Annotated in this window: 46 protein-coding genes (1 of these 46 running past the window's edge); 30 read left to right on the top strand and 16 right to left on the bottom strand. The window is 45.0% G+C overall.

The features are described 5' to 3' along the window. The 3 genes from holA to leuS all read right to left on the bottom strand — a co-directional run. On the bottom strand, positions 1 to 624 hold the 5' portion of the coding sequence (gene holA, locus JMY08_RS09880) for a DNA polymerase III subunit delta (RefSeq protein ID WP_201593104.1). 456 nt of this gene lie to the left of the window's left edge; the window shows 624 of its 1,080 coding nt (coding positions 1-624); the start codon lies at positions 622 to 624; its stop codon lies off the left edge, out of view. A 58-nt stretch (positions 625 to 682) separates the two neighbouring features. Beyond that, the gene (locus JMY08_RS09875) at positions 683 to 1,345 is read right to left on the bottom strand and encodes a hypothetical protein (protein ID WP_201593102.1); all 663 of its coding nucleotides are present in this window, start codon (positions 1,343 to 1,345) and stop codon (positions 683 to 685) included. Positions 1,346 to 1,467: 122 nt separating this feature from the next. Then, positions 1,468 to 4,173 (bottom strand): leucine--tRNA ligase, encoded by a 2,706-nt coding sequence (gene leuS / locus JMY08_RS09870; protein ID WP_201593100.1) that lies wholly within the window; start codon positions 4,171 to 4,173, stop codon positions 1,468 to 1,470. A 211-nt stretch (positions 4,174 to 4,384) separates the two neighbouring features. Between leuS and JMY08_RS09865 the strand changes: the two genes are divergently transcribed. Next, positions 4,385 to 4,762 carry a Spx/MgsR family RNA polymerase-binding regulatory protein gene (locus JMY08_RS09865; RefSeq protein WP_201593099.1) on the top strand — a complete coding sequence of 126 codons (378 nt, stop codon included), beginning with the start codon at positions 4,385 to 4,387 and terminating at the stop codon, positions 4,760 to 4,762. Positions 4,763 to 4,847: 85 nt separating this feature from the next. Next, positions 4,848 to 5,207: a hypothetical protein gene (locus JMY08_RS09860; protein WP_189586433.1), complete on the top strand. Its 360-nt coding sequence runs from the start codon at positions 4,848 to 4,850 to the stop codon at positions 5,205 to 5,207. A gap of 167 nt (positions 5,208 to 5,374) precedes the next feature. Here JMY08_RS09860 and argB read toward each other — a convergent pair whose 3' ends face one another. From argB to JMY08_RS09835, 5 genes are all read right to left on the bottom strand, one after another. Continuing rightward, on the bottom strand, positions 5,375 to 6,286 hold the full coding sequence (gene argB / locus JMY08_RS09855; RefSeq protein WP_010198880.1) for an acetylglutamate kinase: 912 nt from the start codon (positions 6,284 to 6,286) through the stop codon (positions 5,375 to 5,377). A 221-nt stretch (positions 6,287 to 6,507) separates the two neighbouring features. Continuing rightward, positions 6,508 to 8,412 carry a phosphomannomutase gene (locus JMY08_RS09850; RefSeq protein WP_227679652.1) on the bottom strand — a complete coding sequence of 635 codons (1,905 nt, stop codon included), beginning with the start codon at positions 8,410 to 8,412 and terminating at the stop codon, positions 6,508 to 6,510. A 42-nt stretch (positions 8,413 to 8,454) separates the two neighbouring features. Beyond that, positions 8,455 to 8,919, bottom strand: coding sequence for a dUTP diphosphatase (gene dut / locus JMY08_RS09845; protein WP_010198884.1), 465 nt, complete (start codon positions 8,917 to 8,919; stop codon positions 8,455 to 8,457). A gap of 145 nt (positions 8,920 to 9,064) precedes the next feature. Next, positions 9,065 to 10,468, bottom strand: a complete 1,404-nt coding sequence (gene mgtE / locus JMY08_RS09840) for a magnesium transporter (RefSeq protein ID WP_026037183.1) — start codon at positions 10,466 to 10,468, stop codon at positions 9,065 to 9,067. A 141-nt stretch (positions 10,469 to 10,609) separates the two neighbouring features. Beyond that, positions 10,610 to 12,643, bottom strand: a complete 2,034-nt coding sequence (locus JMY08_RS09835; protein WP_194620361.1) for a UvrD-helicase domain-containing protein — start codon at positions 12,641 to 12,643, stop codon at positions 10,610 to 10,612. 800 nt (positions 12,644 to 13,443) lie between these two features. Between JMY08_RS09835 and ndhC the strand changes: the two genes are divergently transcribed. From ndhC to JMY08_RS09765, 14 genes are all read left to right on the top strand, one after another. Next, on the top strand, positions 13,444 to 14,067 hold the full coding sequence (gene ndhC, locus JMY08_RS09830; RefSeq protein WP_010198891.1) for an NADH-quinone oxidoreductase subunit A: 624 nt from the start codon (positions 13,444 to 13,446) through the stop codon (positions 14,065 to 14,067). A gap of 175 nt (positions 14,068 to 14,242) precedes the next feature. Then, positions 14,243 to 14,911 carry a NuoB/complex I 20 kDa subunit family protein gene (locus JMY08_RS09825; protein ID WP_010198893.1) on the top strand — a complete coding sequence of 223 codons (669 nt, stop codon included), beginning with the start codon at positions 14,243 to 14,245 and terminating at the stop codon, positions 14,909 to 14,911. A 106-nt stretch (positions 14,912 to 15,017) separates the two neighbouring features. After that, positions 15,018 to 16,793 carry an NADH-quinone oxidoreductase subunit C/D gene (gene nuoC / locus JMY08_RS09820; RefSeq protein WP_189586443.1) on the top strand — a complete coding sequence of 592 codons (1,776 nt, stop codon included), beginning with the start codon at positions 15,018 to 15,020 and terminating at the stop codon, positions 16,791 to 16,793. 183 nt (positions 16,794 to 16,976) lie between these two features. Continuing rightward, positions 16,977 to 17,486 carry an NADH-quinone oxidoreductase subunit NuoE gene (gene nuoE, locus JMY08_RS09815; protein ID WP_194620359.1) on the top strand — a complete coding sequence of 170 codons (510 nt, stop codon included), beginning with the start codon at positions 16,977 to 16,979 and terminating at the stop codon, positions 17,484 to 17,486. Then, the gene (gene nuoF / locus JMY08_RS09810; RefSeq protein ID WP_201593098.1) at positions 17,483 to 18,907 is read left to right on the top strand and encodes an NADH-quinone oxidoreductase subunit NuoF; all 1,425 of its coding nucleotides are present in this window, start codon (positions 17,483 to 17,485) and stop codon (positions 18,905 to 18,907) included. Before nuoE ends, nuoF begins: the two co-directional genes overlap by 4 nt. Before the next feature lie 10 nt (positions 18,908 to 18,917). Continuing rightward, positions 18,918 to 22,016, top strand: coding sequence for an NADH-quinone oxidoreductase subunit NuoG (gene nuoG / locus JMY08_RS09805; protein ID WP_201593097.1), 3,099 nt, complete (start codon positions 18,918 to 18,920; stop codon positions 22,014 to 22,016). A 52-nt stretch (positions 22,017 to 22,068) separates the two neighbouring features. Further along, positions 22,069 to 23,061: an NADH-quinone oxidoreductase subunit NuoH gene (gene nuoH / locus JMY08_RS09800; protein ID WP_189586605.1), complete on the top strand. Its 993-nt coding sequence runs from the start codon at positions 22,069 to 22,071 to the stop codon at positions 23,059 to 23,061. A gap of 55 nt (positions 23,062 to 23,116) precedes the next feature. After that, positions 23,117 to 23,665 carry an NADH-quinone oxidoreductase subunit NuoI gene (nuoI, locus tag JMY08_RS09795; RefSeq protein WP_189586455.1) on the top strand — a complete coding sequence of 183 codons (549 nt, stop codon included), beginning with the start codon at positions 23,117 to 23,119 and terminating at the stop codon, positions 23,663 to 23,665. Then, positions 23,662 to 24,393: an NADH-quinone oxidoreductase subunit J gene (gene nuoJ, locus JMY08_RS09790; protein ID WP_189586458.1), complete on the top strand. Its 732-nt coding sequence runs from the start codon at positions 23,662 to 23,664 to the stop codon at positions 24,391 to 24,393. Before nuoI ends, nuoJ begins: the two co-directional genes overlap by 4 nt. 98 nt (positions 24,394 to 24,491) lie before the next feature. Further along, positions 24,492 to 24,800 carry an NADH-quinone oxidoreductase subunit NuoK gene (nuoK, locus tag JMY08_RS09785; protein WP_025653102.1) on the top strand — a complete coding sequence of 103 codons (309 nt, stop codon included), beginning with the start codon at positions 24,492 to 24,494 and terminating at the stop codon, positions 24,798 to 24,800. Positions 24,801 to 24,804: 4 nt separating this feature from the next. After that, a complete protein-coding gene (gene nuoL, locus JMY08_RS09780) occupies positions 24,805 to 26,679 on the top strand; it encodes an NADH-quinone oxidoreductase subunit L (RefSeq protein WP_201593096.1) in 1,875 nt (624 codons plus the stop codon). Between the two features lies 1 nt (position 26,680). Further along, positions 26,681 to 28,309, top strand: a complete 1,629-nt coding sequence (gene nuoM / locus JMY08_RS09775) for an NADH-quinone oxidoreductase subunit M (protein ID WP_201593095.1) — start codon at positions 26,681 to 26,683, stop codon at positions 28,307 to 28,309. Positions 28,310 to 28,312: 3 nt separating this feature from the next. Continuing rightward, entirely contained in the window at positions 28,313 to 29,791 is a 1,479-nt protein-coding gene (gene nuoN, locus JMY08_RS09770) for an NADH-quinone oxidoreductase subunit NuoN (RefSeq protein ID WP_201593094.1), read from the top strand. 168 nt (positions 29,792 to 29,959) lie between these two features. Beyond that, positions 29,960 to 30,790 carry a ferredoxin--NADP reductase gene (locus JMY08_RS09765; RefSeq protein WP_201593093.1) on the top strand — a complete coding sequence of 277 codons (831 nt, stop codon included), beginning with the start codon at positions 29,960 to 29,962 and terminating at the stop codon, positions 30,788 to 30,790. Positions 30,791 to 31,062: 272 nt separating this feature from the next. On the opposite strand, the gene JMY08_RS09760 is transcribed toward JMY08_RS09765, so the two are convergent. After that, complete coding sequence (locus JMY08_RS09760) at positions 31,063 to 31,842, bottom strand: hypothetical protein (protein ID WP_010198924.1); 780 nt, start codon at positions 31,840 to 31,842, stop codon at positions 31,063 to 31,065. Positions 31,843 to 32,439: 597 nt separating this feature from the next. On the opposite strand from JMY08_RS09760, the gene JMY08_RS09755 reads away from it, so the two are divergent. Continuing rightward, entirely contained in the window at positions 32,440 to 33,327 is an 888-nt protein-coding gene (locus JMY08_RS09755; protein ID WP_201593091.1) for an energy transducer TonB, read from the top strand. A gap of 90 nt (positions 33,328 to 33,417) precedes the next feature. After that, positions 33,418 to 34,293 (top strand): mechanosensitive ion channel family protein, encoded by an 876-nt coding sequence (locus tag JMY08_RS09750; RefSeq protein ID WP_010198929.1) that lies wholly within the window; start codon positions 33,418 to 33,420, stop codon positions 34,291 to 34,293. A 34-nt stretch (positions 34,294 to 34,327) separates the two neighbouring features. Here JMY08_RS09750 and ybeY read toward each other — a convergent pair whose 3' ends face one another. Further along, positions 34,328 to 34,924 carry an rRNA maturation RNase YbeY gene (gene ybeY, locus JMY08_RS09745; protein ID WP_227679651.1) on the bottom strand — a complete coding sequence of 199 codons (597 nt, stop codon included), beginning with the start codon at positions 34,922 to 34,924 and terminating at the stop codon, positions 34,328 to 34,330. A 173-nt stretch (positions 34,925 to 35,097) separates the two neighbouring features. Next, complete coding sequence (locus JMY08_RS09740) at positions 35,098 to 36,186, bottom strand: PhoH family protein (RefSeq protein WP_201593121.1); 1,089 nt, start codon at positions 36,184 to 36,186, stop codon at positions 35,098 to 35,100. Between the two features lie 604 nt (positions 36,187 to 36,790). Here JMY08_RS09740 and JMY08_RS09735 point away from each other — a divergent pair. The 5 genes from JMY08_RS09735 to JMY08_RS09715 all read left to right on the top strand — a co-directional run bounded on the left by JMY08_RS09735 (position 36,791) and on the right by JMY08_RS09715 (position 42,044). Then, the gene (locus tag JMY08_RS09735; RefSeq protein WP_201593089.1) at positions 36,791 to 38,101 is read left to right on the top strand and encodes a UbiH/UbiF/VisC/COQ6 family ubiquinone biosynthesis hydroxylase; all 1,311 of its coding nucleotides are present in this window, start codon (positions 36,791 to 36,793) and stop codon (positions 38,099 to 38,101) included. A gap of 73 nt (positions 38,102 to 38,174) precedes the next feature. Beyond that, entirely contained in the window at positions 38,175 to 39,443 is a 1,269-nt protein-coding gene (locus tag JMY08_RS09730; RefSeq protein WP_201593087.1) for an FAD-dependent monooxygenase, read from the top strand. Positions 39,444 to 39,466: 23 nt separating this feature from the next. Further along, complete coding sequence (locus JMY08_RS09725; RefSeq protein ID WP_201593085.1) at positions 39,467 to 40,129, top strand: OmpA family protein; 663 nt, start codon at positions 39,467 to 39,469, stop codon at positions 40,127 to 40,129. A gap of 12 nt (positions 40,130 to 40,141) precedes the next feature. Next, complete coding sequence (locus JMY08_RS09720; RefSeq protein ID WP_201593083.1) at positions 40,142 to 40,795, top strand: OmpA family protein; 654 nt, start codon at positions 40,142 to 40,144, stop codon at positions 40,793 to 40,795. Between the two features lie 58 nt (positions 40,796 to 40,853). Next, on the top strand, positions 40,854 to 42,044 hold the full coding sequence (locus JMY08_RS09715) for a hypothetical protein (protein WP_201593082.1): 1,191 nt from the start codon (positions 40,854 to 40,856) through the stop codon (positions 42,042 to 42,044). Between the two features lie 43 nt (positions 42,045 to 42,087). Here the strand turns inward: JMY08_RS09715 and JMY08_RS09710 are convergent, their stop codons facing one another. After that, positions 42,088 to 42,999 (bottom strand): lysine exporter LysO family protein, encoded by a 912-nt coding sequence (locus JMY08_RS09710; protein ID WP_201593081.1) that lies wholly within the window; start codon positions 42,997 to 42,999, stop codon positions 42,088 to 42,090. Positions 43,000 to 43,270: 271 nt separating this feature from the next. Here JMY08_RS09710 and JMY08_RS09705 point away from each other — a divergent pair, with 271 nt between their 5' ends. From JMY08_RS09705 to JMY08_RS09695, 3 genes are read left to right on the top strand one after another with little or no spacing between them, the layout of a single operon-like run. Then, entirely contained in the window at positions 43,271 to 46,093 is a 2,823-nt protein-coding gene (locus tag JMY08_RS09705; protein WP_201593080.1) for an alpha/beta fold hydrolase, read from the top strand. Positions 46,094 to 46,096: 3 nt separating this feature from the next. Then, complete coding sequence (locus tag JMY08_RS09700; RefSeq protein ID WP_201593079.1) at positions 46,097 to 47,302, top strand: patatin-like phospholipase family protein; 1,206 nt, start codon at positions 46,097 to 46,099, stop codon at positions 47,300 to 47,302. An 8-nt stretch (positions 47,303 to 47,310) separates the two neighbouring features. After that, positions 47,311 to 48,126, top strand: a complete 816-nt coding sequence (locus JMY08_RS09695; RefSeq protein ID WP_201593078.1) for an SDR family NAD(P)-dependent oxidoreductase — start codon at positions 47,311 to 47,313, stop codon at positions 48,124 to 48,126. 7 nt (positions 48,127 to 48,133) lie between these two features. Here JMY08_RS09695 and JMY08_RS09690 read toward each other — a convergent pair whose 3' ends face one another. The 3 genes from JMY08_RS09690 to nadA form a co-directional block, all read right to left on the bottom strand. After that, entirely contained in the window at positions 48,134 to 49,027 is an 894-nt protein-coding gene (locus tag JMY08_RS09690; RefSeq protein WP_201593077.1) for a phosphatidate cytidylyltransferase, read from the bottom strand. Between the two features lie 78 nt (positions 49,028 to 49,105). Further along, complete coding sequence (gene nadB, locus JMY08_RS09685; RefSeq protein WP_201593119.1) at positions 49,106 to 51,007, bottom strand: L-aspartate oxidase; 1,902 nt, start codon at positions 51,005 to 51,007, stop codon at positions 49,106 to 49,108. 1 nt (position 51,008) lies between these two features. Beyond that, on the bottom strand, positions 51,009 to 52,148 hold the full coding sequence (gene nadA, locus JMY08_RS09680; protein ID WP_201593075.1) for a quinolinate synthase NadA: 1,140 nt from the start codon (positions 52,146 to 52,148) through the stop codon (positions 51,009 to 51,011). A gap of 324 nt (positions 52,149 to 52,472) precedes the next feature. Between nadA and JMY08_RS09675 the strand changes: the two genes are divergently transcribed. The 3 genes from JMY08_RS09675 (at position 52,473) to JMY08_RS09665 (ending at position 55,767) form a co-directional block, all read left to right on the top strand. Continuing rightward, positions 52,473 to 53,507 carry an NUDIX hydrolase gene (locus JMY08_RS09675; protein WP_201593074.1) on the top strand — a complete coding sequence of 345 codons (1,035 nt, stop codon included), beginning with the start codon at positions 52,473 to 52,475 and terminating at the stop codon, positions 53,505 to 53,507. A gap of 346 nt (positions 53,508 to 53,853) precedes the next feature. Then, positions 53,854 to 54,714, top strand: a complete 861-nt coding sequence (gene nadC / locus JMY08_RS09670) for a carboxylating nicotinate-nucleotide diphosphorylase (RefSeq protein WP_201593073.1) — start codon at positions 53,854 to 53,856, stop codon at positions 54,712 to 54,714. A gap of 411 nt (positions 54,715 to 55,125) precedes the next feature. Beyond that, positions 55,126 to 55,767 (top strand): MarC family protein, encoded by a 642-nt coding sequence (locus JMY08_RS09665; protein ID WP_194620308.1) that lies wholly within the window; start codon positions 55,126 to 55,128, stop codon positions 55,765 to 55,767. A 204-nt stretch (positions 55,768 to 55,971) separates the two neighbouring features. Here JMY08_RS09665 and JMY08_RS09660 read toward each other — a convergent pair whose 3' ends face one another. After that, positions 55,972 to 56,574 carry a LysE/ArgO family amino acid transporter gene (locus JMY08_RS09660; RefSeq protein WP_201593072.1) on the bottom strand — a complete coding sequence of 201 codons (603 nt, stop codon included), beginning with the start codon at positions 56,572 to 56,574 and terminating at the stop codon, positions 55,972 to 55,974. Between the two features lie 92 nt (positions 56,575 to 56,666). Between JMY08_RS09660 and JMY08_RS09655 the strand changes: the two genes are divergently transcribed. Further along, positions 56,667 to 57,485 (top strand): hypothetical protein, encoded by an 819-nt coding sequence (locus tag JMY08_RS09655; protein WP_227679650.1) that lies wholly within the window; start codon positions 56,667 to 56,669, stop codon positions 57,483 to 57,485. Positions 57,486 to 57,671 lie beyond the last annotated feature (186 nt).

Raw genomic sequence — 57,671 nt, 5'->3', positions numbered from 1 at the left:
GTGAGTTGAGTCATGACTACTAGCATCCAACTGCGGCGCAAATAAATAAGACAGCCGCCATAAGGTTTGATAAGCACTTAACAGGTGATGCTCGGTGTGCGACATGAGCAGTTGCCATGCTTCTTGTGACAGTCTGAGTCCAAACTGCTGGGCTTGAATCTGCAACAGCTGCTGACGTTGCTGTTCGTTGTATAAATTGCAATCAATGACGTGACCGTACTGGGCAAATGGCGCAAACCACTTGCTGCTTTGCGCTCGTTTGTCTTGTTTGGGCGTTAGCCATAATAGACTGTGACTGTGCGCCCCTGTTTGTGCTTCAACAGCAAAGCGCTCAAGCTCAGCGATAACGGATTTGTCTGGTTTATGATTGCCGGTCACGATCAGCGCGCTAGCATCATCAAATAGAGATTGACTGCCAAGCTCTGACAGTACTTCTTGCCAGCTCTTAACTGATATCAGTTCTATACGTTTAATCGCGTAATTTTGTGCACGCCAATGCGGACGCAAGGCGTCAATCAGCCACTGACTCAGTAAGGGCTCATCTCCATGTGCCAGCCACAAACCTGCTACCGCCACGGATGACTGTAGTAGTTTGGGATAGGCTTGTATAAAAGTATCTTGCATAGACTAATGAGGACACAGGTTTATGAGGATGGATGTGCAGAATGCCGTACGCTAAATATTAAGGGTTTGGTGCGTTTGGTACGATAACTGCCGTAGATGCTGACCCTGCTTGTGATGGTGTATTGGCGCTGGTAGGGGCGACTCTAGGCAGAGCAATGGCGACATACTGATCAGTGATACGGCGTGCCAAACTGTCATAGAGCCAGTCACGAACTTGGTCGCCTTGCTGGTCATCGGTACTGACCGATGCCTCATTATACTGATAGCTGCGCTCAACTTGGATGGGGTTGGTCAGCGTCACAACTTTGCCGTTTTGTAAGGCTTGGTAGCTGACATCTGCTGATATTACCAAACGAATTTCTGTCAAAACGCCGACCAACTCATAACGCTTAAAGCGTATATTATTGATGCTAATCGCGGCAATGGGTTCCGCTGTAGCGTTTTTATTGTTATTGGTGACATCAGCCGAGGTCATATTATCAGTCACCTCGACACCCAAGGCCTCTAGGCGTCGTGTCAATGGTAACTTTAGTGGGAAGGAGGTACGATTGTCTTCGATAATGACTGCTGTTTTAGCAACGTCAAATAGCATCGGCGTGTCATAACCTCGTAGCTGAAAGCCACAGCCGCTCAGCGCTGCTGTCGATCCAAGCACAGCAAACAGTGGCAAGCTTGTGAGTAATGCTGTCGCTAGCTTCTGTCCACTAGACTTTTTTGCCATATTGCATTGCCCACTTGGCTTACTTAATTTTGTTTGAAATGACTGCACAGCTCGATGCTTATACGACATAATCGCTATCCTTATGTTGATAAAAAGGCTTAAAACACTAAGTTTAAAAAGGTCTAGCCTGCAACCACGATATTGACCAGTTTATTCGGTACGACGATTTCTTTTTTGATTTCACCGGTCAAGAATTTTGCCACACTATCCATCGCGCGTGCTTGCGCTTTTAGTTGTTCAGGGTCGCTGTTCGGCGCGACATCCATCTTACCGCGCATTTTACCATTGACCTGTACCACCATCGTGATCATATCCTGTACTAGCGCACTTTCATCCACGGTTGGGTAGTTTAGGGTTAATGTATCGAGCCCTAACTGCTCAAGTAAATGCTCGCCTGCATGCGGCGCATAGACCGACAGCATAATAAGCAAATCAATCAGCGCTTCGTGCTGGACTTGTAGATCCTGTCCACTATCGGCTTTAAAGCTCGAAAGTTCGTTGGCAAGTTCCATGAGGCTTGAGACAGGCGTGTTTAGCGCCAGACGATCGCCCAAATCACTATCAATTTTGGCAATAGTTTCATGGGTCTTACGGCGTAAATTTTTCGCTTCTTTGCTTAAGTCTTTAGTGTTTATAGCTAATCCATGAAACGAATCAATTTCTAAGTTAGCATCAGCTAGTGTTTGGATATGCTCAGTAGCAATGCGCCATACTTTTTTAACGAAATTATAAGGACCTTTTAGCGCATCATCTGACCATTCTAGCGTTTGATCAGCAGGCGCAGTAAATAGGGTATAAAGGCGAACCGTATCAGCGCCGTACTTATCAATGGTGATTTGTGGGTCGACACCGTTGTTCTTTGACTTAGACATTTTTTCAATTTTGCCAATGGTCACTGGCTGACCATCTAACTTTAAGATGGCTTTAATCGGTTGACCACGTTCGTTGTAGTCAATATCGATGTCTTCTGCAAAATAATAGGTCGTGCTACCATCAGCATTGACACGGTAAAAAGTACCGGCAAGCACCATGCCTTGGGTCATAAGATTGGCAAATGGCTCATCGCCTGACACCAATGACTCATCGCGCATGAGCTTATGAAAGAAGCGTGCATACAGTAAATGCATGACCGCGTGCTCTACGCCGCCAACATATTGATCGACCGGCAGCCATTTATTGGCGGCAGACTTATTGACCATGTTTTGTGCATCATTTGGACTGGCAAAACGCGCATAGTACCAGCTCGACTCCACAAAGGTATCAAAGGTGTCGGTTTCGCGCTCAGCAGGATTGCCACATTTAGGGCAAGTGGTATTCACAAACTCTGGGATGTTTTTGAGTGGGTTACCGCGACCATCAGGGACGACGTCAGTCGGCAATACTACTGGCAAATCTTGCTCTTCAACAGGTACAGTGCCGCAATGTTCACAGTTGACCATTGGGATAGGGCAGCCCCAATAGCGCTGGCGAGAGACGCCCCAATCGCGCAAACGATATTGGATCTTTTTCTTCGCAAGTTCTTGTGGTTCAAGTTTGGCTAGCATCGCTTCAAACGCTTGCTCAAAGTCTAGACCGTCAAATTCACCTGAATTGATCAAAATGTTGCGCTCAGTATAGGCAAGATTTGGCTCAGAACCATCTGTTTTGGCTTCGGCGATAACAGACTCAGTATGACCATCAGGAGACTGGATAACTTGTTTGATAGGTAAGTCGTATTTAACGGCAAATTCATAATCGCGTTCGTCATGTGCCGGTACAGCCATGACTGCGCCAGAGCCGTAGCTCATCAGCACATAGTTGGCAACCCAAACAGGCACTTCTTCGCCAGTCAATGGATGCGTCACGGTGAGACCAGTGTCCATACCGATTTTTTCTGCTTTGGCTAGGTCTGCTTCCGCAACTGAGCCTTTTTTGCAAAGCGCACAAAACGCAGCAATCGTTTCATCGTGCTCAGCCGCATACTGCGCCAATGGATGCTCAGCGGCAACCGCTACATAAGTGACGCCCATCAAAGTGTCGGGACGGGTAGTAAAGACGTCTAAGCTATTGGCTTGGCCGGCAAGCTCATAAGGGAAGTGTACTTCCATACCCGCACTACGACCAATCCAGTTGCGCTGCATGGTCAGCACTTCAGATGGCCAGTGACCTTCTAATTGATCCAAGTCATCAAGCAGCTCGTCAGCATAATCGGTGATATTAAAGTAATACATCGGGATATCGCGTTTTTCGACCGCTGCACCACTACGCCAGCCTTTACCGTCGATAACTTGCTCGTTGGCTAAAACTGTATTATCGATCGGATCCCAATTGACCGTCGCCAGCTTCTTATAGACCAAGCCTTTTTTGTATAACTGTAAAAACAACCACTGCTCCCATTGATAATACTCAGGGCTACAAGTGGCAAATTCACGCGACCAGTCAATAGACAAACCAAGCAATTTCAGCTGCGCGCGCATGCTGTCAATATTAGCGAACGTCCATTTGGCAGGCGGCGTCTGATTGGCAATCGCGGCATTTTCAGCGGGCAAGCCAAAACCGTCCCAGCCCATTGGCTGCATAACTTCATAGCCTTTGAGGCGATAGTAACGGCTCAGCACATCTGAGATGGTATAGTTACGCACGTGACCCATGTGCAGCTTGCCACTTGGGTAAGGGAACATCGACAGCATATAGCGACTTGGCTTATCGCTAGGCTCGTTGCCCACTTCATAACGCTTATCCGTTGCCCATTTGGCTTGTTGCGCGGCTTCAATTAGCTGCGGCTGATAGTAGGTGCTGTCATTGGTATGATTAGTATTAGAAGGTTCTGCTGTCACGGCGTTGCTCATAGTCGGCTCGAAATTGGTTAATACGAATAAATTGGGTGAAATTTCACAATGCCATAGCATAGCGTAATTTGGCAAAAATTGCGACGATATGATGGTGCGCTTGCTCGATATGTTTGATGTTTTAAAAACTAACGATGGCTAAGTTTCCGCTCTCATGCTCGGTAGTGTTAGGTATAATAAAGACAATAATGATAATTGACTTGGAGCTTATATGACCATCACCATTTACGGTATCAAATCTTGTAGCACGATGAAAAAAGCTTTTACTAAGCTTGATGAGCTGAATGTAGGTTATGATTTTCATGATTATAAAAAACAAGGCATCGATAGAGAGAGCGTCCAGCGTTGGGTAGATGAGTTGGGCATCGATAAAGTACTCAACAAGCGCGGCACCACATGGCGCAAAATTACCGATGAGCAAAAGCAAGCTGCTGATGCCAGTGTGGACAATGCGATTGATTTGTTGGTGGAAAATACCAGTATGATTAAACGTCCGATTATAGAAGGTCAGATCGACGATAAAAATCAAGCTCAGCAAATACTGCTATGCGGTTTTGATACCACTGAATTTGAGGCAAATTTTCAATAAAAAGCTATCACTTTGGTAAATTATAAACTATGCTACTTATTAGTGGAATTAAGTTTGTTCGTTTGTAATAGTCAAGGATAAGATTATGAAAAATTTATTGTTAATGGCAGCATTGGCGGTGAGCCCTTTAATGGTTACAAGTGTCCAAGCAGCTGACTCGTCTACCAAAATTACCTTTGCAGATAACAGCTATTGCGGCAGTTTTACCGGTAATATTAAAAATGGTAAAGTGTTTCGTTTGTGGCTCATGCCAGATCAAAATCTGGTCATTCGCAATGTGGGTGACGATCGTATCAATGTTGCTTATGTCACGGGGCCAAATGGTCGCCTCGATGGTGACCGTTACGAAGATGAGACTTCCTATTTTACCGAGCGTAAAGGCAATCACCATATGAAAGTATACGGCAATAGTAGTCATAGCGCCGTAGAGTTCTGCGCTTATTAGGGTCTGTTTAGCGATCAGCAGTCCTAATATTTGAATGTTCAACAGACCCGAAACTCATTTGACTATGATTTGATTTGATTTCATAGCATTCAATCAATAAAGCCCGAACTTAGCATTGTCTAGGTTCGGGCTTCGTTTTTTATACATCTGATTTGGGCGGCTGGTTATTAGATCACCGTAGAATCTATCTCACGACTAATCAGCGTGCCGACACCTTCGTTGGTGAAAATCTCTAACAGCGTCGCATGAGGCACACGACCATCAACGATAACCGCACTTTTTACACCACTGCGCACCGCATTGAGCGCACATTGAATTTTCGGAATCATACCACCTGAGATAGTACCGTCTTCAATCAAGCTGTCCACTTTCTTTGGCGTTAGTCCGGTGACGACTTCACCGTCACGACCCAATACCCCTTTGATATTGGTCAATAGCATAAGCTTTTCTGCTTGCAAAAATTCAGCAACTTTACCCGCGACCAAATCGGCATTGATATTATAGGTATTGCCTTCGCTGTCGACCCCAAGCGGGGCAATCACAGGAATGAAATCAGAAGCAATTAGCATATTAATCACGTCTTTATTGACGCTGACCACATCACCGACAAACCCTAAATCGACAGGCACAGCGATACCATCTGCACCAATTTTTTCCATCATTAGTTTTTTGGCTAAGATTAAGTTGGCATCTTTACCCGTCAGACCAATCGCGCGGCCACCGTGCTTATTGATTAAGCTTACGATAGATTTATTGACGCTACCGCCCAATACCATCTCGACGATATCCATCGTACTTTTATCAGTCACTCGCATACCATCGATACGGTTGGACTGGCGACCGAGCTCTTTTAGTAGATTGTCTACCTGTGGACCACCGCCATGTACGACGACAGGGTGTATACCAACGGTTTTTAGCAAGACGATATCACGAGCAAATGAGCTCTCAAGCTCAGGATCGGTCATGGCGTTGCCACCGTATTTGACCACAATGAGCTTATCCACAAAGCGCTGGATATAAGGTAGTGCTGTGGTTAATACTTCAGCGGTATTTTTGGCTTCATCCAAATTAAGCGTCATGACAAGCTCCTAAAATTTAGTTCTAAAAGAGATGGGTTTAAAAAGCTGGTTTATTACGGATGACTATCGTTAGACAGGCTTATCTTAATTATTCTCAGATATGCTTGTCTTTATAATGATAAAAAACAATTTATACAAGGATTGGTAGCGAGATTTTATGTCAGCGGCTAGGCAATGATGATAATGAAACAAGGTAATTCAATCAAAGTCAGCTCAAAGAGCTATTCAGAGAGAAGTGCTGCAATCTGCTCTGCCAAGTGTTTATCAAATGGGCGACATAGCGCGACGAAGCGGGCTTGTATGTCTTTCAAATCTGTAAGGCTGTCACCAGCAAAGCGCACGGTCAAATGATGACTGGTGTTTGATTGGCGTAACACACCAAAACCATGGGCGAAATCTAAGCGCACGCCATCAATACAAGTCAGCTGCGTGCCGCTCGGTAATAACTGCTTTGCTTGTGCTAACGTTGTGTGCTTGACGCTCGATGATACACAAGTGCATTTTGATGAGACATAAGCCGCAGTCAAGGCGCTGTCGAGGTCGTCAGAAGGCGCGGCAACCAAACACTGCAAATAACAACAAAATTCTGCCAATTGCTGCACGATTGGGCACTGTACAGGCGCTCTATTGGGTAAAGGTAAATAATGATCTGCTGTACTAACCAACATCGGTAATTGATGGGTAATATCAGTCAAGCGAATAGGGCGTGACTGCTCAATCGGCTCACCCCATAAACCAACAGCAGCCGATGATTTGTCACGATGCGTCGCTGTATAGGCCAACCAATGTAGTAGGCGCAAGCCCGCATACATCGCATCATCATGAGCAGTAAAATAACCATCGTTAAAAATAAAGTGCCCAGACAGTTCGCCTGCGAATAAGATTTGACTGTCATCGGCCTGTAGCTGTTGACGCATTAAACTACTGCCAGTTTTACTCAGGATTGGTGTCGCTCCCAAGTCGCTTAAGAGAATAGGCAGATGGTGTGAGCATTTAATATCGAACAGCATTTGCGGGGATGCGGTATGAGTTTGCCATGTCTCTGGACGCTCGCTCATGGCGACTGAGGCGAGCAAATACAGCAAATGATCGGGCATGACTATTTTGCCACTGTTGTCGACGATCATCAGTCTATCGCCATCACCGTCGAATGCTAGACCAATATCAGCAGTATTAACGATGACATTTTGTTGCAACTCTGCCAATCGATTTGGCTCAGTAGGGTCAGGGTTACCCATGGGGAAATTACCATCAGGGGTGTCATTGATTATGATGACGCGCTGGCAAAAAGTGGTAAATAAGGGCAGGGCAATCCTGCTAGTGGCCCCATGCATACAATCAATAACGATGGTGAGATCAAGCTTTTTAAAGGTTCGTTTGTTACTAGCTGATAGGTTTTGCTCGGGATAAATACTGACAAATACCTCGGCAATGGCATCAATATAAGGCGTTGCCACAGTGTCAGTCGGCAAGCCAATGACCGATAGCACTGAAGTTGCCTGTTTGTCATTACTTTGGCTAGCACTTGGAAGCTTAAGGCTGTCACTATTACTATCGATCTGATTGTGGTGTTGGTTGCTATCAAACGCTATCAAATCTTGATAAAGCATTTGAATATCTTTAGCACTAGGAGAAGTATTACCGACCAGCCATTTAATACCTAAGATGCCTTTTGCAGAATGACTGGCGGTGACCATGATGCCATGACCAGCGTATTGCTCGGTCCAAAATGCCATCATCGGGGTCGTAATCAACCCTAAGTTAATCACTTGGAGGCCTTGCTTTTGTAGGATCGATGCCAACGACTGAGCCATACTGTCACTACCGCAGCGTACATCATAGCCGATGATGACCGTGGTTTCTTTCGGCTTTTGATGCGGTTTAACGTTGCTGTTAGAAATATGGCTATTAGCAATGGGGCTGTTAGAAATGGGTTTGCTACGTTGTTTCGCATTATGGTTTTTATAAAGTCGCACAAATGCGGCGCCCAAAGCCTGTATAAAATTCGGAGTAAAGTACTGCTCGTCGCCGCGAATATCGTAAGCACGAAATAAGGATTGCTGCGTCGCAAAAAACGGCATGGCTTTACTCTCCTTATCGTCGTGGTTGATATTGTCGTGATACATGCAAAATGGCTAGCCAGTGATTATCTATACAGATTGATCGTCTTAGTGACGACCCGAATGTCCAAACCCGCCAGCACCGCGTACGCTTTCGTCACTGAATTCTGCGACAACTTCAAACTCAGGACGGACAACAGGCACCACGATATATTGCGCCATACGTTCTGCTGGATTGAGCACAAAGTCGTCTCCACTGCGATTCCAAATACTAACCATCAGCTCACCTTGATAGTCCGCATCAATCAATCCGACCAAATTGCCCAAGACGATACCGTGCTTATGCCCAAGCCCTGAACGCGGCAAAATCATACCGGCATAGTTGGGGTCTTGAATATAAACAGCGAGACCAGTACCGATCAAATGCGTTGCGCCTGCTTTAATGGTCAAAGGCTCATCAATACAAGCACGTAAGTCGATACCTGCACTGCCATCGGTGGCGCGAGTAGGTAAAGAAAACGCTTTATCTTCAACGATTTTAGGGTTTAACACTTTTACTTGTACAGCTTGCATAACGCACTCACTTAACGATTTGATGGTTTTTAAATTATGATTTTGAACAAAAGTTATTCAAGATTTCTATGTAACAAGATCTCTATGTAAATAGCAGTTCTATATGTTGACTGGGTAATTATTGATTCAGTCACTTAATATTCAATTAAAGTATCAGCACACTCGCCAAGCCCAAGAATGACATAAAGCCGACGATATCGGTTACTGTGGTCAAAATAACGGAAGCAGATAACGCAGGGTCGATATTCATCCGCTTTAGCATCAGCGGTATACTGATACCTGAAACGTTAGCGGCGGTCATGTTAATCGCAATCGCAAAGCCAATCACGGCGCTGATTTTGATATCATCAAACCATAATTGGGCAATAAATGCCATGATTATCGCCCAAATGATACCGTTTATCGCACCAACCCACAGTTCTTTGTTTAGGAGCCAGACACGGTTAGAACCACCAATTTGACCCATTGCCATACCACGGATGACAACCGTGAGTGTCTGCGAGCCAGCGATACCGCCCATACTGGCGACCACTGGCATAAGTATCGCTAGTGCTACCACCTTTGCCAATACTTCCTCAAACTGTCCAATCACCGCTGCCGCTAAAAGCGCGGTACACAAGTTGATACCCAGCCAGATACTACGGCTTTTGGCACTGGTTAGGATGGGTGCAAACAACTCTTCATCTTGACTGACACCAGCGAGGTTTTTCATGGTGCTATCGACATCATCTTGGATGATTTCCATGATATCTTCGCCATTTAACTGACCAACCAATTCGCCATAACTGTTAATCACAGGCGCGAAACGAATGTCTTCTGAACGAAAAATCGCGGCGGCATCTTGAATGTCTAAACGATCATTGATCGTAATGGCTGTATCAATCAGCGCTGACACCAACGTGTTTTGCTCATGCTTAATCAAATCGACCAGACTCAGCAGTCCAAGTAATTGCTGGCTTTGATCGACGACCAGTAGCTCTTGGCTTTGGTCATCAAGCAAGTCGTCGTTTTCGCGTAGCCAATGCTGTACATCAGAAAGGTGGATGTCATCTCTTATCTGGATAATATCAGGATCCATGTAACTACCCACTTCCCAGTCGGCATAAGTATCCAGTTTATTAACTTGGACACGAGTTTCTTCATCCAGCGTTGCCATGACTGAGGTACGCACGCTCTCAGTAACGGTGTCCAAAATTTCTGAGATGTCTTGGGCGTCAAGGTCTTGGGTAAATAACGAGATTTCTTGAGAAGAGATATTCTCCATCAATGGCTGGCGCGTATCGTACTCTAGTTCTGCAAGCACTTCACCTTTGATGTTTTCTGGTACTTGCTCCCAGATTAGTAGACGGTTTTGAGTGGGAAAAGACTCGAGTAGGTTGGCAATTTCATATTCCGACTGCTTTTCTAAAAACTCAGTAATCGCCTCATAAGCTTTATCAGCAACCAAACCCTGCAAGTACAGCAGTTTATATTCGGCGCTATATTCAGCCGGATTATAATCTCCTGATAGCATAGAGGGTCGTTCCTGATTGGGCGTCTGGGTAGGCATAAGGGTTCCAATGTTTTTAGAAGATAGAAATGATATCGTCAAAGTATCTGTAAATGATTACAGCGTTAACTTTGTTTAATGTGCTAATTGATGACACGCCCTAATATTGCTTTGCAGCCATCAATAGTGCTAATGCTGCGGTTAGCGCTTACCCAGTAACGCTCGAATATTGGCCAAATATTCGTCAGCGACGGCTTCTGGGTCTTTGGTCGCCTTTTTCTTTTTCGCTTTGGCAGGCCAATCAATATGATCCTCAGGCAGCTCATCCAAAAATCTTGATTCTGAGGTGACGCGCATTTGTCCGCCAGCACGGCGCTGGGTCGCGAGCGTCAGTGTCAGCTCACGGCGTGCACGGGTAATGCCTACGTACATCAGACGGCGCTCTTCTTCGACCGTCTCGCTCATGATAGAGTTGCGATGCGGCAGCATTTCTTCCTCAAGCCCCATGATGTAAACAAAATCAAACTCCAGACCTTTTGCGGCATGCAAGGTCATCAAGTTAACTTTATTAGTGTTCTCTTCTTCTTGCTGCTGCTCAAGCATATCGAGCAAAACCAGCTTACGGATAATGGTATCAATCGTCCGATCTTCATCTTCTTCAGCACGATTGATTAACGACTGAATACTGGTATAAAGCATATCAATATTATCGATACGGTTCTTTTCTTGTTGTGGCGTTTTGGCATCGCTACGGACAAAGTCAATATAACCGGTCTCATCAATCATCTGGCGCACGATTGGCACGGGGTCAGGATGTTGATCCAACTCGCGGGTATAATGCTCGATGAATTCACCAAACTCTTTTATGGTGCCATAAGCCTTCGATGGCAATACGTGAGCAAGACCAGCGTGCGTGCAAGAGGCCAATAATGAGATGCTATGCTCTTGCGAAAACAAACCAAGCTTTTCGAGGGTCGCAGGTCCCATGCCGCGCTTAGGCGTATTGATAATACGCAAAAACGCGCTGTCGTCTTCGGGGTTCAAAATCAGACGCAGATAGCCCATGATGTCTTTGATTTCACTACGCGCAAAGAAAGACTGACCGCCGGACAACTTATAAGGCACTTGCAGTTGACGCAATTGCGCTTCCAACATGCGCGCCTGAAAGTTACTGCGATAAAGAACCGCGTACTGCTCCCACTCATTACCAAAACGTAGCTTATGCGTGACAATCTCTTTCGCCACGCGCTCGGATTCGTCGTCATCATTACGACAGTTGATAATGCGGATTTTTTCGCCTTGACCTTTGTCTGACCACAGTTTCTTTTCGAATAAATGCTCGTTATTCATAATAACGGCGTTAGCAGAGGTCAAAATACGCGTGGTCGAGCGATAGTTTTGCTCTAGCATGACGATTTTTAGTTTCGGAAAGTCTTCTTTGAGCAGCGCCATGTTTTCAGGCTTAGCACCGCGCCATGCATAGATAGATTGGTCATCGTCACCCACGACGGTAAAGCGTCCTTGCGGTCCGACCAGATATTTAATCATTTCATACTGCGCAGTATTGGTGTCTTGATACTCATCGACCAATAGATAGCGAATGCGATTTTGCCATTTATCACGCAGCTCTCTGTTTTCACGCAATATTTTGGTGGGCAGTACAATCAAATCATCGAAATCGACGGCATTATAAGCGCGCAAATTACGCTCATAAAGCGCATACAAGGTCGCAAAAATCATATCTTCTGGATCGTCTAAGGTTTCCATCGCCTTGTCAGGTTCAATCAGATCGTTTTTCCAATCAGAAATCATTTTAATGGCTTTACCAACCAGCTCGCGACTTTCAGCGCCACTCAAATTGTCACGCATCATCAGCTCCATCAGCAAACGCTTACTATCGTCGCTGTCCATGATGGAGAAGTTGCCTTTTAGCGGCGTATGAATCAGCTCATAGCGTAAAAACTGCAAGCCAAACTGGTGAAAAGTTGACACGGTCAGTCCGCGCATTTTTTCACTTGGTAGCAGCTTGCTCACCCGCGCTTTCATCTCACGTGCCGCTTTATTGGTAAAGGTTACCGCCGTGATGCGCTCAGCTGGCATGTTGCATTCTTCGATCAGGTAGGCAATCTTACGCGTAATCACTGAGGTCTTACCGGATCCGGCACCTGCTAGTACGAGTAATGGACCAGATACGTAGAGCATCGCTTCTTGTTGTTTGGGATTAAGTTGACTCATAACGTGACCTGTAAGACAAAAGCAAAAAAGAGGGTAGAGCTGATAGTATCGTGGCTAAACGAACGCGGCGTGTATGATTAAAGTCGATATCGTGGCGATATTTTTAATCAAATTAATCAGGCAATTAAAGTAATAGAGTGTGCTATTTATTGAAAATGTGCCATTAAAATTGGCTGGGCCATTATAAAGCAAAAACCATAACTTTGGGTAAGGAGTTGGCTGATGACAATGGCATGATAAAGCATGCAATATTTAGCAGCAACGCTACTGATGACGGTTGGTAATAAAAAGTAAGGATTTGGTGTTAATATAAGGTAACGTCTATATCATAATTTATAGATAAAAAAATATGTTTTTTTTGCTTATAAAGTGACCGTCCAATGCAGTTAAAAACTAGCTTTTGAACCATGATATGCGTATAGTACGTAAATAATTTATGCCAGTTGTCACGTCACTATTGACCACGTGTAATGAGCTATTAAATCAATTAAATAAAACATCAAATATGATATTGATTTAATACGTTGATCTTACGTTGTTAGAAGATGCGTTAGGCGACCAGCTTTCTCCGCGCGCGTATCGGGATTCTACAGTTGGGCACGTCTGACACCGTCGTCAATAAGCTTGATAATTGGTTATTACCAGCACAGTACCTATAATCATCATCGAATTACTGATAAAAAGTGACTCGATGACAGTTACTTTGTGTTTTCGTCTGCGTTACGCCTGTCGCAAAATTGCCTTAATGGGTGTATCTGCGCTGCGCTTGACACTCGATTGGGTGAGGAGCACGTATTATCATGTCTGCTTTTAATTGGTCAGCAGTTGCGTTTATTTTAGCCGCTATTGGGCTAGTTGTTTTTATGCTGGTCGTTCCGCGCTTGCTTGGCGGTCGCTCTCAGGGCTCACAAAAAGAAGAAGTATTTGAAGCGGGTGTTGTCGGATCTGGCAACGCCCGTATTCGTTTGTCTGCCAAATTCTACTTGGTCGCCATCTTCTTCGTCATCTTTGACTTAGAGGCGTTGTACTTATACGCCTATGCGGTCTCCGTTCGTGAAACCGGCTGGGCTGGGTTTATTGCGGCGGCAACCTTCATCATTGATTTGTTAATCGGTCTGGTATACGCTTTAAGTTTAGGGGCGCTAAACTGGGCGCCTGCTGACAAACTGCGTAAAAAAGCACGTCTCTATGCTGCGCCTGCGCCCTTTAATTGGGCGGACATCACCAAGTTTGATGGTGTCGATGAGCTGATGGTCGACCCGACGGGTAAGATACCAGCGCAGTCTTCAGGACAGATTAACGTCTCTAACAATATTGAGACCAATCGCCGTCATTTACAGAACATCGATCATATTAATACCACGGGTAACGTTACTTCTGTGGACTTTGCGACGTCTGCACAGCCAGACAAAGCGGGGCGTTAATGCCAGCTGTTGATCTTAGCTTATAGCGTTCGTAAAAAAGATGAGCAGCCAGATATAAAAACGTTTGTTTATATTGATGATCGTTGATGATTAGCCACTTATTAATAATAGAAGTTATGGCGCTAGTGCTGGCAAGATGATTGCCCTGCTGAGCCTAATATAAAGGTTGTATGTTATGAAATACACATTAACAAAAGCCAACCCTGATGCAGATGTCTATCCTGCACAGACCAGTCAAACGGTCAACGATCCTATCGAAGACGAAGTCAATAAAAACGTCTTTATGGGTCGCCTAGAAGACCTCGTTCACTCGACTGCAAACTGGGGGCGTAAGCACTCACTGTGGCCATTTAACTTTGGTACCTCTTGCTGTTATGTTGAGTATGCCACTACTCTGACGGCGGTTCATGATTTGTCACGCTTTGGGGCAGAAGTTATTCGCGCCTCACCGCGTCAGGCAGATGTAATGATCGTCGCTGGTACTTGCTTTGTCAAAATGGCACCCGTTATTCAGCGTCTTTATGAGCAAATGCTTGAGCCAAAATGGGTCATCTCGATGGGCGCTTGTGCCAACTCAGGCGGCATGTATGATATCTATTCGGTCGTGCAAGGCGTGGATAAAATCATTCCTGTCGATGTCTATGTACCGGGTTGCCCGCCGCGTCCAGAAGCGCTAATTCAAGGCTTGATGCTGCTACAAGAGTCTATTACCAAAGAGCGTCGTCCGCTGGGCATTCATGTCAATGAGCAGGGTATCTACAAGCCACAAATGACCCCTGAGCGCGACCGTAAGCAAGCCGACCGTATCGCTGTTAAAAACTTGCGTAGCCCAGACAGTATCTAGATTCTAGATAGCATTTAGATTCACAGTAACAACCTCAACGTTTTATACGCTCATCACAGTGTAGTTATGATGAATCAGTTATGATTAATGAAGGAATACATCATTCATGGTCACGGTAGTCGAAAACATAGATCCTAAGATTAAGCCTGTTCCAGCCGTTATCAAAGAGCTAGAGCACAAATATGCCGGTAAGTTCGTGGTGCAGCACACTGTTGATGAGATTCCAACGGTTTGGGTAGCGCGTGCTGATTTGCTGGATATTCTCTTATTCCTACGTAAATTGCCTAAACCTTACGTCATGCTATTTGACTTGTCAGCGATAGATGAGCGCTTGCGCCAACATCGCCAAGGCATGCCTGACAGTGACTTTACGGTGTTTTATCACTTAATGTCGTTTGAGCGTAACAGTGATGTCCGTATCAAGGTCGCGCTGAGCGAAGACGACGTCAATGTACCGAGCGCTACGCAGATTTGGCCAAATGCCAACTGGTACGAGCGCGAAGTGTGGGACATGTTCGGTATTGTCTTTACGGGACATCCGCATTTGACCCGTATTTTATTGCCAAAATATTGGGAAGGTCACCCACTGCGCAAAGAGTATCATGCGCGGGCGACTGAATTTACCCCGTATTTCTTGAATACCGCTAAGCAGCAATACGAGCAGGAGAACTTGCGTTTTGTCCCAGAAGAATGGGGCATGAAGCGTTCAGGTCGTGATGAAGACTTTATGTTCTTGAACATCGGTCCTAACCATCCCTCTGCTCACGGTGCCTTCCGTTTAGTACTACAGCTTGATGGTGAAGAAGTCGTTGATTGTATCCCCGATATCGGTTATCACCATCGCGGTGCAGAAAAGATGGCGGAGCGTCAAACGTGGCACTCATACATTCCTTATACCGACCGTATTGATTATCTCGGCGGTGTGATGAACGAGCTACCGTACATTATGTCGGTCGAAAAGCTGGCTGGAATTACGATTCCACCGCGCGCTGAAACCATCCGCGTGATGATGAGTGAGTTTTTCCGTATTACCAACAACTTACTATTCGTCGGTACTTTCATTCAGGATGCGGGTGGTATGACCCCTGTGTTCTATATGTTTACCGATCGCCAAAAAGCCTATGACGTCATCGAAGCGGTGACTGGCTATCGTATGCATCCCGCTTGGTTCCGTATTGGCGGTACTGCTGCTGATTTGCCACGTGGCTGGCAGCGTCTGGTTCGTGAGTTCCTAGATTGGATGCCAAAACGCTTGGACGAGTATGTCAAAGCGGCATTACAAAACAGTGTGCTCAAAGGCCGTACTCAAGGTGTTGCACAATATAATGCCAAGCAAGCATTGGCTTGGGGCGTCACTGGCGCTGGTCTACGTGCCACTGGTGTGGATTTTGATCTACGCAAAGCACGTCCCTATATGGGCTATGAAAACTACGACTTTGAGATACCAGTTGGCTACAACGGCGATGCTTATGATCGCTGTATGGTAAAAGTCGAAGAGATGCGTCAGTCATTACGTATCATCCGTCAGTGTATGGATAACATGCCACAAGGTCCATATAAGGCAGACCACCCATTAGCTGTGCCACCACCAAAAGACCGTACGCTAAACGATATTGAGACCTTAATTAATCACTTTATCTCCGTATCTTGGGGTCCTGTGATGCCAGCTGGCGAATGTACGACGATTGTAGAAGCGACTAAAGGTCTGAATAGTTATTACATTACCTCAGATAAGGCGACGATGAGCTATCGTACCCGTATTCGTACACCGACATTTGCGCATTTACAGCAAATGCCATCAGTCATTAATGGTTCGCTGGTATCTGATGCCATTATGTATTTGGCATCGATTGATATTGTGATGGCGGATTGTGATCGCTAGTGCTTTGCTCAAAGAATAGTGCTTTGCTCAAAGAATTATAGTTTTGAAAAAAGATAAGTTAATCAATATATTACTGCCAAATGGCACACCAAAATGCTGTAATATTTCAGTGCAATGATAGTCAGTGTTTAGACAGTCAATGTAGTGTGATAAAGCGTGATGAGTGAGGAAAGATAGAAGATTATGAAAATTGTTTCCGACAAAATGCCAAAAGTAGATGTGGCAAGTATCCTTACTGCTGAGGAAATTGCTGCCATTCATGAGTTTATGCATCATTATCCGCAGGCGCGTGCCGCCTCGCTAGATGCGCTGAAAATTGTGCAAAAGCGCAACGGCTGGGTCGATGATGCGCAAGTGAATGCTATCGCTAATATCTTAGATATTCCGATGTCAGATATGGACGGCGTTGCCACGTTTTTCAACCGTATCTATCGTCAGCCTGTCGGTCGCCACGTGATTCTTATTTGTGATTCAGTGGCTTGTTATTTGACAGGTTATGAGGTGTTATCGGCTGAAATCAGATCGCAACTAAACATTGAGTATGGTCAGACGACCACTGATGGTCGTTTTACGCTATTACCGATTTGCTGCTTAGGTAACTGTGATAAAGGGCCTGCGGTGCTGATAGACGAAGACACTTATGGCCCTGTCCAGCCCTCCGAGGTCGCGCAATTATTGGAGCTATACGCATGAGTTTAACGATTTCAGAGCAAATTGCTCGTCGCGGTCAAGGCCAAGCACCAAGCCAGCTAAATGCACAGCGTGTTCCAATCTACGGTGATAAAGAGACAGCTACCAGCGAAACCAAGCCTTTGACTTGGCGTTTGGCGCATCATGATGCCGTGCTTGATTTATCCACTTATGAATCTCTAAAAGGCTTTACTGGTTTAAAAGAAGCCTTATCTAAGTCGCCCAAAGCAGTCGGTGATATGATTAAAGCTGCCAACGTCAGAGGTCGCGGTGGTGCGGGCTTTAACGCTGGTTTGAAGTGGACATTCATGTCGCCACCAGATGGTTTGCCGCGCTATCTCATCTGTAATGCTGATGAGATGGAGCCAGGTACCTTTAAAGACCGTCTATTAATGGAGCGTCTACCACTTCAGCTTATCGAAGGTATGTTGATTACTGCGCATGCTATCGGTGCAACTGACGGTTATATATTTATCCGCGGTGAGTACATTTTAGCTGCTCAGCGCTTGGTTACTGCTATCGAAGAATGCTTGGCCAATAATCTAATGGGCGATAATATTCTAGGCTCAGACTTTAGCTTTAATCTGCATGTACATACTGGCGCTGGTCGTTATATTTGTGGTGAAGAAACCGCATTGATTAACTGCTTAGAAGGTCGCCGTGCTAACCCGCGTACCAAACCACCTTTCCCGCAAATCTCTGGTGCATGGGGCAGACCAACGGTTGTCAACAACGTTGAGACCTTGTGCAATATGCCTGCGATTCTAAATCATGGCGTCGAATGGTATCAGTCGTTGTCTGACGTTAAAGGCAAAAGTAAAACGCCAGGCACAAAACTGTTTGGTTGTTCAGGCTTGGTCAATGACCCCGGTTTGTGGGAGCTACCATTTGGTTATACCGCTCGTGAAATCATCGAAGATTTGGCGGGTGGTATGAAAGACGGCAAAAAGCTTAAAGCATGGTTGCCGGGCGGCGCATCGACTGACTTTTTGACCGCTGATCATTTAGATGTGGTTGTAGACTTTGACACCATTCAAGAAGCGGGTAGCCGTATGGGTACGGGGCTGATTATGGTCGTCGACGAAGCGCAAGATATGGTGCCACTATTACGTAATCTCGAGATTTTCTTTCAGCGCGAATCCTGCGGTTGGTGTACGCCATGCCGTGATGGCCTACCGTGGGGCGTTAAACTGCTTACCGCTATCAATGATGGTGAAGGGCAAGTGGGCGATGTCGAAAAACTAGAAGGCCTGACGCGTGACTTATGGATTGGTAAAACATTCTGTGCGCATGCACCGGGCGCGATGGAACCACTGATGAGTGCGATTAAATATTTCCGTCCTGAATTTGATCAAAAAATCGCGCAGGCGGTTGGTGTCGATGTCATTGATGCGGCAGCCAATCAACAGCCAGAAGTGAAATAAGGAGAGCGGCATGGCAGTCATACATATTGATGGAACCACTGTCGAAGTAGATAGCGCAGATAACTTGCTACAAGCCTGCTTATCACTCGGCATTGATGTGCCGTATTTTTGTTATCATCCAGCCCTTGGCTCAGTAGGCTCGTGCCGTCAGTGCGCGGTCAAGCAATTCCAAAACAAAGAAGACATGGAAGCAGGTCGCGGTCGTCTCGTGATGTCATGTATGGTCGCTCCTGGCGATGACATGTACATCTCAGTCACTGACGACGAAGCCAAAGCATTTCGCAAGTCGATGGTTGAGTTACTCATGACTAACCATCCACATGACTGTCCAACCTGTGAAGAGGGCGGCCATTGTCATTTGCAAGACATGACCTATATGTCAGGTCATAGTCGTCGTCGTTATCGCTTTACCAAACGCACGCACCATAACCAAGAACTTGGTCCATTCATCGCGCATGAGATGAACCGTTGTATCGCTTGCTATCGCTGTGTACGATTTTATAAAGACTACGCGGGCGGCGAAGATTTGGGCGTTTATGGCTCAAATAATCGTGTCTACTTTGGTCGTGATAAAGATGGTCAGTTTGAAAGCGAGTTTTCAGGCAACTTAACGGAAGTCTGCCCAACAGGCGTCTTCACCGATAAAACACATTCAGAGCGTTACAACCGTAAATGGGACATGCAGTATGCGCCTAGCATCTGTCATGGCTGCTCGGCTGGTTGTAATATCTCACCGGGCGAGCGATATGGTGAATTGCGCCGTATCGAAAACCGCTATAACGGTGAAGTAAACCGCTATTTCTTATGTGACCGTGGTCGCTTTGGTTATGGCTATGTCAATCGTGACGATCGCCCAACGCAAGCGCTTGAACGTATCAATGACAAGCATGTCAAAATCAATATCGACTACGCACTTGATGAAACCATCAAACGTATCAAAGATAAAAAAGTCATCGGGATTGGCTCACCACGTGCCAGTCTAGAGACTAACTTTGCGCTAAAAAATCTGGTTGGGTTTGATAACTTCTCAACAGGTTTGAACCATCAGCAGCAAGCATTGGTCAATAAATGCATCGAAGTATTAAGTACTGACGGCATTTATAACCCAAGTATGACGGACATTGAAAGCTATGATGCGGTATTGGTGTTGGGTGAAGATATCACTCAAACTTCATCACGTGTCGCGCTGTCAGTACGTCAAGCGGCAAAAAATGAAGGCTTGAAAATGGCAGCGGCGCTACAAACACAGCCGTGGCTTGCAGAACCAGTTAAACGTATTGCTCAAGATGCGCTAAGCCCAGTCTATGTCATTGATGTAACGCAAACTAAGCTAGAAGACATCAGTAAAGTGAGTGTGGTGGCGACACCTGAAGACATTACTAAACTTGGCTTTAAAGTGGCTGATGAGATTGCAAGCTTCGCTGATGATTTAGCAGAAATAGCAGATCCACAAGCGGCTGATGCCAGTACTGAGACTGACGGTATGCAAGCGTTGGCTCAGCAGATTGCTTATGATTTGATTCAAGCAGACAAGCCACTGGTTATCTCGGGTAGTAGTTTGTCATCTACCGCATTGATAGAAGCAGCTGCACAGATTACTCAGGCATTAACGCAAAAACGCTCGGCAATCAAAGCGACTGAACAGCATCAAGTTGAGACGCATAACGCCAAAGTAAATGCGGCAACGCAACAAGCACAAACAGATCAGCCTGAAGAAGACCAAGAGCTATCAGCCAAACCAAATAAGCCTGAAACGGGTGTAAATACAGAAGTGCAGGACGATATAGAGCGTGAGCCTGCCGAACCGCTCGAATTGAAAGAAGTGAACAACAAATATCAGGCACAAGCAGGTATCTACTTAACGGTTACCGATGCTAATAGCATGGGTGTGTGCATGCTCGGCGGACAATCAGTCGAAGAGCTGCTAGCCACTGATTTTGATGTGGTTATTGTCGCTGAAAATCAGCTGACTGATGCCATCGATGCCAATAAATTGACGCAGTTATTATCTGATAAAACCGTCATTGCATTGGATCATCAGCTACTTGATTGGCATAAAGATGTGGATATCGTATTGCCAGCAGCAAGCTTTGCTGAAGCGGATGGTACGCTGATATCGGCTGAAGGCCGTGCACAGCGCTTCTTCCAAGTTTATGATAACGAATACTACCATCCGATGAGTAGCATCAAAGAAGGCTGGCGCTGGTTGCATGCAGTGCATAGCAGCATTGAAGGTCGCGATGTCGACTGGACGCAACTGGATGACGTCATCAATGCATTGATTGCCACGCATCCTAAACTGGCTGGTATCAAAGGCGCTGCGCCTGATGCTGACTACCGTATGACGGGTCTTAAAATTGCCCGTCAGCCACGTCGTTACTCAGGCCGTACCGCTATGCGTGCACCGATATCCGTCCATGAGCCAATGCAGCCAAAAGATTTGGATACTGGCTTAACCTTCTCAATGGAAGGTTATAGCGGCAAACAAACACCAAGCTCGATGATTCCTTTTGCCAATGCGGCAGGGTGGAACTCACCGCAAGCATGGAACAAATACCAAGACAAAGTCGGCGGTCATCTGAAAAATGGCGATCCAGGTGTACGCTTATTTGATCAGCTAGCACGTTTAGAAACACGTCAATATGTTGCGCCAGAAGCGATGTCTGCGACGACGACTGATATGCAGCAAGGCCAAGCCAAATTAGTGCCTATCTATAATATCTACGCCAGTTCAATGATGGCCTCACGTAGTCCAATCGTCGCAGAGCAACTGCCTGTTGCCGCATGGCGTATCGGTATGGATGATGCCAATGACTGGAATATTGCTGCTGGTGATTATTTGGCAATTGAGATTGATAAACAACAAATCACCTTGCCAGTACAAATAGTCGGTTATTTAGCAGAAGGTTGTATCGGTTACCCAGTCGGGCAGGTGAGCATCATTCACCCATCGATGCCAGCGTCGGTACGTAAAGTTGATGCGCCAGTGACCATGATGGGTAGTATGGCTGATGATAGGTCTTTGATAAATAATGATGCTGGAAACGGCATGAACGATAATAGTGCCGCGCAAATGAATACAGCGCCGACCATCACACAGGAGGTGTAATATGCAAGTTACCCGTATTATCCCTGATGTGCCAAGCTTTTTGGCGAGTAGCATGAGCTTTGATGCTTGGTCTATTCTTTTTTTGGTCAGCCAATCGCTGGTCATCTTTTTGGTAGTGGTCATCGTTGCCGCTATGATGATTGTCTATGAGCGCCGTATGTTGGCTTTGTGGCAAGATCGTTACGGTCCAAACCGAGTTGGGCCTTTTGGCTCATTGCAGCTGGTCGCAGATATGCTCAAAATCTTCTTTAAAGAAGATTGGACGCCAAATTTCACCGATAAGTTTATGTTTACGTTGGCACCTGCGGTCGCAATGTTTACCGCATTGGCCTCGTTTGCCATTATTCCTATCTCACCAACACTTGGTGTGGCTGATTGGGATATTGGTATTCTGTTCTTCTTTGCCATGGCCGGTATTGCTGTCTATGCAGTGATGTTCGGTGGTTGGGCATCTGCTAACAAATTCTCGTTATTGGGTGGCTTACGTTCAGCGGCGCAAACGATTAGTTATGAAGTCTTCTTAGGTTTGTCGTTGATGGGCGTCGTCGCTTTGACCGGTTCTTTTAATTTACGTGAGATTGTCGAATCACAAATTGACGGCTGGTATATCATTCCGCAGTTTTTTGGATTTTTGACCTTTGTGGTCGCTGGTGTGGCTGTGACTCATAGGCATCCATTTGATCAACCAGAAGCAGAGCAAGAGCTTGCCGAAGGCTATCATGTCGAATATTCTGGCATGAAATTCGGGATGTTCTTTATTGGGGAATACGTCAACGTCGTGCTGATTTCGGCATTAATGACTTGTCTGTTCTTTGGTGGTTGGCTTGCCCCTTTTAATTTAGATATTCCATTTATTCCACCAGCTTTTTGGTTCATGATTAAGACGCTGTTCTTTATGACCATGTTTATTTTGGCTCGAGGCTCACTCATGCGTCCGCGCTATGATCAGGTGATGAACTTTGGCTGGAAAGTCTGCCTGCCAGTAACGTTGATTAATTTATTAGTTACTGCCGCAGTTATTTTGATCTTTTCGCCAACGTTGTAATCATTACTAGCCATCATTGATGAACTAGGGTAAAGCTGATAAGGATAATAATCCCATGTTTACTAGCATAAAAAAGATCGTCATTGGCCTATTTACCATTGTCCGCAGCATGTGGATGGTCAATAGCCATGCGATTAGACCGCGTGACACCATTCTTTATCCTGAAGAGCCGGTACCTGTACCACCGCGCTTTCGTGGACGTATCATATTGTCTCGCGACCCTGATGGTGATGAGCGCTGCGTTGCTTGTAATTTATGCGCCGTGGCATGTCCGGTCGGCTGTATCTCATTACAGAAAGCGGAACGTGAAGATGGACGCTGGTATCCGGAGTTTTTCCGAATTAACTTCTCGCGCTGTATCTTTTGCGGCCTATGTGAAGAAGCCTGTCCGACAACAGCGATTCAAATGACGCCCGATTTTGAGCTGGGTGAATATAAGCGCCAAGATTTGGTCTATGAAAAAGAGCATTTGCTCATTTCAGGACCAGGTAAGTATCCCGATTATAACTATTATCGTGTGACGGGTATGGCAGTCGCGGACAAACCGAAAGGCGCGGCACAAAACGAAGCTGCACCGATTGATCTAAGGAGCTTGCTGCCATGATGAATATTTTGAATAGTCCTGAATTGGCAGGATTTTATGCACTTGCTGCCGTGGCTATCTTTGCCAGTCTACGAGTAGTCACCCATGCCAATCCGGTACATGCAATTTTGTCGATGATTGTGTCTTTACTAGCAGTCGCTGGCATATTTTTCGTACTCGGTGCGCCATTTGCTGGTGCGCTAGAGATTGTCGTATACGCTGGGGCAATTTTGGTGCTTTTCGTTTTTGTCATCATGATGCTCAACTTGGGCATGCGTAATGATGAGCGTGAAGAGCGCTGGCTTGATGCGGGCACTTGGGCCGTACCGACAGGATTGACCATTATTATCGCGGTTGTGCTCTATGCGATGATTGGTCTCAATCACGATGAAGCTGCTGTTATTGGCGGGGTCAGTGTTTCCTCTAAAGCGGTAGGTACTGCATTATTTAGCAAATATATTATGTTGGTAGAAATCGCTGCTTTACTATTACTAGCGGCGCTAGTGGCTGCTTATCATGTGGGTAAAGAGTCATCTGATGATGAAATTGTCGGTAATGACAGTCAAGACTTTAAGCCCAGTGTGGGCAGTATCCAGCAATACGATAACGAAAGCACTCATACAGAATATGATGCGGTAAAAATGGCTAAACCCTACGAATATAAAGATGTCGATCCGCATGACTACGTTGGTAAGAAGGTAAGTATGCAAGTGGGTATGAAAAAAGTCACGCGCAAGGAGTCAGACTGATGGTACTAGCAGCAAGCGTGGCACAAGATGTGTCGAACGTGCCGTTTGCCCATGAGGTAGCAGGCTTAGTACAGCCCGCTGCCGCGGCGCAAAATGTACTGGGTATGATACCCATGAGCCATGGACTGATTTTGGCGGGTATTTTATTCGCCATTGGTCTGTGCGGTGTCATGGTACGGCGTAACTTTTTATTTATGCTAATGAGCCTTGAGATCATGATGAATGCGGCAGCATTAGCATTTGTGGTTGCAGGCAGTCGCTGGGTCGATCCAGATGGACAAATTATGTTTATCTTTATTTTGACGTTGGCCGCCGCTGAAGCCTCTATTGGTCTGGCAATATTATTGCGTTTTTATCATCAGCGTGGGCATCTCGATGTCGATAGCGCCAATGAGATGAAAGGATGATGTCATGAGTTTATTACCATTAACCTTTATATTCCCGCTCGTTGGCTTTTTAATTTTAGCCTTTATGCGTGACAAATTATCAGAGCAAGTGGCCGCGATGGTTGGTGTTGGCAGTATGCTGCTATCAGCACTATGCACATTGGTGGTCAGCTATACCTTTTTAACCAGCAATCCAGCAGGTACGGTCGTTGAGATTCCGCTATGGACATGGTTCCAAGTGGGAGACTTTGCACCAAACTTTGGCTTGAGCTTTGACGGTTTGGCATTGACGATGACGGGTGTTATTACCGGCATTGGCTTTTTAATTCATCTGTTTGCCGCTTGGTATATGAAAGGCGACACTGGCTTTGCCCGTTTCTTTAGCTATATGAACTTGTTCGTCGCCAGCATGCTATTGCTGGTATTGGCGGACAATTTATTTTTGCTTTATCTCGGTTGGGAAGGCGTCGGTATCTGTTCTTACCTTTTGATTGGTTTTTATTATCATGATAGAGCCAATGGTCGCGCAGCGATGAAAGCCTTTACGGTCACGCGTGTTGGCGATGTGTTCTTAGCGTTTGGTTTGTTTTTATTGTTCCGTGAATTTGGCACGCTTAATATTCAAGAGATTATTACGCGCGCGCCAGAAGTCTTTGACATCAATAATCCAACGATGATGCTAACCACCATGATGTTGGTCGGCGGCGCGATGGGTAAATCAGCCCAGTTGCCATTACATACTTGGCTTGCTGATGCGATGGCAGGTCCGACACCAGTATCAGCGCTGATTCATGCGGCAACGATGGTCACGGCAGGCGTTTATTTGATCGCCCGCCTACATCCATTGTTTGAGCTCACTCCTGGTATCTTATTGTATTGGGTTGGCGGTGTAGGGGCATTGACGTTAGTCGTTGCTGGATTCTGTGCACTGGCGCAAACTGATATTAAACGTATCCTTGCCTATTCAACCATGAGCCAAATTGGCTATATGTTCCTAGCGCTCGGCGTGGGTGCTTGGCAAGGTGCGATCTTCCATTTGATGACGCATGCTTTCTTTAAAGCCTTGTTATTCTTGTCATCAGGTGCGGTCATTCTTGCAGTACACCATGAGCAAAACATCTTTAAGATGGGCGGCTTACGTAAAAAGATACCGTTGGTATTTTGGTGTTATATCATTGGTGGCGGTGCACTTGCAGCGATACCTTGGGTCACCGTTGGTTTTTATTCTAAAGAAGCGATTCTTTGGGAGACCTATGCAACCGGTCACATGGTCTTATTTTATATGGGTGTATTCGGTGCTTTCTTAACGGCACTTTATACGTTCCGTATGATTTGGATTGTGTTTTTTGGCGAAGAAAAAACGCCTGCGCACAAGTTGTCAGGAATATCTTATTGGTTGCCGCTGACTGTATTGCTGGTGCTATCAACTGCGGTTGGCGCATTGATTACGCCACCATTGCAAGGGGTGCTGCCAGAGAGCGTTGGTCATTTATTAGAAGTTGCTGGTCAAGCGCATGCCAAGCACACCGCAGAGTATATCGCGATGGGTGCAATGGCGGCAGGTTTGATATTGGCGGCACTATTATATGTCGTGGATAAAGGTCGTCTACTCACCAGCTTTAAGCGCTCACGTATTGGTGGGGCGCTATATCACTGGTGCTATCACGGTCTAGGCTTTGACGCGCTATACGATATAATTTTTGTAAAACCCTTTTTGTTCATCGGCCGCTTATTTAAAGCCGATCCTGTTGATAAAACGTGGCTTTTATTACCTAAGCTGGCTTCAGCAGGTAATAAAGTATTGTCTGCGACGCAAACAGGGTCACTTCGAGGCTACGCTACAAGCTTTGGCTTGGGTATTGCTGTATTGCTGGTGCTGGTAATGATGACGGTGGTATAAGATGATAGAGTTACAACAAACGTGGATGCTACCAGCATTGATTGCGATTCCGTTTATTGCAGGATTGCTATGTTGGTTGGTAGAGCGAGTTAATAAACGTCTGCCGCGCTGGATTGCTTTAATCGGTATGACGTTGACCTTTGTATTGTCACTGGTACTGTGGCAATACGGTGATTTTGGCGGTATGAGCAAGCAGGTGATTGCACCAGATGCGGCTGTGCCTTGGGTCGCTGAATTTAGTGTGCCGTGGATACCGACTTTTGGTATCAGCTTTCATTTAGCCTTAGATGGCTTGTCGCTCATGATGGTGGCCTTAACCGGTCTACTAGGTATTGCAGCGGTTGCCTGTTCGTGGAATGAGATCCAACGTCGTGTTGGTTTCTTCCATCTGAACTTGCTATGGAGCTTGGGCGGTGTCATCGGTGTTTTCTTAGCCATTGACCTGTTTTTGTTCTTCTTCTTTTGGGAGATGATGCTGGTTCCTATCTATTTCTTGATCGCCATTTGGGGTCATGATGTGGTCGGTGGCAAGACCAAAGAATACGCGGCAACCAAGTTCTTTATCTATACCCAAGCGTCTGGGCTTATCATGCTCATTGGCATATTGGTATTGGTCATTATCAGCTACGCGCAAAAAGGCGTGGTCAGCTTTAATTACAATGATTTGCTCGGTACGTCGCTCGGTGGTTGGGAATACCCCATCATGCTATGCTTCTTTATTGGCTTTGCGGTCAAGCTGCCGATTGTTCCTTTTCATGGCTGGCTACCTGACGCGCATGCGCAGGCACCAACGGCTGGTTCGGTTGATTTGGCAGGGGTACTGATTAAGACGGCTGCTTATGGTTTGATTCGTTTTGTCTTACCGTTATTCCCAGCAGCATCACAAGATTTTGCGCCGATTGCGATGACTTTAGGTACGATTGGCATCTTCTATGGTGCTTGGTTGGCCTTTATGCAAACCGATATGAAGCGTTTGCTGGCTTATACCAGTATCTCGCACATGGGTTTTGTGGTCTTGGCAATCTATGCTGGCAGCTTACTCAGCTTGCAAGGTTTGATGATTCAGATGTTAGCGCACGGCTTAAGTTCGGCAGCATTGTTCATCATGGCAGGGCAGTTATACGAGCGTCTGCATACTCGTGATTTAACCTTGATGGGCGGCATGTGGGGACAATTCCGCTACTATGCACCCATATTGATGTTCTTCTGTGCCGCCTTATTGGGTATCCCAGGTACAGGGAACTTCATCGGTGAGTTCATGATTTTACTAGGCGCATTTGCCCAGTATCCTGTGTTTGTGGTATTAGCCACTTTCAGCTTGGTATTGGCAGGATTGTACTCGCTGATCTTGATCCATCGTGCATTATTTGGTACCAATAATATTGAAGCATTGGCCATGCGCGAGACCAAGTCACACGGTTTGCCGAACCGAAAATTAAAAGATTTAGGCAAACGTGAGCTGTCGTTATTACTGATGTTGGCCGCTGGTTTGGTCTGGCTTGGACTGTATCCACAGCCGTTCCTTGATACCTCAAGCCATGCTATGCAGTGGATCAATAATGCCTATATATATAGTCAAGTGACACAAGTAGATGCATCGCAGCTGCTTGATGCAATGGAGGCACGTTAAGTCATGAATGAATTTACGATGAATGATTTGATGGGACTGATGCCTTATGCACCGATCATTGCCGTCGTCATTACGGTATTGCTGGTAATGATCGCCATCACCATTAAACGCTCACATATTGTGACGGGTACTATTACGGTCGTCGGCCTAAACATTGCTCTGTTCACTTTAATTGGGCAAATGGCAGGCATAATCACCAGTGGCTCGGAGTTACCAATCGCTGAACAGCTTTTTGTGATTGATAACTTCGCGCAGTTCAACATGGTGGTAATACTGATCTGTGCGCTGGCTTGTTGTACTTTATCTTACGCCTATTTGGCCGATTTTAAAGACAATAAAGATGAGTTGTACTTGCTGATGCTGCTATCGACCACGGGCGCGCTGCTCATGGTGTGTGCTCAGCATATGGCATCGTTCTTTATGAGCTTAGAGCTGCTCTCAGTACCATTGTACGGTCTGCTGTCCTATACTTACATGCGCAACCGCTCGCTGGAGTCAGGACTTAAATATCTGGTACTGTCAGCGACGGCATCGGCCACCTTGCTGATGGGTATGGCCTTCATCTACGCTGAAGTAGGCTCACTAGCATTTAAACCAATCGGCATGGTGCTGGGCAACCTCTTTGAATCGCCACTATTGATATTGGGCGCGGCGATGATGATGTTCGGTATTGCCTTTAAACTGTCGGCAGCACCGTTTCATATGTGGACACCCGATGTTTACGAAGGCGCACCTGCACCTATCGCGACTTTCTTAGCATCGGTATCCAAAGTTGCTATGATGGCGCTTGCGGTACGATTCTTAATCGATACCTCTTTATTGGCGTTGCCGTCGGTACAAATGCTATTGATGGTCATGGCGACCTTATCTATTTTGGCAGGTAACTTGTTGGCGGTTCGTCAAACCAGCCTCAAACGTCTATTGGGTTATTCTTCAATTGCGCATATGGGTTATGTGCTGATCGTGATCGTCAGTATTGGTTCAGCCGCAGATAGTATCTCTAGCATGTATATGGCGGTTTATGCCTTTACCTCTATCGGTGCCTTTGGTGTCGTGACCTTGATGTCGAGCCCGTATCGCTTGGCTGGTGAAGCGGATGAGCTGACCCACTATCAAGGACTGTTTTGGCGTCGTCCAGTGTTGACTGCTGTCATGACCATTATGATGTTGTCATTGGCTGGCATTCCACTAACGGCAGGCTTTATCACTAAGTTATTTGCCATATTAGCTGCTGTACAAGGAGCCAATTGGTTCTTAGCAGCGATGATTATCTTAGGTAGTGCGATTGGCTTATTCTATTACTTACGTGTCTTACTTACACTGTTCAAACGTCCTAAGCAATTCATTGAGTTTGATGTTTCTGGGCAATGGGGTATTCGCACTGGTGGTATTATGGTAATAGCGGTGACTGCGATGATAGTCTTCTTTGGTATCTTGCCGAACACGCTGATTGAATGGGCAAGTCTGGCACGTATATGGTAATACCATTATAAATATAAGATAAGTCGCCGTATTTGTATGGTGCTGCTTATCTGCTGTTACGGTTAGAAAACCCAGATGCGCCAGCTTTATGATAAGCTTGGCGCATCTTTTTTTATTGTTTAAATTCTTATAAAAATAAATTTAATAAAGTATAAGTGACGAATGATTATGAGTGACAATATCCAAACCGTAACTGTTCTGAGTAAGACTACTTGGACACCAAATCTGTTTAGCTTTACGGTCAGCCGTCCTGCCAGCTTTAAATTTACGGCGGGTCAATTTGTACGTTTGGGTGTTAACCCGAGCCAATTACAGTATTATCAGCAGCAAGATGAGGCCTCTAGCGACGTATCTGATGCTGCATTAAATGAAGATATCTTTCGTGCTTATTCGATTATCTCCTCTCCCTTTGACGAGGTGTTAGAATTTTTCTCTATCGTCATTCCTGATGGTGCGTTTACTTCGCAGCTGCAACATTTACAAGTGGGCGATGAGCTATTGCTCAATACCATGCCGTTTGGTTTTTTAACCTTAGTGCGTTATCAAAAACCATTGCCCAAAGATTTATGGCTGCTCGCAACAGGTACTGGCCTCGCACCGTTTTTATCCATGCTACAAGACTTGCAAACGTGGCAGGATTACGAGCACATTGTATTAGCCTATAGTGCGCGGTCGATAGAAGAGCTGGCTTATGTGGATAAGATAGAAAGTCTACAAGAAGAATTTGGCACGTTAGTAGATAATCCAGCCAAATTAATATTCATCCCTATCGTTACTCGTGAGCCAGTTGAGGGCACACTGGCAGAGCGTCTACCAAAACTGTTATTAGATGGCACGCTACAAGAGCGAGCAGGTATAGCGTTAGACACTGATAGCACGCATGTCATGCTGTGCGGCAATCCAGACATGGTAGAGGATACCAAAGAGACGCTAAAGTCATTAGGGTTGGTGATGAATCGTCGCGGTGAGGGCAATATTGCGGTAGAAAACTACTGGTAGTCGTCTTATCTCTTTACGCTAATGAAAATTGACTCGATAAAAACAAAAACGCTGACTCTTAAAAGACCATAGTCTCCAAGAGTCAGCGTTTTTTTGTGAGCTAAAAGTATAGTCAGTGAAAAGTAATATCGATACATCATGCACTGCTGATGTCAATTTTTCTTGCTTGCTTGCTTGCTTGCTTGCTTGCTGTGCCTGTGCAGACAGAGGCGACAAAAAATTGATATCAGCAATACCGTCGCGTTTTTAGGATATTTTGACTATAGTGGGTTCTAAACTTGACTCGGTTCGGTGGCATCATCAATCGGGTTGATTGGACCTTGCATGAGTTCAGGCTCGTCATCGTCGCCAATGATATCTTCGTTGCTGCTTGCTGCTAATAGATCACGATAATTGATTTGCGTCTTCAAAATCATTTGCTCTTCTTCAATTTCGCCATAATTCACTTGTACCTTATGCAAAGCACTCATGATTTTTTTGTTCTTTTTTAGCCAGCGATTGATATCGAGATAAATAACTTCATCTTTTGCGCGTGCGATATTGATATAAGACAAAATAAAACCCAAAGGATCTTTTTTTAGGATGCGATGGTAGAACCAAATGAACAGCTTGACGCCTTGACGTTTGATAAATGACTCGCAGCGTAAGTTAAGCACATCGGTATAAGTTTGTTGCCCAAATACAAAGCGCTGTACATTACGATCAAGTTGCACATGAACCAAGCTAAAATTACTGGCGATTTCTACATAAATACCGGCTACGTTGATAGTGCAGTACAAGCGAAACCAATCATCATGCATCTCAACACGCAGCTCTAAGATGGCTTTGACATTGTCGGTCACGAACTTTTGCAGAGCATCATTAACATAGCTCTGAGCGACTGGCAGAGACAGCTCATCTTCAAGTTTATCAGTCGTTCTATCGTATAGGTTCTTGATGGTTTGGGTTATGCGATCCCAACCATCGCTGAATGACTCGTCAAAACGATAGCCGATACTATCGAAAAAGTCATCAAAACTGTCTGAATTATTCACGTTATCAAAATCACTCAAACTTATTATCCTTATAAATATAGGGCAGCAACATCAAAGGCGACGCAAAGAATCGTTTATGAAGTATGGATGGTCAATGATGGTCAATGATGGTTTTCTAGTTATCAGGCATACTAATAGTAGTCAAAAAACACGACGCCATGGAACTTGCTTGGTTACAGCATTTTTTACTAAGCTCGCCGAGTGCTAGGTACTGCCTTAGCAAACACAAATGAAAAAGTCATGCTTGATAGGGTAATACCTAATAGTTGATAATGTTGTCATTAGAAACAGTATATAACAAAACAGAAGCATGCAAAATGAACACATGCGTTTTGTCGGTATTCATTTGATAAGCATACTTAATATCAATGAACCAATCACATAATCTTGTGGGGTTATTTTTGCTATGCGACTAGGGTGTGTGATGACCCTAGTACCGCAAAATGATGCATAAGTGGCATAAGGTTGGTCAGCCACGGTTATGCTAGCGACATAATTATATGTCATGTTATGATAGCGCCGACATGTGCCACAGATAACGCGCCTTACTTTTATTCAGCGTATTGTCTGCTGCCTTTATACTTATAAGCTCATATCCAGAAGCTGAGACCAATTGTGGCCTATATCAAAGACTCACAAAGCTACCACTTTTCAGCGCAAGCACCCAAGCGTGATATCAGCTTGCCTGTTGCTATTGCCATCGCGGTAGCCGTCCATGCGTTGATTATTTTTGGTATCAGCTTTTCTATGGGCAAAGATCCCGCAGCGATGATGCAAGACGTGGCTAAGGCGCTAGCCGATAATGTGCAGCCAAATGAAGATGCCCACTTTATTGCCAACGCCTCTCAAGAGGGCGGTGGTACGGTACGTGAGCTTTTGAGGCAAGAGACCGATCAGAGCAGTCCATTGTCTGCTGAGCAAATGAGCGAAACCCAAGACGTGATCAGTTTGCAGCGTCAAGTTCGCCAGCAACGCTATCAAGAGAGCTATCTGCGTACCACGCTAAGCTGGCGACAGGCTACGGTAGAGTCTGATAATGACAGTAAGCAAGTAAAAGATGATCTCATGGCACAAGAAGAGCGACTGCGTAAGCAAATTGCCACCTTAGAGGCGCAACTGTCTCAGCGTCAGCAGCTCTATGCAACCAAGTCGAAAGTAGTGACGGTCGATAGTAATTCAACGACGCGTGGTGCAGCCGCTGACTATATCAATACTTTTCGTGAACATGTCGAGCGCGTTGGTAATTTACAATATCCTGCTCAAGCGCGTGCGCAAGGTATTACGGGTGAAGTGCGCCTCATGGTCATTATTAGTCATGACGGTAATATTAAAGCCATTCGCCTGCTTGAAAGCTCAGATTCTACGATATTGGACGAAGCTGCTAAGCAGTCAGTACGGCAAGCAGCGCCCTTTGGTAAGTTCACTAAAGACATGCATGATATAGTCGAGTTGCGTTTGATACGTACCTACCGTTATAGTGACAAAGTAGATGTGACTTATTAGGATAACAAGTTAAGATAACAAGAATCAGTTCGAACCCCTAATAGCAGACACCCAAATTCATAAAATACAGCGATAGAATAAAGAGTCATTATGGAATTTTTAGGTTTTACAATAGATGTGGCCACGCTAACCAGCACTGCAATAGAGTTAGTCATCAAAGTGGCTTTGGCAATACTCATATTCATCATCGGACGCTGGCTGGCCAAAAAGGCGGTCGCTTTCTCTAATCGTCTTATGATGCGTAGCCATCTAGATGAGACAGTCGCTGGATTTTTGAGCCGTCTGTTGTATGGCGTGTTACTGGTCGTGATTACCTTGGCTGCGCTAAGCAAAGTTGGTGTGCAAACCACATCAGTCGTCGCTATCTTGGGTGGTGCCGCCGTTGCCATTGGTCTGTCATTAAAGGATCAGCTGTCGAACTTTGCCGCTGGTATTATGATTGTGACTTTTCGCCCGTTTGTACGCGGTGACTATGTCCAGATCAGCAGTTATACTGGCACGGTAACTGAGATTAGCTTGGTTAATACCCATTTAACGACCATTAACAATCACGATATCATCATTCCTAATAGCGATATCACCACGTCAGCCGTTGTCAACTATACCGCGCTACCCAATCGCCGCGTCGATATTACGGTTGGTATTGGCTACGATGCCGATATAAAAACGGCCAAAGAGGTGATGCTAAGCCTCGCAAGAAACAATGCATTGGCGTTTACTGATCCTGAGCCTATCGTGCGAGTGACCAATTTGGGTGATAATTCAGTGGATTTAACCCTAAACGTTTGGACGACCAATGCTGACTGGTGGTCGATGCAATGCGAGCTACTAGAGCAGTTCAAACATGCGCTCGATGACGAAAAAATTGAGATTCCATTCCCGCAGCGCAGTGTCCATGTTAAAGGCTTAGATCATATGATTAATCAGATGGGCCAAGCGCAGAAACTGCCATTGGCTAAAGATTAGTCCATAAAGCTCTAGTGAGTAAAAGCGCATATATTTAAATATAAGGATTTGGTAGGTTCAAGCCTGCCAAAATCTCAATCTCAAAGCTTTCCATCTCATCTTGCTCGGCCTGCCCAAGCTCATGATCAAACCCTAATAAGTGCAGTACACCATGTATCAATAGGTGACTAATATGCTGCGCGACGGTTTTGTCTTGCTCGGCGGCCTCACGTACCATGACCTCATGACAAATGATTAACTCACCCAGTGGCAGCGTTGGCATCAGCTCAATGATGGCAGCTGGCATGTCGCTTGGGTAGGATAAAATGTTAGTCGCATAATCTTTGCCACGCGCTTCCAGATTCAATTCGCGTCCTTCTGTCTCATCCGTAATATATATATCGAGTGCTTTTGGCTTCTCTTGCCATTGCTCAAAGTCAATATCTGTAAAGTAAGGCAGAGTCATACCAGTGTTAATACGTTCATCGATATAATTCAAAGTTGCCATTATGACTGGTAACAGATTATCTGCACTATAAAAGCGATCAATCAAATTATCATCAATACTGTCAATCGCGCTGACATTGAGATCTGCGCTGGTCAGATTAGTTGCAGCTGTTTCAGTCATACTATTATCATTAGCTTGGTTCATTTTTCTATCCTTTAAAAAACAGCAGACCCTAATAAAAAACCGAACTACTGTCTTTAGTAATCCGGTTTTGATTATTTTGAAAGCTAATATTTTGAAACCTAATGTTTTAAAGCTAAAGGTTCTAATGTTCAACGTTTCATTATGGCTACAATTTATCAGCTATAGCTTCTCACCTATAACTTAGCAGCTGCGTTGCTGATCGCTTGTCTACGCTCTTGCTCAGCTAAACGTTCTTGTTTGCGCTTTTCTTCTAGGATCAACTGCTCAGTGTCAAATACTTCATAAGCTTCAACGATTTGTTGTACCAATTGATGGCGTACCACGTCTTTTGAATCGAATTTAGTGATGTGAATCTCTTCGATACCGCTCAAAATTTCGAGCGCTTGCGTTAGTCCTGATTTGGTACCGCGTGGCAAATCGACCTGAGTAATGTCACCTGTGATGACTGCACGTGAGCCAAAGCCTAAGCGTGTCAAAAACATTTTCATCTGCTCAGGTGTGGTGTTCTGTGCTTCATCCAAAATAACAAACGAGTTGTTCAAAGTACGACCACGCATATAAGCCAGTGGCGCAACTTCAATGATTTGCTTTTCAATCATTTTTCCGACTTTTTCAAAGCCAAGCATCTCGTATAACGCATCGTATAACGGGCGTAAGTAGGGATCGATTTTTTGTGACAAGTCACCCGGTAAAAAGCCTAGCTTTTCGCCTGCTTCTACCGCAGGGCGCACCAATAAAATACGCTCAATCTCATTACGCTCTATCATATCGACCGCACAGGCAACAGCAAGATACGTCTTACCCGTACCCGCAGGCCCAATACCGAAGGAGACATCAGAGCTTAAGACGTTTTTCACATAACTTTGTTGATTGCCACCGCGCGGAATGATTTTACCTTTGCGCGTGCGCAAACTAATAGGAGTGAACTCACTGGCGGTTTCTAAATTATTCTCATTTTCTTCAGCAGTAGCTTGCTCATCTGCCTCGTTATCTTGATCGCGCGCAATGCTTGACTGGATAATGAGGTGCAGCTCTTCTGCGCTAATATCTTTTGAGTTTTGAGCTTCATCGACCATTTTGTAAATGATGCGTTCGCCACGCTCAACGCCAGTGATATCACCACTCAGGCAAAAATCTCCTTGGCGTTGGCTGATTTTGATATCGAGGCGTTCTTGGATATATTTCATGTGGTTGTTGTATTCACCAAGCACGGTCTTGAGCTGTGCTGGGGTCAATGATTCGAACTTTATACGGCGGCTCATGGAATCAGTCAATCGATTATCCTTATATTGGTAGCCCGATGCTATTCTTATTTATTGATAGAAGCATGGGTGTAATAGATAAAATAGTCAGTAACACTTTTAGAGAGTAGAGACAACAATGACGGTAAAATTATTATGTAGTTTGTCGATAGTAACAAGTGAATGGCCTTCCTTCATTATGGTAGATAGATTTTAAAATTCAAGCCATAGATGGCATGGACAGCCTTGTTTTTGTATGGCGATTGCAACCGTTGTGCCAATATTTTGCAAGCACTGCCGCTTAAGCTAAGTAACTTTGTGCCTTAAGTAAGCTGGCACTGTTATTTTAGATAGTCGATGCTTTTTGTACACGCTGTCTGTACCGTCAAGAGCACTGAATGATGGACAATTTGTGGTAATCTATCAGCCATATCATCACTACTTACATCGCTGTCTAAATAGCAAACTTAATACTGAGCTTCACCTCTTAATAGAACGATGGCGTTTGTATATAGAATCATACAACTTCTATAATAATAAAATTTTTGAGGGTTTATCCATAACTCGTTTTTGCTGATGACGGATAGCCAGCCAGCATACCAAACAGATCACAATAGGAATAATCATGATGCAAAATACGGATTCAAATTTATCGAATGCCAAAAATAAATTTGGCAATAAAAAGGCAGTCACTGACCAGAACGTTCTTATCGTTGGCGGTGGGCACGTGGGTTTGTCTTTTGCGTTGCTACTAGCGCATCATGGTATCGCCAGTACTTTGCTCGAAAAGATGGGCTATCCAACCATTAGTCCAAATGATGACAGTAATCGAAGCCATTATTTAGACAGCCGCAATACGGCACTATCACGGCGTACGGTACAGATTTACCAAGAGATAGGTCTATGGGATGAGCTGCAAAGTCATGCTTGTCGCATTGATGCAGTTCAAATCAGTGAGCAAGGGAGTTTTGGACGCGCGCAGCTTAATAAAGACGAAGAAAAAGTAGAGTCATTTGGTCAAGTCATGGAAAATGCTTGGCTGGGACGTAAGCTATTGCTTGCCGCTCAGCAAGAGCCGCTCATTGCCTTAATTGATCATGCGAATGTCACGGCAGTTGCGCAGCAAAACGACATGGTGACGTTGAGCTTTAGCTACTATGGTAAAGAGGAACATGAGCAGCAGTTGCAAGCCAGCGTCTTGGTCGCTTGTGATGGTCGCGACTCTACGGTGCGTCAGCTATTAAATATCGGCACGACGACTTATGATTATCAGCAAACCGCTATCGTCGGTGTGGTAGAGACTGACAAACCACACGGGCATGTCGCGATTGAGCGTTTTAGCCCAGCAGGGCCACTGGCGGTATTGCCATTGACAGATCCAGACGGCGATGGCAATGATGAGTATCAAACAGGTTATAGACGCTCGGTGGTTTGGGTCTGCCCAACAGGCGAAGAAAATAAATATTTAGAAGACGATGCGCATTTTTTAGCAACTTTGCAGAAAGCCTTTGGTGAGCGCGCTGGCACGTTTGTCACGGCTGGTCGTCGCGGTGCTTATCCATTGACGCGTGTATTGGCAGACAAACAAGTCGATGGTCGCTGTGTGGTTATGGGCAATGCGGCTCATACGTTGCATCCTGTCGCTGGTCAGGGATTTAATCTCTGTATGCGTGATGCTCATGTGCTGGCGCAGATGATGAGTACGCAAGTGCTTAAAGGCGCAGACATTGGCGATACGCAACTGTTAAAACGCTATGAAAAGGCACGTCAAACCGATCAAAAACGCGTCATTCGCTTCTGTGATGCCGTGGTACATGGCTTTACGCATCCTAACCCCGCCATTAAGCTGGCACGGAATGTGGCCTTAGTTGCCTTTGATAAACTGCCAAATATTAAGCCACTAATCGCCAATTATGCGATGGGACTAAAGTCGTAGTTTGTCACATTACGTTATATCAACGGTCTATACCAATGTTCTATACGATGACACTTAAATGTAGGAATAACTTATGAAAAATAATCATACGCTGATTATCGGTAGCGGTATTGTTGGGGCGACATTGGCGTTAAAACTGGCGCAAGCAAAAATGCCCGTGACGTTAATTGATGCACGCCCTGAACGTGATGAGTCAGAGTGGCAAGACATATTGAAGCAACGCGACGCTCGCGTTTATGCACTGAGCGTGGCCAGTATTAACTTGCTCAACGATGTCGGCGCATGGCAAAAAATTGCTGCCTCTGAGCGTAAAGCGGACTACTCGCAAATGCAGGTGTGGCAACTGAACGGCATGGGCGAGCTATTATTTGGTGATAGTAGCGACAATCATCATAACAGTACGCTACCGCAAATGCTTGGCAGCATGGTTGAGCCAGCCGTCATTGAACATGCGTTATGGCAGCGTTTATCTGAGGATGATGTCAGTGACTATCTAACCGTTATCGCCGGACATAAAGTTATCAATATGGATTGGCTGGGTACGCAGCAAGGCTACCGTGTGACTTTAGACGATCATACTAATATCGATGCAATGCTGCTGGTCGGTGCTGATGGTCGCGGTTCATTTGTGCGCCAGCAAGCAGCCATTGGACTCGATACACTCGATTATAATCAAACTGCGATTTGCTGTGCGATTCACACTGAAAAACCACATCAAGCAACCGCACGCCAAGCGATGCTGCCCACAGGTACGCTGGCACTATTGCCGTTAGCGGATATCACTGATGCAGATAAAGCCAAGCCGCAACACTGGCAGTCGATCGTGTGGACACTGCCGCGCAATCAAGCATTGGCATTGATAGAGGAAGATGCGTGCGTTATTGCTGATAAATTGGCTGCTGCCAGTAACTATGAGCTAGGTGCTATCACTCAGATTGAGTCAATTGCCAGTTTTCCATTGACTGCGCAACAAGCGAAAAGCTGCGTCGCGGACAATTTAGTCTTGATCGGTGATGCCGCACATGGTGTGCATCCGCTAGCAGGTCAAGGGTTGAATTTAGGCATGCTCGATGTACAGACTCTAAGCGAGCAATTGTCACACGACTTTGCCCGTAGCGGTGGAACCAGTTGGGGCGGTAATCAAACGTTGCGTAGCTACGAGCGTTTGCGTCGTCCGCATAACAGTCTAATGATGCACAGCTTTTCCGCGCTTAATTGGCTATTCGCAGGGTCGCTTGCACAGATGCGTCCTATTCAACAAATCCGCAGCGAAGGTATGTATCGTGTCGGCAAAATTAAGCCGTTGATGCGTTTGTTTGCTAAGCAGGCGAGTGGGGTTTAGGGTTTTGCCTTAAGGAGTGAGTGATGCAAACTAAGTTATGGACAACTATTGTAATTATGGTAAGCGCTTTAACACTATCCGCATGTCAAACGCCTGATTTGTCTGAGCAAACAAGTCAAACTATCAACATGCCAACGGTTGTGGTTAATTTGGATAGTGACAGTGATGGCGTTCCTGATGATTTAGATCAATGTCCAAATACGACAGAAAACGTAGTAATAGACGAAAGAGGCTGTCCTGAGGTTATAAGTCTTATTGGTATGCCTCCAATGATGGAGTATCGTGCTTTTTTTACCAAGGACAGCAGTGAATTATTGCCACAGTATCATGATGAGCTTGATAGAGTAGCAGAACAGATGAATAACTATGATACAGCTACTATAAAAATTGAAGCTCATGTTTCAGAGGATGAGGTCAGTAAAGCTTCTACCTCAATTTTGCCATCGAACTCGCTGGCTAAGAGTAGAGCGCTCGTTGTTAAAAATTACCTAATTTTAAATCACAAAATTGAGCCTAGTCGTCTGACTACTCTCGATTGCGGTATTAAAGGTTCTATTGCACCTTCTGATACTGAGGAAAACAGATCTATGAATCGTAGAGTTTATAGCTTAGTAACCGATTCAAAAAACCACAAAGCTGATTATTATCAAAATGACCTAGGCTCAAACAGATGTATCGAGTTTTAAAGGTAAAATACAATGAAAATTAAATTAAGAAATACAATTCTAGTTTGGGTAAGCGCTTTGGTATTAACAGGCTGTCAAACCGCCGACTTGTCTAATCAAGCAACTCAAATTATTGATATACCAGTTGTTGAAGCTATTTTAGATAGCGATGGCGACGGATATTCTGATGATATAGACATGTGTCCGGGTACACCAATGAACATAGTAACAGATGAAAGGGGTTGTCCCTTTACTGGCATGGGGATAGGTCTAAAAATGGAATATCGTGCCTTTTTTGCCAAGGGTAGCAGTGAGCTATCGCCAGAGTATCAGCTTGAGCTTGATAAAGTAGCAGCAAAGCTGCAAGAGTACTATACGGCAACTATGCGTATTGAAGGGCACGCCACCACAGATGAAAAATCAGCTACAGTCTTACAACCAGATTCTTTATCAAGAAATAGGGCGATTATCATTAAAAATTATTTAATAATGCAGCATCAAATTGATCCTGATCGCTTGAGCATCGCTAGTTATGGTGCTGAACAACCTATCGCGCCCTCTGACACTGAAGAAGGTAAGTCTATGAACCGCCGAGCTTATGGGTTGGCTATTGCAAATTTTGATACCGAAGAGGAGATGTCTATGCACCGCCGTATTTATGGTATAGCCACGGAGCCTGAAGATTAATTATTTAATATTCAATCAGCAGGTTTTGTTCTAAAACAATTATCCCAAGGCAAATTCTATGCTCATTCCTAAATACTGGGCGCAATACAAACAGCGCTTTGAATCGCTAGAGACGTCTAGTAAATCCTCCAAGCAAGCCACTATTAAGCGTTATGGTTGGTCAGATTTCAGCCAAGCAGAAGCGCTAAGCCATGCTAAATCTCGCGTGAGAGAGACGCATAACCGCTGGCTGGCAGGTGAAGATATCTTACGTCGTGAGCGCAGGGAAGAATATAACGCAAGCAACGGTATTCCCATTCGTGAAGAGATTATTTCTGAGCATGATTTTCCAGAAAATGAATTATCCAATAATAGTTCAGCAGTGACGAAGCTTATCGTTACGCGTAATAGTTACGGCGCACAAGTCGCTAACGTCGATAACATCGCAATCATTGATGTCGATAATAAAGATCTACTAGGCCATTTATATCCCGAACATTACAGCCCTAATGGTTTTATGCCTGCTATACCCACTTATCAAAGTAAACCATCAAGCAAATTAAAAATTTGGGTTTTTATCCTTGTGTTTATACTTATCGCCAGTGTCATCGCTTGGCTAGGATTGTCTTGGTTGTGGCTATTGGCAGTTATGTTTGGCGTGACTGCATATCTATGGCAACAGGCCAGCCAAAGAGACAAAGCACACGCACAAAAATATACCGATGATATCGCCTCATTACTGCCTTACATGACGGATGTAATCAAAAAACGTGTTGCCAATCATCCTACCGAACGCTTTCGTTTATATCAAACGCCAGCAGGATTTCGCATTATTACCACTCACGATACTATCGCGCCAAGTGATGAGTTGGTCGCGGAGTGGTTTGAGTATTTCCATGCGGATGCCAATTATGTGCGTCTGAGTCAAATACAGCAGTGCTTTCGAGCGCGGCTCACTGCTAAGCCGTGGCGTATGAGTGAGGTTGAAAATAAGAAGTTGGCTAAAGATATTCCTGCTAAAAACTTTTGGTTTGGCTCTGATAATACCGATGTGGAGCATAGCATTGAGCAACGTCAAGATGAGTTAAAAGTACGTAAACAGTGGATTGTTGATTATGATCGTTTTGCCCAAGGCTATCGTGCTTGTCATTATGTCGAGAGTTTTGCTGGCAAGGAAGCCAGCCATCAATTAGAGTCTGTAGCGATAAAGGCTTTTGTCGATTGGCATGATAGGGCTTGTCGAGTGGATAAAGCGTTACCGATGGCTTGATAATGAAAGGACTCTCACCCTATTTGAATCAAAATTTTTGCTATCATCCCAACGCCGAAAATACCACCATCAATACTGGCGAGACAATATTAATAATAAAGCCAAAACTAATCGCTAAAGGTACAACTTTTAGACCGCCAGATTGTTGAATGATCGGTAAGGTAAAGTCCAAGCTCGTCGCGCCGCCAAGTCCTACCGCTGCTGATGGGTATTTACGCATAAACACAGGGATAAATATCAGCGCAAAAAATTCACGTACCAAGTCATTAAATAGCGCGACACTGCCCCAAACTGCGCCATAGGCATCGGTCATGACGATTGCTGATAGCGAGTACCAGCCAAATCCTGACGCCAATGCCATTCCCTTAGTCCACGATACCTCACTGAACATCAGCGCAAATAGTAAGCCACCAACCAATACCGCTAGCGTAAAGATGACACTCATTTCAACGCCGCGTTTATTCAGCAGCACTTCTTTTAAAGTAATACCCGAGCCTTTCAATCCAATACCGACCAGCAAAATTAATATCATTAACATCACCGTCATGGTATTTTCGGGTGGCATATAATTGTCTGGTAGGAAATATCCAATCACCATACCAATCACCACACAAATCACCTGAGCGAGGCTACCACGGATGCTGACGCGATGTTCTTTAGATTTTACGCTAGGTTTTTTCGCGTGCCATGGGCGCAAATGATCGAACAACATCAGGGAAAATAAGCCCGTACCAATCGTCAGTATCGACAATATAGTGACATACAGTGCAATCTCACCTATCTGACTGCCAAGCCCTTCCACTTGCGATAGCTCAATCCCAATCAGCGCCAAGATGATAAATACCAGATAAGACAAGCCTTTATCCGCAAGCTTGGTCATTTTAGGATTAGAAGGAATGGCAAAACCAATAAACATTGGCATTAATACCAGAACAAGGGTAATCAGGCTTTGCATGGTGGCAGGCTCGTAGCATTTTTAAAGGTGTTTTTGAGAAGGTATTTCTAAGAAGCTGAGGATTGTAGCATATCAAGCGATTAATACTGACATGAGCGACTAAGATTCCTTGTGAAAACTGACTGTTTAACTATTAAATGTTGGCTTATAAGGTGAGCACCTTTGTAGCGAGATGGTAGGATAGGGTTTTATGCATGATAATCCGGCTAACAACCATACTTAAGTATTTACCTAATCAACTTTTGTTGCTACATTAAAGGACTGAATATATTTGGCTCGCCTTATGTCGCTCTATCAGCTCAAATCTCAGTTTCAAGATCAATTGCGCCCAATTAGCGATGCATTGGTCGAGCAAAAGGTTACTGCTAATCAAGTGACGGTGTCAGCCATCTTATTGAGCCTTGGTACGGCTTATTTGATTGCCAAGCCCGCAACTGAGAAGCAGGAATTATGGCTTTTATTGCCTTCATCATTGTTTGTACGCATGGCGCTCAATGCTATCGATGGCATGATGGCGCGCGAGCACGGGCAAGCCTCTAAACTTGGTGAAGTGCTCAATGAGGTGGGCGATATTGTGGCTGATACGGCGCTTATCGCAAGTCTTGCTCCGCATGTTGCGAATGCTAATTGGCAAGATTCGGCAGTCAATTTACTAAACCGTATATCAATTCATCAGCCACATATTGTCGGTCTAATCGTGCTTAGTATCGGCACCGAGTTACTAGGTATCGCCAGTAATAGGATGTTAGACATTAGAGCGAATCAAGGGCCTTTGGGCAAAAGTGATCGTGCTTTTGTGCTCGGTGTGCTTGGCACTTTTATGGCAAGTAAAGTACCGCCCGCGTTATTTCATATCAGAGTAGGGCAATTATTTATACTCACAGAGGCACTACTACTAAAAACTTGTCTCAATCGACTGCGTTATATGGCAGACTTATATTTGATGCGTAAACCACCTGTGCTACGCTCAAACCGTTTAGACAGTCTTGAGTCAATAGCAGAATCATCGTATCAACCTATTTCATCTATCGATTGCCAAGCGATTATTGATCAACCTGATACGTTATCTTCCAATACTTTTTCATCAAATCTTCCTTTATTAAATGCCCATCTATCAAACTCTGCTGCTAAAACGTCCCTTTTGGAGTCCCAGACAATGCCCGCTATTTCTAAAAATCCCCAGTCTACCAATGCCAAAGCTGCCCCAAAGAAGGTTAGCGATGACCTTCATCTATCATCGTCCGAAGTTGTTAGCGGTGAAAGTTGCTACAACGCGTATGATGGCACGGCAATCTATTATCGCTATTGGTTGACGATGCCTTTAGAGAATATCAAACAAGCCGGTCAGCGACACACACAACAGCGCCAAGTCATTCTGTTACATCGTGGTCACGAACATTCTGGACGCTTAGCAGAACTTGGGGAACAATTTGCAAAAGCTGGCTATCAAGTATTTGCTTGGGATGCGCGTGGTAATGGGCGCTCAGGTGGTATCAAGGATCATGCTGAAAGCATCACCGAGCTAGAGCGCGATTTAGACGGTTTTGTGCAACTGGTTATCGGGCAAACGGGCATTGCTATTGAGGATACATTAATCGTCGCCAGCAGTATCGGCGCGGTACTCGCAGCAGCATGGGTACATGATTACGCCCCCAGTATTCGCGGAATGATATTGGGTACGCCAGCGTTGAGTATTCGCTTGTACATGCCATTTGCCATACCATCGCTAAAGGTAGCTCGCGCGCTTGGTCTGATGTCACGCGTGAGCAGCTACGTCAAGGCGCAAGTCTTAACGCATGATAAAGACGCACAGCAAGCTTATAATGCCGATCCGCTGATATCGAATAGCATCTCGACCGACTTACTCATCGATACGCATGCAACGGGTCAACGCTTGCTCGATGATGCGGGTGCTATCACCGTGCCAACCTTTATATTATGTGCCGGTAAGGATTATGTAGTCGATAAGCAGGCAGAGCGCGATTTTTATGAGGCCCTTAATACCACTGACAAACGCTGGCAACTATATCCAGACAGTTATCATGCGATCTTTCATGAGACCAATAAAGCAGATGTCTTTGCCGACTGTATTGATTTCGCTGAGCAAGTATTTAGCACACAAGTCCAAGCACTTGATTTGAGTACCGCTCATTTGAATAGCGCGAGTAAAGATAAGGTAGACCGCTTAGCGATTAAGCCATTCAATCCAAGCTTTGCGATTACCCGTTTTGCGATGCAAAAGTTCGGTCATGTTAGCGATGCGATTGCGACAGGGCTTGAACATGGGTTTGACTCGGGTCACTCGCTTGATCACGTTTATTATAATCAGCCTAGCGGTCAGAATAAATTTGGGCAAGCAATCGATAAGTTTTATTTAAGTAATATCGGCTGGCAAGGTATTCGTATTCGCCGTGAGCATATATTAGAGCTGGCACGTGAAGCTTTAGAAGATATAAAGTCTGGCAATCAAAACCAAGCTAGTCAAAACCAAGCTAAGCAAAACAGCACTGAGTCATTCCAGCCGAAACTACTCGATATCGCTAGTGGCCATGGCTTTTATGCCTTTGATTTATTGACAGAGTTTACCAACTTGCACGTTGAGCTACGCGATTATGAGCAGCACAATATCCAAGCCTTACAGGCAAAGGCGGAACAGTTAGAGATTGCTGATCGTGTCCTTACTTGTCAAAAAGATGCGTTTGACCCTGCCAGTTATTCTCATGTACAGAAGGGAAGTGGTGATGCTAAAGGTCTTGATGATAAAAAATTCGATATCGCCATTGCCTCTGGCGTGTTTGAGTTGTTTTCTGACAATACGCTACCAGCGACTGCGTTAACGGGTATTTATGACAGTTTAAAATCTGGTGGTCATTTACTTTATACCAATCAGCCTTGGCATCCTGAGCAGGAATTTATTAGTAAAACCTTAAACAATCATCGTGGTAGTAGTTGGGTGATGCGCTGTCGCTCACAAGCGGAAATGGATCAATTGGTTGAGAGTGCTGGCTTTAAGAAAGTCGCCATGCGTATCGATCGCTTTGGTATCTTTACCGTGTCGCTAGCGATTAAAACAGCACCAAATGCTGATAAGTAATAGATGAATAATAAAAGCGTCAAGCCTTTGAATAGCAAAAGCAGCAGACCTTATGAGCGCGTCCAGCTTTTCTCCGGAGGTGGCTCGCGTTTTGGTTATTATTTGGGCAGTTATGCGGCGTTGGTTGCCCATGATTTGACGCCAGATATCATCGTCGGCACTTGCGGTGGTAGTCTGTCGGCTTATTTAGTAAATTTAGCGCCTGACCCCAAGGGTTTGCAAGAGTTGATGTGCAGCCGTGAGTTGTACCGTGCCATCACTGCAATCAGGCATATCGCGCCAGACGAAGCCAATAGGCGACTAAAAATACGTTATATGACTCAGGCACTTAAACGCTGGCGCTTGTCACGGCAGCTGTCCAACCGCCAAAAACAGCAGCAAGCAGATAACTACGAACGACTATTAGATGAGTTGCAGCAGTTGGCAATGTTTCGGATAGATAACGAGGGGCAATGGCTCGATGAATTGTCTCGTTTTTCTCCCAAGCAGAATAATAATTCGTTTAATACCGCCGTGCCAGAGATAGCCATTATCGCTAGCCGACTGTATCAAACGCCTACTACTGATAATTCTGTTTACGATGAGTTTAAACTACAAGAGTTGTTATTTGCGCCACCGCGTTTGGCAGTATCAGAGCATTTTAATGAAATACTTAATTCACCTGCGCATACGTTTGCCGATAGGCGTATTCATCAGTCAGTAAATGTCGTAAAGCAGTGGGAATTTAATTCAGCGGTTCGGGCATCCATGGCAGATATGTATTATCTACCGCCAACGCCTATAGACGATTTGGGGTGGTGCTTAGGCGGGGTAATTAATCTCACGCCCGTTGAGCTGGCGTGTCAGTTAGGACAGACTGTATTTGCAGAGACCAAGGCAGGTTATGATTCATGGCTGGCGGCACCAGCGATTCAGCGCGTTTTTGGTTTTGACCCCAATGAGCGTTTGGCGCAAGTGCATGGTTATCAGCCAATGGAAACGTCATTACTGGTGAAATCAGAAAGAAATAGCCATCAATTGCATTGGTTACCCTTTGCAGATAATGGCCAACAGTTAGCAGGCCAGCATGTACAAAAGTGTTTTAATATCAGACAAATGACGGTTGAACTCATTCACAGTGACTATGATGGCTTTGTGCAGCAAATGCAGGCGCAATGGCAGTATGGCTATCAGCGTACAGCTGACTATATACGGCAGCAGGGTTTATGAACTCACAAATGAAAGACCTTACACAATCTACTTCAGCTCATAAGCCATCGCATCTTATCGTTTTTGGCGGTACGAGCGGACTTGGCTTGGCGTTGGCGCTGCATCATCAGGCGCTTGGCTGGCAAGTGAGCGTGGTTGGTCATAGTATGGAGAAGATAGATAATATCAATAGTCAGCATTCTAATATTGTCACTTATTGCTGTGATTTGATGGATAGTGTGCAAACACAAAGTTTATTAGAGAGCTTGTCAGATATCAGCTTTCAAAGAGTGATTTATAGTGCGGGCAGTTACACAAATGAGCGTGTCCATCGTCTCAATCAAGATGACAGCGATCAAATGCTCGCGATTAATTTGCAAGCATTTGAGCAGGTTTTTAGGTGGGCAAGTGAGCAGTTAAAGCGCCAAAGTTATTCATCAGATTGCAAAGAAAACAACAGACTCAGCTTGATTTGTATCGCGTCTATCGCCGGTACTATGGATTATCCTTATGCCAGCCTTTATGCCAAAAGCAAACGCGCCATGATTGCGACTGCCAGCGCTTATCGACTTGCACTTGGACCTTATGATATCCAAGTGAATTGTATTGCCTCAGGCTATATTGATACCCAAGCGTTGCGTGATTTGAATGACGGCGATGCCAGTCATAAGCCATTCATAATCAATACGCAAACGGCGGTTGAGAGTGTTATGCAAGCGATTGATGATGATATTGAGCTGGCTATATTTCCACGCTCCATGCGCTATATTACTCGGGCGCTCAATCATTTACCTAAGCCTGTGCTTAACTGGATATTGCGCAGTAAATTGGATAAAACGACTTGATAACAGTTTACCCAAGCAGCCAATAAAACAAGGTAAATAGCGGCACGCCAATCAGCAAGCTATCCACTCTATCTAATACGCCGCCATGTCCAGCGAGCATCGTACCCGTGTCTTTTACCCCATGCTGACGCTTAAAGGCGGACTCTAATAAATCTCCAGCAATACCACTGACCGCTAAGCCATAAGCGGCGAATAAGCAAATCCACCAGCTAAAAGGCGTGAGCCAAATGCCCAATAGCGTTGCCAATAGTGCCGCTAGCATACTGCCGAAAATAGCGCCTTCGATACTTTTATTCGGGCTAATGGTTGGGGCAAGACCACGCTCAAACAGCTTGTGACCAAGCAATCGTCCACATAAATACTGGGCAATATCATTAAATTGACTGGCGAATAAAACAAAAAATAAAACGCCATACTGTTCGCGCTGCCAGATTAATTGTTGTAAGGCAATGAGACTGATAATCAAGGTGATAAAAGCAAAACTAAAGAATAGGTCTAACAGATTTAAACGTGTGTAAGCTTGAGCAGAATGAGAGAGGGTTTTGCTAAAAGGCTGAGTATTCGCTTGTAAACCGCGCGCTTGGAGCTTGTGAATCAGCACAGCTTTGTTGCGCAGGCACCATAAGCGTTTGATCTCATAGCTACCACGCAAACCAATTAAGACGAAAAAGGCGATGAGCATCCACTGGTAGGGGTGGGTAGGAGGCTGTGAGGGTTGGCTATTATCCGTTATCTTAGCGATAACATAACACGCGCAAAGCGCCGCTAACATCAGCCACCACGAGCGTGCAATCAGATAAATTTTTGGCAGGCGCTTACGCAAGCGAGGTAGGGCAAGCATGGCCCACGTCAAACTGACGACCATCATAAGTCCGATCACAAACAGCGTATCAGTAGCCATATTTTTAGCATTTTGAGGTCAATAAAAAACGGTAACTTACCGTTTTGTGATGGTTAGAGTGGCAACCTTCAATCGCTGTTAAACGTTAGCAACAGTATGTGCTGATCCAACCTCTGTGTCATCGATTATAGGCTGAACCAACCAATCAATGCCACCTTCTTTGTTACCTGTTTTGTCACCTTCTCTCAGCTTCGATAAGGGCGCAATCACACTCGTTCGAGGTGTGGTCGCTAAATGCGGATAGTCTTGACGATAATGACCACCGCGACTCTCATAACGCTGATAAGCCGACTGAATAATCAATGTCGCTAATTGTAATTGTCGTGCTAATTGAAAGTGTGCCAAGCCATCATGGGGAATGGTCTTGCTCTGACTATTCATATCGAGAGAATTAGTTATATTTAGAGAATCAGACTTGAGGCATCCAAGCTGCTGCTGCCAATTTTCTATTTGTAGCAATGCTTGTGCTAATTGCCCAGCGCTGCGAGTGATACCCATATGAGCAGTCATCAGAACTTTTAGTTTGGCGGTTATCCCAGCTATGTCAGCATCTATATTGACGTTATGATGAGTATTGCTTTCATGGTCAGTAGACGGTGGTAGAGTAATGGGCTGAGTATCTTTAAGCGTTGGCGGCGTCCAAATGCCAAGGGCTGATTGATTTAGTTTATCAAAATATGTCACTTGACTGAGCTCCGCCATGTCTTTTAAATAGCGGGGTAAGTCAGCAGCGATATTGCGCCCAACCACCACGCATTCTAGTAGTGAGTTACTCGCCAAGCGATTAGCCCCATGCAAACCTGTATAGGCAACTTCGCCAGCGGCATAGAGACCTGCCACATCGGTCATACCATTGACAGACGTGACTACACCGCCGCAGCTATAATGAGCGGTAGGGGCGACCGGAATTGGGTCAGTAGTCATATCGATGCCAAGCTCTAATAACGTTTGATAAATTTGCGGAAAATGCTCTCGTAAAAACTGTTCTGGCAGATGACTGACATCAAGGTTTACGTAGCCAAGTCCATTCGTACTAATCTGCTCAGCAATAGCACGAGCGACGATATCGCGTGGTGCCAGTTCTGCACGCTCGTCAATGTCCAACATAAAGCGCGCACTGGTCTTTGGACAGGTTAGACGGCCACCTTCACCGCGTAGGGCTTCCGATATCAAAAAACTACTGTCATCTAACGCCAAACCAGTCGGATGGAATTGAATGAATTCTAAGTTTGCTAAGCGGCAGCCTGCTTGCCATGCCATCATTACGCCATCACCGACACAGACGTTGGGCGCACTGGCACGCTTAAACAATTGACCCAAGCCACCACTAGCCAGTACGGCTGCGCGACTATAAAAAGTCAGTTGTCGTTGACTACTATGATCAAAAACTTGCGCCCCTTGGCACTGATTATCACTGTTTGTCAAAAGGCTCAGCGCTTCATAATAAGGCAAAATAGTGATATTGGCAGCAGATTGAGCTTTTATGGTCAAGGCTTCCATAATATGTCGACCAGTCGCATCATCCGCATGCGCGACCCGCCTACAACCATGCCCGCCTTCTTTGGTTAAATGTAAGTTAGCAGTCTGTAGTTCAGTGAAAGGTTTTGCATTATCTTCTTGCTGTATCTGGGTAAAAGGCACACCTTGCTCACACAGCCACTGCACGGCCTGCTGTCCGGCACTTAAAATGCTACTGGTATTGTCGGCTTCGCATAAGCCTGCGCCTGCGATTAGCGTATCAGCGATATGGTCAGCGACAGAGTCCTCTTTGTCTAGGCTGGCAGCAATACCACCTTGGGCATAATGGCTTGAACAAACGGCTAAGTCGGCTTTGCTCAATACGGTAATATTCAGCGATGTTGGTAACGCTAGAGCCGTGCTTAAGCCTGCCAATCCGGCACCGATGATAAGGACATCGGTTTGTACCGCTCCATCAAAATTATCAGCATTTAGTGCTTCCGCTGTAGACAGCGCATTCATATTAGGCTGCTCCGACATTGGCGAACAGCTCGCGGTCTTTAACGATGTCGCCACTGGCTGCCACTCGTTGTTTTTGTGATTCGGCAAAATCAAGCATACGTTGCAAGGGCTTTTTAGCCGCAACTGCCAGATCAGGCGTCATCAAAACTTCACCGCTCTGATTGGTTAGGCATTGCTCGATACCTTTTAAGCCGTTCATCGCCATCCATGGACAAAAGGCACAGCTCTTACAGCTTGCGCTTTCACCAGCAGTAGGCGCTGCTAAGAAACGCTTATTTGGCGAGCGCTTTTGCATTTCATGCAAGATACCTAAGTCGGTGGCGACGATAAAGGTATCGGCATCCATCTCATAAGTTGATTGCAACAATTTGCTAGTAGAGCCGACCACATCGGCGAGCGCTACTACGCTGTCAGGGGATTCAGGATGCACCAATACTTTTGCGTTTGGATGCTCCTCTTTTAATTGCAGCAGTTCGGTCGCTTTAAACTCATTATGTACGAGGCACGAGCCTTGCCAAAGCAACATATCTGCGCCCGTCTCTTTAGCGATATATTTACCTAAATGGCGATCAGGACCCCAAATAATTTTTTCACCATTATTATGCAAATGGCGAATGATATCGATGCCAACGGATGACGTCACCACCCAGTCAGCACGAGCTTTGACGGCAGCGCTAGTATTGGCATAAACCACGACGGTACGCTCAGGATGAGCATCACAAAATGCGGAAAACTCGTCAGCAGGGCAGCCCAAATCAAGCGAACACTCGGCTTCTAGGTCTGGCATCAGTACTGTCTTCTCCATACTCAGTATCTTTGCAGACTCGCCCATAAAGCGTACACCAGCGACCACCAATGTCTGTGCACTGTGCGCTTGCCCAAAGCGTGCCATTTCTAGTGAATCGCCTACGCAGCCACCAGTCGCTAATGCCAAATCCTGAATAAAAGGGTCGACATAATAATGGGCGACCAATACCGCATTATGCTCTTTTAATAGCTTCTTGATGTTTTCTTCAACCACGATGCGTTCAGCGCGTGGCAAGTCTGCTGGCATTTTAGCTTTGGCATATTCGATGTTCATTTGAGTGGCGATGCGATTGTCCGTACTCATGATAGGTGCGTCGTAAGGATAAGTTTTCATAAAGGCAAACCTTTTATACAGTAGCGACAAGTAATATGCCGCTAAAAATAAGTCAATTGAATATTGCTAATGAATAAGATGTTTTAATTATGCTCATTTTGAGCATAAATACAAGTGTTTTTTTATAACTGCCTCAATGAAAGTACTTATTTTTTAACTCATCAGACCGTAAAGTCGTTGAATAAGCCGCAGTTTTAGTTTTGTAGAATTACAACCGCAGGCTATGATAGTCTGGGATTCACGTTATACTCATCTACAGTATCAAAGCCGCATTTTATGAATTTATTATTCAATAACTACATTTAAAGGATTGTCGCCAAAATTATGACTTTGTCTTATTCACATGCGCATCAACAGGGAAGTGGTACCACTGAAGTGGTTGCGGTGCTAGTCGCCATCACTGACCACACAGCCCGTGTATTAACAGTGGATCAAGGTAAGCTGCTGCCCAATGGTCCTCTGATGCCGTTGCATCGCTCTTTGCAAGCAGGCGTGCGTCAATGGGTGGAGGAGCAAACGCAGCAACCGCTTGGTTATCTAGAGCAGTTATATACCTTTGTTGATACCAATAGACGTAATATCGATGGTCATGCGCTGGTTTATGTGAGCTATTTGGGTTTGGTGCAAGAGACGCAGATGCAAGAGCTACAAAGCGAGGCACTGTGGCGAGATTGGTATGATTATTTCCCGTGGGAAAATCACTTAGATGGTATGCCTAGTATCATTACAGACTTTATCGTGCCTGTGTTGTTGGAATGGGCAAATACTGCCGAAGACTTGATTGTGCAACAGCGTCGACGCCAACGTATTGGATTGTGTTGGGGACTGAGTGAAGCGTTTTTAGCAGGTGGCGAACTGACAGACACAGAATTGGTTGGCGACCATGCTCATGAAGGTAGGGAGTGGATCGCAGAGCACGTACTGCTCCGCTATGAGATGCTGTATGAAGGGGGGCTGATACCCGAAGCGCCCAATTACCCGCCAACTTATCAAGCCGTCATCTTGCCAGACGATTGGTCACAACGTATAGGTGTACCGATGTATTACGATCATCGCCGCGTGATTGCGACGGCTATTTCGAGGCTGCGTGCCAAGATTGAATACAGACCGCTTATTTTTGGTTTGATGCCAGATGTTTTTACTTTGTCACAGTTGCAGCAAAGTGTCGAGGCCTTATCAGGAGTGCGTCTGCATAAGCAGAATTTTCGCCGTTTGCTTGATTCACAGAACTTAGTGATGGAGACAGGAGAGAGTAGTAGCGCTCAGCGCGGTCGACCTGCCAAGCTCTATCGCTTCCGCCACGATATTGAGCTGCAAAGCTTGCTAATGGACAGCAAATTGCCCAAACGAAACAAATAGTTGTCAGATTATTCCTACGATATTTCTGCCATATGCTGTGTTTATAAACGTTGACTAGGGCGTGTCCTCATTTTGAAAATGGTGATAAAAATGAGATAAATTGCAGCCAAACAAGAAAAATAGCACAGATAATATCATGATATTGACCAGCTATTTGACGCAGTTTGGCAAGATTTAGCCATTTTTAGCCCATTTAGGCGCTTTCGTTCAGATTGAGGGCACGCCCTAAACACATAAAATACCGACCTATCCTTGCGAGAAGGCTAACTTTACGCTATATTTATGCTCATTTTGAGTTTAAATCAATCGAATTTATATTCATAGCATACTTATATAAGGGTTAAAGATGACAGTTGAACGAGAGCCAGCGTTGGATGAAGTATTGCTTAAGCCCTTGGTTGAGGCTGCCCTCACCGAAGACTTGGGTCGACGCGGAGATGTGACTTCGCAAGCCACCATTCCCGCCGATATGCAGGCGCAGCTCCAGATTAAAGCACGGCAAGCAGGCGTGGTTTGCGGTATGGATTTGGCGCGTCTGTCTTTTGCTTTGGTTGATGCGCAGATAGAGTTTATCGCTCAGGTCATCGATGGTGAGAAGGTTGATGCAGATACAGTATTGGCTATCGTACGCGGTAATGCACGTCATCTATTAACGGCAGAGCGTACGGCATTGAATTTCATGACGCATTTGAGTGGTATTGCGACGGCGACACAGAAGATTGTCGATACTGTGGCGGATTATCCCGCGCAAATTACCTGTACGCGCAAGACCATTCCCGGTTTACGTATCGTGCAAAAATACGCGGTGCGCTGCGGCGGTGGTCGCAATCATCGTTTGGGTTTAGATGATGCAATTTTGATCAAAGACAATCATATTGCTATTGCAGGCGATATTAAAACAGCTATCAAGCAAGCACAAAATTTCGCGGGTCATCTCATTCCGATTGAAGTGGAAGTCGATACGCTAGCGCAACTAGAGCAGGCTTTGGACGCTGGTGTGAGCTTGGTATTATTAGACAACATGTCACCTGAAATATTGTCGCAAGCAGTGGCCATGTGTAAAGGTCGCGCCAAGACAGAAGCCTCTGGTGGTATCACCCCTGAGACCGTGCAAGCAGTCGCAAAAACGGGTGTTGATTTTATCGCGATGGGTTATTTGACGCATAGTACCACTGCGCTAGATATCGGTCTTGATTTTAGTGCGTAACGTTTGGCTTTATTATAGTCAGTTCAATATAAAAAAGAGACAGTGTGACTGATATAAATTTTTTGTAGCCTCTGTCTGCGTAGGCACAGCAGGCAAGAAAAATTTATACCAGTCACGCATTATAATTTCGTGTATCTATTCTATTTAGTATCGACTATAAAGAAATAACGCCCCACCTTTATTAGCACTGTTAATACGATTATTCATCCGTTAAAAGTTGCTGAGCGATCTATGATAATCAGCTATTGCCGCTAATGCGCTTATATGAGAATGTTAAGCAAAGTTAATGATTTAATTAGCTTATCTGCCTATGCTACAATGTCACTGCTAACCGCCTATTGGTCATCGTTGCACTCGCACGATGGCCTTATCTTTTTGCCCAAGTTTTACCGATAGATAAGCGAGCGCTCAGTGGATACTGAAATTATTAAAATCATCTTGGCCTTTGTGGTTTTGATTAATCCTTTTGCAGCTTTGACGCTGTTCTTGGACTTGACGCGCGGCTACTCGATGATTGATCGACGTAAAGTAGCACGTATTGCCTGCTTGACTATTTTTATCACCATCAGCTTTTTTACTGTAGCAGGCGAGGTACTTCTAAAGGCACTTGGTATCTCTATTGGCTCGTTCCAGCTGGCAGGCGGTATATTGGTATTTTTGATTGCCTTGAACATGATGAATGGCGATGGTAACCCCGCTAAGCCTGATCAAGAAAATTTCGATGTTGAATACGATAAACATGCACTACCAAGTACCGCATCAGCAGTAGTACCACTGGCTATTCCTATGATGATTGGGCCGGGTGGTATTTCTACGGTCATTATTTATTCTTCTCAAGTTTCAGGCATATTGCGTGTTTCTGCGGTTATCGTTGCAGGCTTTTTAATCAGTCTTTTTTGCTATTTGGCATTGATGGCGGCAGGTCGTATTAGCCGTTTATTGGGTGATACTGGGCTTAATATCATGAGCCGAATCATGGGTATGTTATTGGCTGCAGTTTCTATTGAAATTATCGTCAATGGATTGCGTACGTTATTTCCTAACTTAATATAGCTTTTGTTAAGCCTAAAAAACCCAAACACGTTTATAGAATGTGTTTGGGTTTTTTTGATTTTGACTGTGCATTTATATGAATTTGACTATAGTCGGTTCAATTTAAAAGTGGTACAAGGCAACCGAGTGTAGATGTATATTTAATACCTCAAGCGAGGTTAACGCTGTAACGCTTTTATAGTGGATTGAATATATAGCTGTTTTCTAACTTTGGTATAGATGCCAAGCCAAATAAAACATCAATATACCCACCAAGGCATCAAGTATATTCCACGCTTTTGGCTTGGCAAACAGAGGTCTGAGTAAGCGTGCGCTATAGCCTAATGCAAAGAAGAAAAAGAATGAGGCACTGACAGCCCCAACTGCAAATGCTAGCTTGCTACTAGCGCCAGTTGAAACCATGCCAACGAGCACCAAGGTATCTAGATAGACATGTGGGTTGAGCCAAGTAAAGCCAAAGCAGAGCAATAGCGCCTTTTTTAAACTGGTCACAACTTGTCCGTCGACAGTCAGCGCATGGGATAGGCGTACACTGGCATACAAGCTTTGAATGCCATAGCCCAGCAAAAATATGACGCCTGCAATTTTGGCAATGTTGACGACTTGCGGATACTGAGCAGTCACCGCGCCAAAGCCCGCTACGCCTGCGGAGATTAAAAACGCATCGCTGACCGCACAGAAGAGACAGATAAAAAAGATGTGCTCGCGTTTGAGTCCTTGTTTAAGCACAAAGGCATTCTGTGAACCAATCGCGATAATGAGCGATAATCCCAGCAAAAAACCAGCAATATAATCGGGTGCATTCATAACCATTTACTCGATGTTAAAGACCAAAACGTTGACGTTTGCTTACTGGCAGCGTGACAAAAAACTGTTAAGATAAGGGATTGAGTGGTCGAATGCAATCAGTAAATGGGCAAGGGGCAGAGCAGAACATGGTCGTAAGTTTGACAAGAATGTTACAGTCATTTGGGCAAGCTCAAGATGATTTGCCAACGCGAGCTGCCAAACATGTTCAGCAAGGCGCTATCGCTCCTAATGCAGAAGATGATGCCAGTCCTGCTGATAATATTATTCACAATGAAGACAGTGCTAGTGATGAAACTGCCATTAGTAAACGCCTGCCATTGACTCCTCCCGAGCGTGCTGATCGTATTTGTGAAGCCTTATCGCAAGTCAATGATATTCGTACGGCAACGCCACTGACCGATCGCTATTTGTCCAATCGTGCGGCAATGCGCCCGACCAATAGACCGCCTTTCGACCCCGATACCCTATGGTATCTCAAACATGGACGCTGTCCGATTATGACTGAGCTTATTGATGTGGTTGATGAGGCCACCCTAAATGCTATGCCTATAGAAGCTGTTGCGATACTAGATCGAATTAACGGCAAGCTCAAGCGTTACCGTGAGTGGAGCAGTGAGCTCAACGAGCAGCAACAGCAGCAACATAACGAGCGTCAGTTTGTCATCGACAAGCTGGTGTCAGAGAGCATTCCAGAAGCACTACATCATTATGAGCAATTGCAACGTTTTAGTCCACATCGCACCAAAAACACGATGATGCAGGGAAAAATGACGGCAGGCGACATGCTGACTGATTTGTTTTTAGAAATTGATTATGAGCTTGATGAGTTATTGGACGAGTTGCATCAAACGGTTATGAATCGTCTTGCCTCAACGCACCGTTATGTCAAAAGCCGTACGAAAAGCTAATGTGTATTTATTTTAATGACTGTTATTAATTATCAGCTATGAGCAGTTAAATACATAACAATATGGGGCTTTAATAAAGCCTTATTTTTTTGTTTAATCTCATAGAGTTTAGAGTTTAGAGTTTAGAGTTTAGAGTTTAGAGTTTAGAGTTTAGAGTTTAGAGTTTAGAGTTTAGAGTTTAGAGTT

The sequence above is a fragment of the Psychrobacter sp. Pi2-51 genome, from assembly GCF_904846665.1.
Taxonomy (GTDB): Bacteria; Pseudomonadota; Gammaproteobacteria; order Pseudomonadales; family Moraxellaceae; genus Psychrobacter; species Psychrobacter glaciei.
Note: the sequence above shows the minus strand (reverse complement) of the source record. Positions and strands in the feature narration are given on the sequence as shown.

Coding starts and splice junctions, on each gene's coding strand:
- JMY08_RS09875 (WP_201593102.1), bottom strand. CDS start 1,345: ATGGCAAAAAAGTCTAGTGGACAGAAGCTAGCGACAGCATTACTCACA.
- leuS (WP_201593100.1), bottom strand. CDS start 4,173: ATGAGCAACGCCGTGACAGCAGAACCTTCTAATACTAATCATACCAAT.
- JMY08_RS09865 (WP_201593099.1), top strand. CDS start 4,385: ATGACCATCACCATTTACGGTATCAAATCTTGTAGCACGATGAAAAAA.
- JMY08_RS09860 (WP_189586433.1), top strand. CDS start 4,848: ATGAAAAATTTATTGTTAATGGCAGCATTGGCGGTGAGCCCTTTAATG.
- argB (WP_010198880.1), bottom strand. CDS start 6,286: ATGACGCTTAATTTGGATGAAGCCAAAAATACCGCTGAAGTATTAACC.
- JMY08_RS09850 (WP_227679652.1), bottom strand. CDS start 8,412: ATGTATCACGACAATATCAACCACGACGATAAGGAGAGTAAAGCCATG.
- dut (WP_010198884.1), bottom strand. CDS start 8,919: ATGCAAGCTGTACAAGTAAAAGTGTTAAACCCTAAAATCGTTGAAGAT.
- mgtE (WP_026037183.1), bottom strand. CDS start 10,468: ATGCCTACCCAGACGCCCAATCAGGAACGACCCTCTATGCTATCAGGA.
- JMY08_RS09835 (WP_194620361.1), bottom strand. CDS start 12,643: ATGAGTCAACTTAATCCCAAACAACAAGAAGCGATGCTCTACGTATCT.
- ndhC (WP_010198891.1), top strand. CDS start 13,444: ATGTCTGCTTTTAATTGGTCAGCAGTTGCGTTTATTTTAGCCGCTATT.
- JMY08_RS09825 (WP_010198893.1), top strand. CDS start 14,243: ATGAAATACACATTAACAAAAGCCAACCCTGATGCAGATGTCTATCCT.
- nuoC (WP_189586443.1), top strand. CDS start 15,018: ATGGTCACGGTAGTCGAAAACATAGATCCTAAGATTAAGCCTGTTCCA.
- nuoE (WP_194620359.1), top strand. CDS start 16,977: ATGAAAATTGTTTCCGACAAAATGCCAAAAGTAGATGTGGCAAGTATC.
- nuoF (WP_201593098.1), top strand. CDS start 17,483: ATGAGTTTAACGATTTCAGAGCAAATTGCTCGTCGCGGTCAAGGCCAA.
- nuoG (WP_201593097.1), top strand. CDS start 18,918: ATGGCAGTCATACATATTGATGGAACCACTGTCGAAGTAGATAGCGCA.
- nuoH (WP_189586605.1), top strand. CDS start 22,069: ATGAGCTTTGATGCTTGGTCTATTCTTTTTTTGGTCAGCCAATCGCTG.
- nuoI (WP_189586455.1), top strand. CDS start 23,117: ATGTTTACTAGCATAAAAAAGATCGTCATTGGCCTATTTACCATTGTC.
- nuoJ (WP_189586458.1), top strand. CDS start 23,662: ATGATGAATATTTTGAATAGTCCTGAATTGGCAGGATTTTATGCACTT.
- nuoL (WP_201593096.1), top strand. CDS start 24,805: ATGAGTTTATTACCATTAACCTTTATATTCCCGCTCGTTGGCTTTTTA.
- nuoM (WP_201593095.1), top strand. CDS start 26,681: ATGATAGAGTTACAACAAACGTGGATGCTACCAGCATTGATTGCGATT.
- nuoN (WP_201593094.1), top strand. CDS start 28,313: ATGAATGAATTTACGATGAATGATTTGATGGGACTGATGCCTTATGCA.
- JMY08_RS09765 (WP_201593093.1), top strand. CDS start 29,960: ATGAGTGACAATATCCAAACCGTAACTGTTCTGAGTAAGACTACTTGG.
- JMY08_RS09750 (WP_010198929.1), top strand. CDS start 33,418: ATGGAATTTTTAGGTTTTACAATAGATGTGGCCACGCTAACCAGCACT.
- ybeY (WP_227679651.1), bottom strand. CDS start 34,924: ATGAACCAAGCTAATGATAATAGTATGACTGAAACAGCTGCAACTAAT.
- JMY08_RS09740 (WP_201593121.1), bottom strand. CDS start 36,186: ATGAGCCGCCGTATAAAGTTCGAATCATTGACCCCAGCACAGCTCAAG.
- JMY08_RS09735 (WP_201593089.1), top strand. CDS start 36,791: ATGATGCAAAATACGGATTCAAATTTATCGAATGCCAAAAATAAATTT.
- JMY08_RS09730 (WP_201593087.1), top strand. CDS start 38,175: ATGAAAAATAATCATACGCTGATTATCGGTAGCGGTATTGTTGGGGCG.
- JMY08_RS09725 (WP_201593085.1), top strand. CDS start 39,467: ATGCAAACTAAGTTATGGACAACTATTGTAATTATGGTAAGCGCTTTA.
- JMY08_RS09720 (WP_201593083.1), top strand. CDS start 40,142: ATGAAAATTAAATTAAGAAATACAATTCTAGTTTGGGTAAGCGCTTTG.
- JMY08_RS09715 (WP_201593082.1), top strand. CDS start 40,854: ATGCTCATTCCTAAATACTGGGCGCAATACAAACAGCGCTTTGAATCG.
- JMY08_RS09710 (WP_201593081.1), bottom strand. CDS start 42,999: ATGCAAAGCCTGATTACCCTTGTTCTGGTATTAATGCCAATGTTTATT.
- JMY08_RS09700 (WP_201593079.1), top strand. CDS start 46,097: ATGAATAATAAAAGCGTCAAGCCTTTGAATAGCAAAAGCAGCAGACCT.
- JMY08_RS09695 (WP_201593078.1), top strand. CDS start 47,311: ATGAAAGACCTTACACAATCTACTTCAGCTCATAAGCCATCGCATCTT.
- JMY08_RS09690 (WP_201593077.1), bottom strand. CDS start 49,027: ATGGCTACTGATACGCTGTTTGTGATCGGACTTATGATGGTCGTCAGT.
- nadB (WP_201593119.1), bottom strand. CDS start 51,007: ATGAATGCGCTGTCTACAGCGGAAGCACTAAATGCTGATAATTTTGAT.
- nadA (WP_201593075.1), bottom strand. CDS start 52,148: ATGAAAACTTATCCTTACGACGCACCTATCATGAGTACGGACAATCGC.
- JMY08_RS09675 (WP_201593074.1), top strand. CDS start 52,473: ATGACTTTGTCTTATTCACATGCGCATCAACAGGGAAGTGGTACCACT.
- nadC (WP_201593073.1), top strand. CDS start 53,854: ATGACAGTTGAACGAGAGCCAGCGTTGGATGAAGTATTGCTTAAGCCC.
- JMY08_RS09660 (WP_201593072.1), bottom strand. CDS start 56,574: ATGAATGCACCCGATTATATTGCTGGTTTTTTGCTGGGATTATCGCTC.
- JMY08_RS09655 (WP_227679650.1), top strand. CDS start 56,667: ATGCAATCAGTAAATGGGCAAGGGGCAGAGCAGAACATGGTCGTAAGT.